Source organism: Variovorax endophyticus, assembly GCF_025376855.1.
In the GTDB taxonomy this organism is placed as follows: Bacteria; Pseudomonadota; Gammaproteobacteria; order Burkholderiales; family Burkholderiaceae_C; genus Variovorax.
This window is the reverse complement of record NZ_JAHUTH010000011.1, coordinates 55,256-109,575: the sequence shown is the minus strand read 5'-3', so window position 1 is coordinate 109,575 and position 54,320 is coordinate 55,256. Positions and strand designations below refer to the sequence as shown.

The 54,320-nt window shown below is 70.8% G+C and carries 56 protein-coding genes (1 of these 56 cut by a window edge); 20 read left to right on the top strand and 36 right to left on the bottom strand.

Annotated features, from left to right (window positions below; translation table 11 throughout):
* The first annotated feature begins 207 nt into the window (after nt 1-207).
* Complete coding sequence (locus KV106_RS16550; protein WP_261211141.1) at nt 208-588, top strand: RidA family protein; 381 nt, start codon at nt 208-210, stop codon at nt 586-588.
* A 77-nt stretch (nt 589-665) separates the two neighbouring features.
* Here the strand turns inward: KV106_RS16550 and KV106_RS16545 are convergent, their stop codons facing one another.
* The 4 genes from KV106_RS16545 to KV106_RS16530 form a co-directional block, all read right to left on the bottom strand.
* Nucleotides 666-1,208 carry a hypothetical protein gene (locus tag KV106_RS16545; RefSeq protein WP_261211140.1) on the bottom strand — a complete coding sequence of 181 codons (543 nt, stop codon included), beginning with the start codon at nt 1,206-1,208 and terminating at the stop codon, nt 666-668.
* Between the two features lie 160 nt (nt 1,209-1,368).
* The gene (locus KV106_RS16540) at nt 1,369-2,271 is read right to left on the bottom strand and encodes a class I SAM-dependent methyltransferase (protein ID WP_261211139.1); all 903 of its coding nucleotides are present in this window, start codon (nt 2,269-2,271) and stop codon (nt 1,369-1,371) included.
* A gap of 31 nt (nt 2,272-2,302) precedes the next feature.
* Complete coding sequence (locus KV106_RS16535; protein ID WP_261211138.1) at nt 2,303-3,412, bottom strand: LLM class flavin-dependent oxidoreductase; 1,110 nt, start codon at nt 3,410-3,412, stop codon at nt 2,303-2,305.
* Nucleotides 3,413-3,427: 15 nt separating this feature from the next.
* Nucleotides 3,428-4,501, bottom strand: coding sequence for an LLM class flavin-dependent oxidoreductase (locus tag KV106_RS16530; RefSeq protein WP_261211137.1), 1,074 nt, complete (start codon nt 4,499-4,501; stop codon nt 3,428-3,430).
* 131 nt (nt 4,502-4,632) lie between these two features.
* Here KV106_RS16530 and KV106_RS16525 point away from each other — a divergent pair, with 131 nt between their 5' ends.
* The gene (locus KV106_RS16525) at nt 4,633-4,977 is read left to right on the top strand and encodes a DUF3088 domain-containing protein (protein WP_261211136.1); all 345 of its coding nucleotides are present in this window, start codon (nt 4,633-4,635) and stop codon (nt 4,975-4,977) included.
* Nucleotides 4,978-5,001: 24 nt separating this feature from the next.
* On the opposite strand, the gene msuE is transcribed toward KV106_RS16525, so the two are convergent.
* Nucleotides 5,002-5,598, bottom strand: coding sequence for an FMN reductase (gene msuE, locus KV106_RS16520; protein ID WP_093352586.1), 597 nt, complete (start codon nt 5,596-5,598; stop codon nt 5,002-5,004).
* Between the two features lie 284 nt (nt 5,599-5,882).
* Here msuE and KV106_RS16515 point away from each other — a divergent pair, with 284 nt between their 5' ends.
* The gene (locus KV106_RS16515; RefSeq protein ID WP_261211135.1) at nt 5,883-7,124 is read left to right on the top strand and encodes an acyl-CoA dehydrogenase family protein; all 1,242 of its coding nucleotides are present in this window, start codon (nt 5,883-5,885) and stop codon (nt 7,122-7,124) included.
* Nucleotides 7,125-7,151: 27 nt separating this feature from the next.
* On the opposite strand, the gene KV106_RS16510 is transcribed toward KV106_RS16515, so the two are convergent.
* The 4 genes from KV106_RS16510 to KV106_RS16495 all read right to left on the bottom strand — a co-directional run bounded on the left by KV106_RS16510 (nt 7,152) and on the right by KV106_RS16495 (nt 11,088).
* Nucleotides 7,152-8,375: an acyl-CoA dehydrogenase family protein gene (locus tag KV106_RS16510; protein WP_261211134.1), complete on the bottom strand. Its 1,224-nt coding sequence runs from the start codon at nt 8,373-8,375 to the stop codon at nt 7,152-7,154.
* 160 nt (nt 8,376-8,535) lie between these two features.
* Complete coding sequence (locus KV106_RS16505; RefSeq protein ID WP_261211133.1) at nt 8,536-9,192, bottom strand: methionine ABC transporter permease; 657 nt, start codon at nt 9,190-9,192, stop codon at nt 8,536-8,538.
* A complete protein-coding gene (locus KV106_RS16500) occupies nt 9,173-10,273 on the bottom strand; it encodes a methionine ABC transporter ATP-binding protein (RefSeq protein WP_261211254.1) in 1,101 nt (366 codons plus the stop codon). The genes KV106_RS16505 and KV106_RS16500 overlap by 20 nt, the downstream gene beginning before the upstream one ends.
* On the bottom strand, nt 10,270-11,088 hold the full coding sequence (locus KV106_RS16495) for a MetQ/NlpA family ABC transporter substrate-binding protein (protein ID WP_261211132.1): 819 nt from the start codon (nt 11,086-11,088) through the stop codon (nt 10,270-10,272). The genes KV106_RS16500 and KV106_RS16495 overlap by 4 nt, the downstream gene beginning before the upstream one ends.
* Before the next feature lie 232 nt (nt 11,089-11,320).
* Here KV106_RS16495 and KV106_RS16490 point away from each other — a divergent pair, with 232 nt between their 5' ends.
* Nucleotides 11,321-12,346: an ABC transporter substrate-binding protein gene (locus KV106_RS16490; protein ID WP_261211131.1), complete on the top strand. Its 1,026-nt coding sequence runs from the start codon at nt 11,321-11,323 to the stop codon at nt 12,344-12,346.
* Nucleotides 12,347-12,355: 9 nt separating this feature from the next.
* Here the strand turns inward: KV106_RS16490 and KV106_RS16485 are convergent, their stop codons facing one another.
* From KV106_RS16485 to KV106_RS16465, 5 genes are all read right to left on the bottom strand, one after another.
* Entirely contained in the window at nt 12,356-14,044 is a 1,689-nt protein-coding gene (locus KV106_RS16485) for a dipeptide ABC transporter ATP-binding protein (RefSeq protein ID WP_261211130.1), read from the bottom strand.
* Nucleotides 14,041-14,916 carry an ABC transporter permease gene (locus KV106_RS16480; protein WP_261211129.1) on the bottom strand — a complete coding sequence of 292 codons (876 nt, stop codon included), beginning with the start codon at nt 14,914-14,916 and terminating at the stop codon, nt 14,041-14,043. Before KV106_RS16480 ends, KV106_RS16485 begins: the two co-directional genes overlap by 4 nt.
* Nucleotides 14,913-15,830 (bottom strand): ABC transporter permease, encoded by a 918-nt coding sequence (locus KV106_RS16475; protein WP_057591208.1) that lies wholly within the window; start codon nt 15,828-15,830, stop codon nt 14,913-14,915. The genes KV106_RS16480 and KV106_RS16475 overlap by 4 nt, the downstream gene beginning before the upstream one ends.
* Before the next feature lie 7 nt (nt 15,831-15,837).
* Entirely contained in the window at nt 15,838-17,481 is a 1,644-nt protein-coding gene (locus KV106_RS16470; protein WP_261211128.1) for an ABC transporter substrate-binding protein, read from the bottom strand.
* A 218-nt stretch (nt 17,482-17,699) separates the two neighbouring features.
* Nucleotides 17,700-19,382: a M14 family metallopeptidase gene (locus tag KV106_RS16465; protein WP_261211127.1), complete on the bottom strand. Its 1,683-nt coding sequence runs from the start codon at nt 19,380-19,382 to the stop codon at nt 17,700-17,702.
* Nucleotides 19,383-19,598: 216 nt separating this feature from the next.
* Here KV106_RS16465 and KV106_RS16460 point away from each other — a divergent pair, with 216 nt between their 5' ends.
* Genes KV106_RS16460 through KV106_RS16450 form a run of 3 tightly spaced genes read left to right on the top strand, consistent with a single transcriptional unit; the run spans nt 19,599 to nt 22,240 of the window.
* Nucleotides 19,599-20,471 carry an ABC transporter permease subunit gene (locus KV106_RS16460; protein WP_409976531.1) on the top strand — a complete coding sequence of 291 codons (873 nt, stop codon included), beginning with the start codon at nt 19,599-19,601 and terminating at the stop codon, nt 20,469-20,471.
* Complete coding sequence (locus KV106_RS16455; protein WP_261211125.1) at nt 20,468-21,202, top strand: ABC transporter ATP-binding protein; 735 nt, start codon at nt 20,468-20,470, stop codon at nt 21,200-21,202. Before KV106_RS16460 ends, KV106_RS16455 begins: the two co-directional genes overlap by 4 nt.
* A 30-nt stretch (nt 21,203-21,232) precedes the next feature.
* Nucleotides 21,233-22,240: an NrtA/SsuA/CpmA family ABC transporter substrate-binding protein gene (locus KV106_RS16450; RefSeq protein ID WP_261211124.1), complete on the top strand. Its 1,008-nt coding sequence runs from the start codon at nt 21,233-21,235 to the stop codon at nt 22,238-22,240.
* Nucleotides 22,241-22,279: 39 nt separating this feature from the next.
* Here the strand turns inward: KV106_RS16450 and KV106_RS16445 are convergent, their stop codons facing one another.
* Nucleotides 22,280-23,575 carry a trypsin-like peptidase domain-containing protein gene (locus KV106_RS16445; RefSeq protein WP_409976530.1) on the bottom strand — a complete coding sequence of 432 codons (1,296 nt, stop codon included), beginning with the start codon at nt 23,573-23,575 and terminating at the stop codon, nt 22,280-22,282.
* A 350-nt stretch (nt 23,576-23,925) separates the two neighbouring features.
* Here KV106_RS16445 and KV106_RS16440 point away from each other — a divergent pair, with 350 nt between their 5' ends.
* On the top strand, nt 23,926-24,813 hold the full coding sequence (locus tag KV106_RS16440) for a hypothetical protein (RefSeq protein ID WP_261211121.1): 888 nt from the start codon (nt 23,926-23,928) through the stop codon (nt 24,811-24,813).
* A 16-nt stretch (nt 24,814-24,829) separates the two neighbouring features.
* On the opposite strand, the gene KV106_RS16435 is transcribed toward KV106_RS16440, so the two are convergent.
* Nucleotides 24,830-25,438: a TetR/AcrR family transcriptional regulator gene (locus KV106_RS16435; protein WP_261211120.1), complete on the bottom strand. Its 609-nt coding sequence runs from the start codon at nt 25,436-25,438 to the stop codon at nt 24,830-24,832.
* A gap of 78 nt (nt 25,439-25,516) precedes the next feature.
* Between KV106_RS16435 and KV106_RS16430 the strand changes: the two genes are divergently transcribed.
* A complete protein-coding gene (locus KV106_RS16430) occupies nt 25,517-26,140 on the top strand; it encodes an NAD(P)H-dependent oxidoreductase (protein WP_057591216.1) in 624 nt (207 codons plus the stop codon).
* 8 nt (nt 26,141-26,148) lie between these two features.
* Here the strand turns inward: KV106_RS16430 and KV106_RS16425 are convergent, their stop codons facing one another.
* The 5 genes from KV106_RS16425 to KV106_RS16405 form a co-directional block, all read right to left on the bottom strand.
* Nucleotides 26,149-27,273, bottom strand: a complete 1,125-nt coding sequence (locus tag KV106_RS16425) for a 3-deoxy-7-phosphoheptulonate synthase (protein ID WP_261211119.1) — start codon at nt 27,271-27,273, stop codon at nt 26,149-26,151.
* 57 nt (nt 27,274-27,330) lie between these two features.
* Nucleotides 27,331-27,567 (bottom strand): hypothetical protein, encoded by a 237-nt coding sequence (locus tag KV106_RS16420; protein ID WP_057591218.1) that lies wholly within the window; start codon nt 27,565-27,567, stop codon nt 27,331-27,333.
* 40 nt (nt 27,568-27,607) lie between these two features.
* Complete coding sequence (gene kdsA / locus KV106_RS16415; protein WP_261211117.1) at nt 27,608-28,453, bottom strand: 3-deoxy-8-phosphooctulonate synthase; 846 nt, start codon at nt 28,451-28,453, stop codon at nt 27,608-27,610.
* 71 nt (nt 28,454-28,524) lie between these two features.
* Nucleotides 28,525-29,034 carry a hypothetical protein gene (locus KV106_RS16410; protein WP_261211116.1) on the bottom strand — a complete coding sequence of 170 codons (510 nt, stop codon included), beginning with the start codon at nt 29,032-29,034 and terminating at the stop codon, nt 28,525-28,527.
* Between the two features lie 167 nt (nt 29,035-29,201).
* Nucleotides 29,202-29,537 carry a YnfA family protein gene (locus KV106_RS16405; RefSeq protein ID WP_261211115.1) on the bottom strand — a complete coding sequence of 112 codons (336 nt, stop codon included), beginning with the start codon at nt 29,535-29,537 and terminating at the stop codon, nt 29,202-29,204.
* 165 nt (nt 29,538-29,702) lie between these two features.
* Here KV106_RS16405 and KV106_RS16400 point away from each other — a divergent pair, with 165 nt between their 5' ends.
* Both KV106_RS16400 and KV106_RS16395 read left to right on the top strand, forming a co-directional pair.
* Entirely contained in the window at nt 29,703-30,989 is a 1,287-nt protein-coding gene (locus tag KV106_RS16400) for a retroviral-like aspartic protease family protein (protein ID WP_261211114.1), read from the top strand.
* A 66-nt stretch (nt 30,990-31,055) separates the two neighbouring features.
* Nucleotides 31,056-31,526: a surface-adhesin E family protein gene (locus KV106_RS16395; RefSeq protein ID WP_261211112.1), complete on the top strand. Its 471-nt coding sequence runs from the start codon at nt 31,056-31,058 to the stop codon at nt 31,524-31,526.
* A gap of 17 nt (nt 31,527-31,543) precedes the next feature.
* On the opposite strand, the gene KV106_RS16390 is transcribed toward KV106_RS16395, so the two are convergent.
* Entirely contained in the window at nt 31,544-33,502 is a 1,959-nt protein-coding gene (locus tag KV106_RS16390; RefSeq protein WP_261211111.1) for a PAS domain-containing hybrid sensor histidine kinase/response regulator, read from the bottom strand.
* A gap of 295 nt (nt 33,503-33,797) precedes the next feature.
* On the opposite strand from KV106_RS16390, the gene KV106_RS16385 reads away from it, so the two are divergent.
* From KV106_RS16385 to KV106_RS16365, 5 genes are all read left to right on the top strand, one after another.
* Nucleotides 33,798-34,484: a CC0125/CC1285 family lipoprotein gene (locus KV106_RS16385; RefSeq protein WP_261211110.1), complete on the top strand. Its 687-nt coding sequence runs from the start codon at nt 33,798-33,800 to the stop codon at nt 34,482-34,484.
* Nucleotides 34,485-34,539: 55 nt separating this feature from the next.
* On the top strand, nt 34,540-35,592 hold the full coding sequence (locus KV106_RS16380) for a S1C family serine protease (RefSeq protein WP_261211109.1): 1,053 nt from the start codon (nt 34,540-34,542) through the stop codon (nt 35,590-35,592).
* On the top strand, nt 35,592-37,043 hold the full coding sequence (locus tag KV106_RS16375; protein WP_261211108.1) for a TonB family protein: 1,452 nt from the start codon (nt 35,592-35,594) through the stop codon (nt 37,041-37,043). The genes KV106_RS16380 and KV106_RS16375 overlap by 1 nt, the downstream gene beginning before the upstream one ends.
* A gap of 73 nt (nt 37,044-37,116) precedes the next feature.
* Nucleotides 37,117-37,290: a hypothetical protein gene (locus KV106_RS16370; RefSeq protein ID WP_261211107.1), complete on the top strand. Its 174-nt coding sequence runs from the start codon at nt 37,117-37,119 to the stop codon at nt 37,288-37,290.
* Nucleotides 37,275-38,486 (top strand): NAD(P)/FAD-dependent oxidoreductase, encoded by a 1,212-nt coding sequence (locus KV106_RS16365; RefSeq protein WP_261211106.1) that lies wholly within the window; start codon nt 37,275-37,277, stop codon nt 38,484-38,486. The genes KV106_RS16370 and KV106_RS16365 overlap by 16 nt, the downstream gene beginning before the upstream one ends.
* A gap of 12 nt (nt 38,487-38,498) precedes the next feature.
* Here KV106_RS16365 and KV106_RS16360 read toward each other — a convergent pair whose 3' ends face one another.
* The 14 genes from KV106_RS16360 to KV106_RS16295 all read right to left on the bottom strand — a co-directional run bounded on the left by KV106_RS16360 (nt 38,499) and on the right by KV106_RS16295 (nt 50,663).
* Complete coding sequence (locus tag KV106_RS16360) at nt 38,499-39,341, bottom strand: IclR family transcriptional regulator (RefSeq protein WP_261211105.1); 843 nt, start codon at nt 39,339-39,341, stop codon at nt 38,499-38,501.
* Between the two features lie 95 nt (nt 39,342-39,436).
* The gene (locus KV106_RS16355; RefSeq protein WP_057591225.1) at nt 39,437-40,156 is read right to left on the bottom strand and encodes an SDR family NAD(P)-dependent oxidoreductase; all 720 of its coding nucleotides are present in this window, start codon (nt 40,154-40,156) and stop codon (nt 39,437-39,439) included.
* Between the two features lie 23 nt (nt 40,157-40,179).
* Complete coding sequence (locus tag KV106_RS16350) at nt 40,180-41,163, bottom strand: tripartite tricarboxylate transporter substrate binding protein (protein ID WP_082321687.1); 984 nt, start codon at nt 41,161-41,163, stop codon at nt 40,180-40,182.
* A 49-nt stretch (nt 41,164-41,212) separates the two neighbouring features.
* On the bottom strand, nt 41,213-41,953 hold the full coding sequence (locus KV106_RS16345) for an SDR family NAD(P)-dependent oxidoreductase (protein WP_261211104.1): 741 nt from the start codon (nt 41,951-41,953) through the stop codon (nt 41,213-41,215).
* Nucleotides 41,950-42,477: a 2,4'-dihydroxyacetophenone dioxygenase family protein gene (locus KV106_RS16340; protein ID WP_057591227.1), complete on the bottom strand. Its 528-nt coding sequence runs from the start codon at nt 42,475-42,477 to the stop codon at nt 41,950-41,952. Before KV106_RS16340 ends, KV106_RS16345 begins: the two co-directional genes overlap by 4 nt.
* A gap of 139 nt (nt 42,478-42,616) precedes the next feature.
* Nucleotides 42,617-43,531 carry a LysR substrate-binding domain-containing protein gene (locus tag KV106_RS16335; protein WP_261211103.1) on the bottom strand — a complete coding sequence of 305 codons (915 nt, stop codon included), beginning with the start codon at nt 43,529-43,531 and terminating at the stop codon, nt 42,617-42,619.
* 60 nt (nt 43,532-43,591) lie between these two features.
* Nucleotides 43,592-44,491, bottom strand: coding sequence for an alpha/beta hydrolase (locus tag KV106_RS16330; protein WP_261211102.1), 900 nt, complete (start codon nt 44,489-44,491; stop codon nt 43,592-43,594).
* Nucleotides 44,491-45,996 carry a GMC family oxidoreductase gene (locus KV106_RS16325; protein ID WP_261211101.1) on the bottom strand — a complete coding sequence of 502 codons (1,506 nt, stop codon included), beginning with the start codon at nt 45,994-45,996 and terminating at the stop codon, nt 44,491-44,493. Before KV106_RS16325 ends, KV106_RS16330 begins: the two co-directional genes overlap by 1 nt.
* Nucleotides 45,993-46,607, bottom strand: coding sequence for an isochorismatase family protein (locus tag KV106_RS16320; RefSeq protein ID WP_261211100.1), 615 nt, complete (start codon nt 46,605-46,607; stop codon nt 45,993-45,995). Before KV106_RS16320 ends, KV106_RS16325 begins: the two co-directional genes overlap by 4 nt.
* Nucleotides 46,608-46,884: 277 nt before the next feature.
* Nucleotides 46,885-47,202, bottom strand: coding sequence for a toxin-antitoxin system YwqK family antitoxin (locus KV106_RS16315; protein ID WP_261211099.1), 318 nt, complete (start codon nt 47,200-47,202; stop codon nt 46,885-46,887).
* Nucleotides 47,203-47,287: 85 nt separating this feature from the next.
* Complete coding sequence (locus KV106_RS16310) at nt 47,288-47,581, bottom strand: type II toxin-antitoxin system Phd/YefM family antitoxin (RefSeq protein ID WP_261211098.1); 294 nt, start codon at nt 47,579-47,581, stop codon at nt 47,288-47,290.
* Between the two features lie 76 nt (nt 47,582-47,657).
* The gene (locus KV106_RS16305; RefSeq protein ID WP_261211097.1) at nt 47,658-48,788 is read right to left on the bottom strand and encodes a CaiB/BaiF CoA transferase family protein; all 1,131 of its coding nucleotides are present in this window, start codon (nt 48,786-48,788) and stop codon (nt 47,658-47,660) included.
* A 38-nt stretch (nt 48,789-48,826) separates the two neighbouring features.
* Nucleotides 48,827-49,675 carry an HpcH/HpaI aldolase/citrate lyase family protein gene (locus KV106_RS16300; RefSeq protein WP_261211095.1) on the bottom strand — a complete coding sequence of 283 codons (849 nt, stop codon included), beginning with the start codon at nt 49,673-49,675 and terminating at the stop codon, nt 48,827-48,829.
* A gap of 10 nt (nt 49,676-49,685) precedes the next feature.
* Nucleotides 49,686-50,663 carry a Bug family tripartite tricarboxylate transporter substrate binding protein gene (locus KV106_RS16295; RefSeq protein ID WP_261211094.1) on the bottom strand — a complete coding sequence of 326 codons (978 nt, stop codon included), beginning with the start codon at nt 50,661-50,663 and terminating at the stop codon, nt 49,686-49,688.
* A gap of 62 nt (nt 50,664-50,725) precedes the next feature.
* On the opposite strand from KV106_RS16295, the gene KV106_RS16290 reads away from it, so the two are divergent.
* The 4 genes from KV106_RS16290 to KV106_RS16275 form a co-directional block, all read left to right on the top strand.
* Nucleotides 50,726-51,472 carry a GntR family transcriptional regulator gene (locus tag KV106_RS16290; protein ID WP_082321686.1) on the top strand — a complete coding sequence of 249 codons (747 nt, stop codon included), beginning with the start codon at nt 50,726-50,728 and terminating at the stop codon, nt 51,470-51,472.
* Between the two features lie 140 nt (nt 51,473-51,612).
* A complete protein-coding gene (locus KV106_RS16285) occupies nt 51,613-52,584 on the top strand; it encodes a tripartite tricarboxylate transporter substrate-binding protein (protein WP_093347169.1) in 972 nt (323 codons plus the stop codon).
* A 14-nt stretch (nt 52,585-52,598) separates the two neighbouring features.
* Nucleotides 52,599-52,955 (top strand): hypothetical protein, encoded by a 357-nt coding sequence (locus KV106_RS16280; RefSeq protein WP_261211093.1) that lies wholly within the window; start codon nt 52,599-52,601, stop codon nt 52,953-52,955.
* Between the two features lie 142 nt (nt 52,956-53,097).
* Nucleotides 53,098-54,320 carry the 5' portion of a hypothetical protein gene (locus KV106_RS16275; protein WP_261211092.1) on the top strand. The gene runs 100 nt beyond the window's last position, so the window shows 1,223 of its 1,323 coding nt (coding positions 1-1,223); its start codon is at nt 53,098-53,100; its stop codon lies beyond the right edge, outside the window.

Below are 54,320 nucleotides of genomic sequence, written 5' to 3'. Positions count from 1 at the left end.
AAAATAACCGAAGAATCCGGTTCGCTGACACAGGAATTTACAGTTTGGGGCCTGCCGGATTTGTCGGACGCCGACGTGGAGGACCTGCGGAAAGCATGCCGTTGGCCCGCCCGACGCCGGACAAAGCTTGCGCGCCGGCCGCATGCCGAGGCGTTTTCCGACATGACGTCAACGCATGACCCACCGAATTTGCAAAGGATCGCACCCATGACCAGAAAGCTCATCAGCTCCGGCTCCACCTTCGAACAGCAGATCGGCTACTCGCGCGCCGTCGTCGCGGGCGACTGGGTGTTCGTCTCGGGCACCACGGGCTTCGACTACCGCACCATGACCATCTCGGACGACGTGGTCGAGCAGACCGAGCAATGCCTGAGGAACATCGAGGCGGCGCTGCAGGAGGCCGGCGCCAGCCTGCGCGACGTGGTGCGCGTGACCTACGTGCTGCCGAACGGCGCCGAGTTCGAGGCCTGCTGGCCGGTGCTGCGCAAGTACTTCGGCGAGGTGCGCCCCGCGGCGATGATGATCTCGGCGGGACTGGCCGATCCGCGCATGAAGATCGAGATCGAGGTGACGGCGCTGCGCGGTTGAGTGGATGGGAAGAGAGGCAACGCGCAGCCTCGACTCACCGCGCGGGACGGCAGCGAGCCGCGCTCGCCGCCACCTGCTCACAGACCATTGCTCACATAGAACGGCCGCGAGGCATAGAAGCGCTGTTTCGCGATGTCGGCGGTCAGCATCTCGACGTCCTTCTGGGCAATGCCGTACTGTCCCTTGAAGACCTGGGCCGCGATCCCCTTGGCGATCTGCCGGAACGACTGCGTGCCGACGTCGCGGCCATTGACCGCCAGGATGTACAGGGCCTCGGCGATATAGCCCATGGCCTCGTTCTCGTACCCCGAATGCTTGCCCAACGTCAGCATGTCGAGGTGCGCATGCGTCGCCTCGTGGATCACCAGCGCGCGGTCGCGCTCGTCGAGCAGGTTCAGTGTTTCCGCCACGTCCATGACACCGAATCTGGCGTCGTACTCCGCGGCATTGCCCTTCCCGACGTTCGTGCCGATCCGGATCTTTCCGGTTTCGACGGCGCGCGCGACGTCACGGTAGGCGCTCGGCCAGACCCTCAGGTTGTTGATCGCGAAGTTGTGCTTCGCGATCGCCCTGTCGTATTTCAGGATCTGGATGACATGACTCTTCACGGTGGCGTTCACTGACGGCTCCTCGACGGTTGTCCCAAAGAAGCCTGGATTCTGCGAAGACCACGGGCCTTGCGACCATATGCTGTTGGAGGTGGCGGCACCCCGCCGGGGCCGCGCTTACGGCCGATCACATTTGGGAGTGCCCCGGCCGCTCGGGGCCGAGGCGTGTTCGTCAGAGCCCCCCAGGCGCCCGCCGGACGATGTCCCGTACCCGGAGGCGCCGCGGCTTCACGAAACGCAGCGTCATGCGGTCCGATTCGCCGATGGCGAGGTACTTCGCGCGTTCCACCTCGCCGCCGCGCAGCGTCGGCGGCAGCGCCCAGACGCCGTTCGCATGGTCGCGCGTGTCGCGCGGGTTGGCGTTGATCTCGCTCTCGCCGTCGAACACGAAGCCGGCCGCGCGGGCGCGCGCGATCACGAAGTCCTGCGCCACGTAGCCGCTGTCGATGGTCCGCGCGAGCGAGGTGCCGGGCAGCGCGCGATGCTCCTCCACCCCGAGCACGCCGCCGGGCTTGAGCACGTCGTAAAAGGCGCGCAAGGTCTCGTCGAAATGGCCGTCGGCGATCCAGTTGTGGATGTTGCGGAAGGTCAGCACCGCGTCGGCGCCACCCGGCGGATGGATGTCGGTGAAGCGGTCGGTGGGCAAAGTGCCGAGCACCACGCGGCCGTAGTTGGCTGGATCGTCCGCGAGTTTCTTCGCGAAGGCCGTGCGGGCGCGTTGCTGCTCGGGCGTGCCGTCGGCCGGCGCATGGGCCGCGTAGAGGCGGCCTCGGGCTTTCAGAAAGGGCGCGAGGATCTCCGTGTACCAGCCGCCGCCCGGTGCGATCTCGACCACCGACCACTCGGGCCGCAGGCCGAAGAAGGACAGCGTCTCGAGCGGATGCCGCGCGCCGTCGCGCGCGCGGTTGCCCGCGCTGCGCTGCGGGCCGTCGATCGCCGACTGCAGCGCGGCGAGCGCGGGATCGGTCGCGCCCATGGCAACGGGCGCGACGGCGGCCGAGGCCAGGCCCAGCAGCAGCGCGCGGCGCCGGTCCGAGTGACGGCCGGGCATGGCGACAAGGGATGCGATGGACATGGGACGCTGCTCTTTCTCGAAATGGACGCTCTCAGGCCAGGGCGGCATCCGCGCGTGCTTCGAGCGATCGCGCGGCCGCGCCGGCCACGCGCGGCAGCACATGATCGGCGAAGCGGCGCATTTCCGCTTCGAAGGGCTGGAACTGCAGCATGAACAGCTCGATGCCGGCCGCGTGGAAGGCCTCGATGCGGCGCGCCACGCTGTCGTAGCTGCCCACGAGCTCGGCCGCGGTGCCGCCGTTCGAGCCCACGCGCGGCGACTTCTGCGCGGTCTGGAACATCACGGCCTTGGGATCGATGTTGGGTTTGTTGGCCGCGCGCAGCGGCGCGTCGAGCGCCGCGAGCGCGAGCAGCCGCGCATGCTCGGTGCGTGCCTCCTCGTCGGTCTCGCGCGCGACCACGAAGGCCGAGAGCCCGAACTGCAGCGGCGCCCAGCCGGCCGGCCGCTCGCGGCGCCGCAGGTCGGCGATCAGCGCCTGCACGTCGGCCAGCGGCTGGCCGTTGATGAACCAGGTGTCGCCGCGATCGGCCACCAGCGCGCGCGCCGGCTCCGATTCGCCGCCCACGTAGATGCGCGGCCGCGCACGGTGCAGGCCCGCCGGGCTCAGCCGGTAGTCGTCGAGCCTGAAATGCTCGCCCGCGAAGCGCGTGCGCTCGCCGCGCAGCAGCGACTCCACCACCTCGATCCATTCGCGGCCATAGGCATAGCGCGCATCGTGCTCGGCGAAGGGAATGCCGGCGCGCTCGAGCTCGGGCCGGTTCCAGGCATTGACGAGGTTGATCGCGAAGCGCCCGCCGCTGATCTCCTCGATGCCCAGCGCCATCTTCGCGAGCACCGCCGGGTGATAGAGGTAGGGCTTGATGGCCGCGATGATCTCGATGCGCGAAGTGAGCGCGGCCAGCGCCGCGGCCGCCGTCCAGGCCTCGAGCTGGGCGCTCTCGCCATCGTGCGGATTGACCGTGTGCTGCGCCACCAGCACCGAGTCGAAACCGAGCCGCTCGGCCTCGAGCACCAGCGCGCGGTTGCGCCGCCAGGAGGCGTCGTAGGGTTCATCGGGATCCTGCAGCGCGGCGCGGCTGCCGTGCACCAGCGCCCAGATGCCGAAGCGCGGGCCGGGCCCGCTGGAAGAAGTAGAGGTCATGGCGATGAGGAAGGGTTATGCCGCGGCATCGCGCAGCAGCGGCAGCAGCTGCTCGCCCTGCCGGCGGATCTCGTGGAGGTAGGGCGTGTCGGACAGCACGAAGTGCGTGATGCCCAGCGCCTGGTACTTGCGCAGCGAGCGCGCGACGTCCTGCGCCGAGCCCACCAGCCAGGTGGTGGCGGCACCGCCGCCGCCGTACTTGCCGGGCGTGGTGTAGAGGTTGTCGTCGAGTACCTCGCCGCGCTCGTGCAGCCGCAGCAGCCGGCGCTGGCCCACGGCCTGCGCGCGGTCGGGCTCGCCGGGCGCCGCGCCGCGCGCCATCTGCGCCACCTTCGCCTCGGCATCGGCCCAGGCCTCCTCGGTGGTGTCGCGCACCAGCGTCGTGACCCGCAGGCCGAAGCGCAGCGGCGGAAGATCGCGTTCGAGGCCGCGGCTCAGCGCCTTCAGCCGTTCGATGCGTTCCTGGATGCCGTCGCGCGGCTCGCCCCAGAACAGCTGCACGTCGGCCTCGGTCGCCGACACCCGCTCGGCCACCTCGGAGGCGCCGCCGAAATAGATCGTCGGATGACGCCGCGCGCCACGCACCTCGATGCGCGGCTGCACGGTGGCGCTCTCCACGCCGAAGTGCTCGCCGCGGTACGTCACGCCCTCCTCGGTCCAGAGCCGGCGCACCAGGTGGATGAACTCGCGCGTGCGCGCATAGCGCTGCGCGGGGTCGCCCTCGCTGTCGCCATAGGCCGCGAGCTGGTCCTTGCCCGAGACGATGTTGATGCGCACGCGGCCGCCGCTCAGGTGGTCGAGCGTGGCCGCGGCCGATGCGAACTGCGCGGGCCGCCAGTAGCCGGGGCGGATCGCGATCAGCGGCTCGAAAGTGGTGGTGCGCGCGGCCAGCGCGGTCGCCACCGTGAAGGTGTCGGGCCGGCCCCAGCCGGCGCCGATCAGCGCGCCCTTCCAGCCATGCGCCTCGAGCGCCAGCGCATGCCGGGTCAGCGTGTCGAGGCTGTTGTGCCCCTCGACGGCGGCATCGCCGCGGTGGCCGGCCACGACCTGGTTGGGGATGTACCAGAGGAATTCGGTGGGTTCGCTCATCGCCGTGCCCCCACCACCGGAACGCAAGCGCGCGATGCGGATATGCACATGTGCTTTTCTTCGTTCGCCCGCGAGCGGCTTCGCTCCATCGTTGGGTTCTTCATTTCACCGATTTCCAAAGGATTCCTCGCATGAGCCGCGACCGACTCTTCCTGCTCGAGGCAGGCTTCACCGACGACAGGCACCCGGGCGATGCCTTCGTCTGCCCCGACGGCCTGCCCATCGAGGGGCTGCTGGCCTCGGCGCCCGAACAGGCCGCGCGCCTCGAGGTGCACCGGCTGCCGTTCCCGCGCCCGCGCGCGGCCGTGGTGGCGCTGCTCGACGAGGCGCACCAGAGCCTGCCGGTGCTGGTGTTCGGCGACGAGCCGCCGGCACCGGCCGACGCGCAGTCGCTCGGCGCCTTGCGCTTCGTGACCGACACGCGCCGCATCCTCGCGCTGCTGGCCGAGCGCCACGGTTTTCCGAAGGTGCATTGACCCCCGCGCGGGCGCGGCCCGGCTTCAGGCCACCGCGTGCAATTGCGGTCGCGGCGCGGCGGCGCGCTCGGCCTGCGGCTGCAGCTGCCGCAGCACCGGCAGCGCACGCGAGACCGCCAGCGCGATGCGCGCGCGCAGCAGCTCGCTGCGCACCTGGTAGTTCTCGAAATCGCGGTCGGTGGCGTAGACACCGATCGGCAGCGTGTGCGACTGGAAGAAGCTGAACAGCGGCCGCAGCTGGTGGTCGATCACCAGCGCATGTCGCTCGCTGCCGCCGGTCGCGGCCAGCAACACCGGCTTGTCGATCAGCGCATCGTGGTGCACGAAGTCGAGGAAGTGCTTGAACAGGCCGCTGTAGGCGCCGCGGAACACGGGGCTGGCGGCGATCACCAGGTCGGCCGACTCGAGGGCCACGAGGGCTTCCTCGACCGCGGCCGGCAATTGCGGGCGGTAGAGCACCGCGCCGAACTGCGGCACCAGGTTGCCGATCTCGATCACGCGGCTCTCGACCGGGATCGCCTGGGCGATGCCTTCGATCAGCTCCTCGACCAGCACCAGGGTGCGCGAGGGGCGTTGCAGGCCGCCGGACAGGGCGACGATCTTGAGGGGGGTTTGGGGCATGGGATGGATGGCGCGGCCGGCGGGCTGCGCGTGTGCAGACTAGGGCTGCGGCCATTCTGCGCGCCGTGCGCGGCGCGTGAACCTCGACTTTCGCATGTGCTTCTGCGAACTTCGTCTATGCGCCGCACGGGGTGCGCCGCGCGCATGGCAGGCATGCGCGGCGGCCATGGGAGAAGCCGCATATGGGCCGCATATGGATGTGCGCAATCGTTCGTTCCGCGCGGCCGATGCGCGTCCCAGAATCGCGCCGGCCCTCTCCCTCCCCCTCTTCTCTCTTCCCCCGCATGACGCTCCCCACCTCCGCCATCGATCATCCCTGGGGCGCACCGCCCAGCGCGCGCTACGACGAACTCGCGCGGCCGTTCCGCGCCGTGTTCGCGCGCATCCGCGAGGGCGCGGTGGCGCGCGACCTCGCGCACCAGCTGCCGCACGAGGAGATCGGCTGGCTGCGCGAAGCCGGCTTCGCGCGGCTGCGCCTGCCGGTCGAACGCGGCGGCGCCGACGCCAGCCTGGTCGAACTGTTCGCGCTGCTGACCGAGCTCGGCGCGGCCGACACCAACGTGGTCAACGCCCTGCGCGCGCACTTCGGCTTCACCGAGGACGTGCTGCTCGCACCCGAGTCGCCGTGGCGCACGCACTGGCTCGAGCGGCTCGCCGCGGGCGAGCTCGTGGGCTCGGGCTTCTCGGAGACCGGCGACGCCAAGGTCGGCGCCTTCTCGACCCGGCTGCGCGCCACGCCGCGCGGGCTGCGGCTCGACGGGCGCAAGTTCTACACCACCGGTTCGCTGTTCGCCGACTGGATCAACGCCGTGGCCGACGACGACGAAGGCCAGCCCACGATGATCTCGGTGCCGCGCCAGGCCGCGGGCGTGCAGGTGCTCGACGACTGGGACGGCTTCGGCCAGGCGCTCACCGCGAGCGGCACCGCCACCTTCGAGGACGTGGCCATCGATCCGCTGTGGGTCAACCCGAGCAAGCAGCGCTTTCCCTACGCCTCGCCCTACTTCCAGACCGTGCACCTGGCCTCGCTGGCCGGCATCGCGCGCGCCTCGAGCGACGACCTCGCGCAGCGCGTGCGCGAACGCGACCGCAGCTACAGCCACGGCAATGCCGCGCGCGTGTCCGACGATCCGCAGATCCTGCAGGTGGTGGGCCGCGGCCGCAGCGCGGCCTACGGCGCGGGCGCGATCGTGCTGCAGGCAGCCGGCGCGCTGCAGCGCGCGCACGATGCGCACCTCGACGGCGCGCTGCCCGACGAGGCGCGCGCCGCTGCCGCGGCCGCCTCGCACGTGGAGGTCGACCAGGCGGTCTCGGTCGTCACGCGGCTGGTGCTCGACGCGAGCACCGAGCTGTTCGACGCGCTCGGCGCCTCGGCCACGCTGCGCACCCACGGGCTGGACCGCTACTGGCGCAACGCGCGCACCATCTCCTCGCACAACCCGCGCGTCTACCGCGAACGCCAGGTCGGCGCCTTCGCGGTCAACGGCACGCCGCCGCCGACCTTCTATCGCGTCGGAAAGAGCTGAACGCGGACGGCGGCCCGCCGCCCGGCTTCAGCCATAGCCGTAGGGATTCGGCACGTCGCCCGCCAGCAGCCAGGCACCGATGCCCTGGTGCCGGTAGTCGAGCGGGTCGTGCAGCGTGTGCACGCGCACGTTGCGCCAGTAGCGGTCGAGGTTGTGCTTCGAGGCGGTGCCGCGCGCGCCCACCAGCTCGAAGATCTGCGAGGTGACATGCAGCGCCGTGCGCGCGGCCTGCGTGCGCGCGGCGGCCACATCGATCGCGAGTGCCCCGCGGCTGTCGGCCGTGAGCGCGAAGCCCTGTTCCCAGGCCTGCTGGAAGCGCTCGTTGGCCTGGTTCGACAGCGCGGTGGCAGCCTGCAGCGCCGACCACATCTCGCCCGCGCGCAGTTGCAGCAGCCGGTCGTCCTCGGCGCGCTCGACGCCGGCCATGGGCCAGGGCTGGGTGTGGGCGCGCAGGTGCTCGATGGCGGCGCGCAGCGCGCCGAAGGCGTTGCCGAGGTAGATCTCGGTCAGCACGATCTGGCCGATCAGGTTGCGCAGCGTGGCGCGCGGGCTCGAGGCCACGCCGGGCGGGCCGAGGATCTCGTCGTGCGCGATGCGCACGCGCCGGAACTCGACGTTGCCGCTGTCGGTCTGGCGCTGGCCCATGTTGTCCCAGTCGCCGAGCACCGTGATGCCGGCGCGCGAGGTCGGCACCACGGCGAACAGCCGGTCGGTGGGCTCGGGGCCGAGCACCACCGAGACGTTGAGCACGTCGGAGTCCGGGGCGCCCGAGCAGAAGCCCTTCACGCCGTCGATCTCGATGCCGTCGTCGGTGCGCGCCGCCTGCAGCCGGGTGTCGCGCGCATTCACCGCATTGCCCCAGAACCAGCGCTTCTCCACCGCCTCGCCGAGGAAGCGCGCCTGCTGCGCCTCGGAACCGAACAGCAGCACGCTCGCCACCTGCAGGTGCTGGAAGCCGAACAGGTGCGCGAGCGAGCTGTCGGCCTGCGCGAGCCGGCGCAGGATGCGGAAGATCAGCGGCCAGGCCGCCTGCTGGCCGCCATGGGCCGCGGGGATCGCGAGCGTGAGCAGGCCGCTGCGGCGCAGCAGCGCGCGTTCGGCCAGTGCCGTGCCGCCCGCGCGGTCGCGCTCGGCGGCGCTGGCGGCCAGGGTGTTCGCGAGCGCGAGCACCGGCTCGGTGAAGATGCCGAAGTCCTCGGCGAAGGGATCGGCCGCCGATGGCGTGCCCTGGGGAGCGGAAGAAGAGGACACGGGATGGCGGCCTGCGGTGGAGAAGAGGAAGCGGAAAGCGGGGGCGGGCCGGAACGCGGGATCGGAGAGCGGCGACGCCTGCCGCGGCGGCTGCACGCATGATGCCGAGCCGGCCCCCGTTCGCTTAGAACATTCCGGAGCATGGATATGCGCCGCGCGTTCAGCGCCGGTGGTCGACGCGCCGCGCCAGCCACTCGCCGACGAACTGGATCGCCGACACCAGCGCGATCAGGATCACGATCACCTCGAACATCACGCGCGTCTCGTAGCGCTCGTAGCCGTAGCGGATCGCCAGGTCGCCGAGGCCGCCCGCGCCCACGGCGCCCGCCATGGCCGAGGCATTGACCATCGCGATCACGCTGACCGTCATGCCGCCGATGATCCCGGGCAGCGCCTCGGGCAACAGCACGTGGCGCACGATGTGCCAGCGCCGGCAGCCCATGGCGCGCGCGGCCTCGACCAGGCCGGCGTCGACGTCGTTGAGGCTGACCTGCGCGATGCGCGCATAGAACGGGATCAGGTTGGCCGCCAGCGGCACCACCGCGGCCCAGGTGCCGAGCGTGGTGCCGACCAGGAAGCGCGTGACCGGCAGCAGCGCGATCAGCAGGATGATGAACGGGATCGCGCGGCAGACGTTCACCGCGATCGACAGCGCCCGGTGGAAGCGCGGCCGCGGATAGAGGTTGCGCGGCGCCGTCACCGTGAGCACCACCGCGAGCACCAGCCCCAGCGCGATCGCGATGAAGGCCGAGACGCCCACCATCAGCAGGGTCTGGAAAAAGGCCTGGACGTACTTGTCAATCTGCGGCGTGGACATAGCCCAGGACCTCGATGCGGTCGGCCGCGAGCGCCTGGCGCGCGGCGTCGATGTCGAAAGAAGGGTCCGCGCCCACCGGCACGGCCACCAGCAGCCGGCCCTGCGCATGGCCGCGGATGCGGTCGAGCCCGCCGTGCAGCCAGGTCGCGCCGGGGCCCAGCGCGGCCAGTGCCTCGAAGGGCAGGCCCCGCGGCCGCGCGGCGCCGTCGAAGCCCAGGCTCAGCACCCGCAGGGCCGACCGGCCCGGGATGCCTTCGAGGCCTTCGAGCTCCGGCACCAGTGCCGCCGCCAGGTCGGGCGGCAGGTCGTGCAGCAGCGGCTGCAGCAGCGCGCGCGTGGCCTCGGCCCGCGGCTTGCCGAACACGCGCCACACTTCGCCGAGCTCGACGAGGCGGCCGCGGTCGAGCACCAGCACGCGGTCGCAGACCTCGCGGATCACCGCCATGTCGTGCGTGATCAGCACCACCGTGAGGCCGAAGCGCCGGTTGATGTCGCGCAGCAGCGCGAGGATAGCCTGCGTGGTCTCGGGATCGAGCGCCGAGGTCGCCTCGTCGCACAGCAGGATCTGCGGCCGGTGCACCAGCGCGCGCGCGATGCCCACGCGCTGCTTCTGCCCGCCCGAGAGCTGCGCCGGCCAGGCATCGGCCTTGTCGGCCAGGCCCACGAGCTCGAGCAGCTCGTCCACGCGCTCGCGGATGCGCCGCGGCTCCACGCCCGCCACCTTGAGCGGCAGCGCGACGTTGTCGCGCACGGTCTTGGCCGACAGCAGGTTGAAGTGCTGGAAGATCATGCCGATGCGCCGGCGCAGCGCGACCAGGCCGTCCTCGTCGAGGCCGCCCACGTCCACGCCGTCGACGCGCACCGTGCCGCCGCTCGCGGCCTCGAGCGCATTGACGGTGCGCAGCAGCGTGGACTTGCCAGCGCCGCTGCGCCCGATGATGCCGAAGACCTCGCCGCGCTCGACGGCGAACGAGACCGCCTCGAGCGCCGCCACCGTGCCTGCCGCGCCCGCGTAACTCTTGGAGACCTGCTCGAAGACGATGTGGGCCGGCGCCGGTGCCGGCGTCGTCGCGGCGCTCAGAACACGGGCAGTACCGAACCCTGGTACCGCGTCTGGATGAACTGGCGCACCTCCTCCGACTGATAGGCCTGGACCAGCGGCTTGACCCAGGCCGCGTTCCTGTCCTTCTCGCGCACCACGATGATGTTGACGTAGGGGTTGTTCTCCTTCTTCTCGACCGCGAGGCCGTCGCGCGTGGCGATCAGGCCGACCTGGTAGGCGAAGGTGTTGACGATGGCCGAGGCATCCACGTCCTCGAGCGAACGCGCAAGCACCACCGAGGCGGCCTCCACCAGCTGCACCTTCTTCCTGTAGCCGGTCACGTCGGCCAGCGTGGCGGTGCCCTTGAAGGGATCGAAGCCTTCGCGCAGGGTGAGCACGCCCTGGTCGCGCAGCACGACCAGCGCGCGCGTCTGGTTGCTCGGGTCGTCGGGAATGCCGAGCTTGGCGCCGTCGGGCAGGTCCTTGAAGGCCTTGTGCTTCTTCGAATAGAAGGCGATCGGCGAGATGTAGGTATTGCCCACGCTGACCAGCTTGTAGCCGCGCTGCTTGACCTGGTCGTTGAGGAAGGGGATGTGCTGGAACGAATTGGCCTCGAGGTCGCCATTGTTGAGCGCCTCGTTGGGGCTGGCCGAGCCGGTGATGACCACCGGCTTGACCTCGAGGCCGTTGCGCCTGGCGACCTTGGTGACCACTTCCCAGATCTCCTCGTCGACGCCGCCGCGCACGCCCACGCGCAGGGTCTGCGATTGCGCGAGGGCCGCGGTCTGCGACCAGAGCGCGGTCGAGGCGAGGACGAGTGCGCCGAGGGCGCGAAGAACACTGCGTGTGTGCATGGCTTTCTCTTTTCGGTTGCCGGTTTTTTTCCTGCGGCCGATCTTCGAAGGCCCCGCCATGGCGGAAAAGGAAAGTTTTCGCACAAGCAATCTCGCTGCGCGACGAAGGCGCGGATCGATCCGCGCCGCGCGCCGCTGACGCGCTTGCACATGCGCATTCCGAAGTTGCCGTGGCGCAGGCTCGCCGATACGGTCGACGGCTTCGCATGCCACCTTGCCTGGAGTTCCTTCGATGACCGCTTCGCTGCCTTCCCTCCCGCTTCCGCCGAGCCGCCGCACGCTGGTGCGCGGTGCCGCCGCCGCGCTCGGCGCCGCCGGCCTCGGCCTGCTGGGCCGCCGTGCCTGGGGCGCCGACAACGACAAGCCGATCACGCTGTCGTGGACCGGCACCGGCCTGTGCCTGAGCCCGATCGTGGTCGCCAACGAACTCGGTTACTTCACGAAGAACAACGTGAAGGTGGAGATCATCAATTTCGCGGGCGCGGTCGACCAGGTGCTCGAATCGATCGCCACCGGCAAGGCCGACATCTCGCTGGGCCTGATCCATGCCTGGCTCAAGCCGCTGGAAGCGGGCTTCGACGTGAAGGTGGTGGGCACCGCGCATGCGGGCTGCATCCGCGTGCTCGCGCCCAAAACCTCGGGCATCGCGAGCATCGAGGCCGTGAAGGGCAAGACCATCGGCGTCTCGAGTCCCGCGGGCTATGGGCGCCAGTTCTTCTCGACCGCGCTGGCGCGGCGCGGCGTGAACCCCGACCAGGACGTGCAGTGGCGCGTGTTCCCGGCCGACCAGCTCGACATCGCGCAGAAGAAGGGCGAGATCGACGTCATCGCCGACTCGGACCCGAACCTCTACCTGATCGAGAAGCGCAACCCCGGCGCCTACCTCGAGATCGCCAACATCCTCAAGGGCGACTTCAAGGACCGGCTGTGCTGCATCGTCGCGGCGCGCGGCGAACTGGTGAAACGCAATCCGCAGCAGGTGGCGGCCGTGGTGCGATCGCTGCACCAGGCCGCGGACTTCATCGCCGAAAACCCCAACGAGGCCGGGCGCGCGGTGAGCAAGCTGTTCCCGAAGGTGGCGCAGCAGGACCTCGGCAGCATCCTCTCGACCATAGGCTACACGCACCACGCCAGGCGCTTCGATCTCGCGAAGGAGATCGAGAGCTATGCGGTCGACCTCAAGCAGGTGGGGGTGCTCAAGAAGAGCACCGATCCGGCGCGCTTCGCGAAATTCCTGACGGTGGACGTGCTGGCCTGAGCGCCTGCTTCAGGCCGCCAGCGGCTCGGGCACCGCGGCCAGCAGCGAGCGCGTGTAGTCGTGCGCGGGCCGCGACAGCACCTCCTCCACCGGCCCCTGCTCGACCAGCCGGCCACGGTTGAGCACCAGCACGCGGTCGGCCACATGGCGCACGAGGTTGATGTCGTGCGAGATGAACAGCAGCGCCGTGCCCAGCCGCGACTGCAGCTCGGCGATCAGGTCGATGACCTGGGCCTGCACCGAGACGTCGAGCGCCGACACCGGTTCGTCGCAGACGATCAGCGCGGGCTGTGCCGCGAGCGCGCGCGCGATCGCCACGCGCTGGCGCTGGCCGCCCGAGAGCGAACGCGGAAAGCGCTCGGCCAACTCGGGCGCCAACCCTACCTGCTGCAGCAGCGCCGCGATGCGCGCGCCCACCTCGGCGCGCGGCAGGCCCTGCAGGTTCTCGGCGATCACCTGCGACACGCGGTAGCGCGGATCGAAGCTGCTCAACGGATCCTGCGGGATGTACTGCAGCCGTGGCCGCAGCGGCCGCCGCGCGGCCTCGGAAGTGCCCGACCAGGGCTGGCCCAGCAGCCGCACCGTGCCCGCGTCGGGCTCGAGCAGGCCGAGCACGATCTTCGCGCAGGTGGACTTGCCCGAGCCAGATTCGCCGACCAGGCCGAGCACCTCGCCGGCCGCGATCGAGAACGACAGGTCCTCGAGCGCCACGAAGTCCTCGCGCGGACCCAGACCGCGCCGCACCGCGAAGCGCTTGCCGATGCCCCGGACCTCGAGCACCGGTGCCTGCGCGGCCGGCACCGGCGCGCGCGGCGGCAGCGGCTCGCGCACGATGCGCAGCCGCGCCTCGGGGCCCGCGCCGGTTGACTCGAAGCGCGCCGACGACAGTCGGCTGCCGCGCGAGGAGGTCGAGGGAACGGCCGCGATCAGCTGCCGGGTGTAGCCATGGCGCGGGCTCGACAGCACGTCGCGCACCGGGCCTTGCTCGAGCACGCGGCCGTGGCGCATCACCAGCACACGGTCGGCGATGCCCGCCACCGCCGACAGGTCGTGGCTGATCAGCAGCAGGCCGCTGCCTTCGTCGTGCACGCGCCGCGCCAGCACCTCGATCACCTGCTTCTGCAGCGCCGCGTCGAGCGCGGTGGTGGGCTCGTCGGCCACGATCAGCGGCGGCAGGCCCGCGATGGCGGCCGCGATCAGCGCACGCTGGCGCAACCCGCCCGAGAGCTGGTGCGCGTACTGGCCGATGCGGCGTTCGGGATCGGGCATGCCCACGCGCGCGAGCGTTTCCAGCACGCGCCGGCGCACCGCCGCGCGGCCGCGCAGCAGGCCGTGATGCTCGAGCACCTCGCCGACCTCGCGGCCGATGGGGCGCAGCGGATCGAGCGACACCAGCGCGTCCTGCATCACCAGCCCCGCGAAGGTGCCGCGCAGGCGGCGCCAGTCGGCGGCATCGAAGCGGTTCGCGTCGCGCCCGTCGATCAGGAATTTGCGCGCGTTCACGCGCGTGCCCGGCCCCGCGAGCGCGAGCAGGCTGCGCGCGGTCACGCTCTTGCCCGAGCCCGACTCGCCGACCAGCGCCACGCATTCGCCGCGCGCGATGCGCAGGTCGAGCGCCTCGACCACGGTGCGCTCGCCCGCGGGCGTGTCGAAGCGGACCGTAAGGCCTTCCACATCGACCAGCGGAACATCGCTCATGCCGGCCTCCCCTCGAAGCGCCGCTGCAGATGGTGGCCGAGCACGGTGAACGAGATCACCGTGAGCGTGATGGCCGCGCCCGGGAACACGCCGGGCCACCAGGCCACGCGCAGCACGTCGCGGCTCTCGGCCAGCATCACGCCCCACTCGGGCGTGGGCGGCTGCGGGCCGAGGCCCAGGAAGCTCAGGCCCGAGGCCGCGAGCACGGTCGATCCGACGTAGACGGTGGCGGTCACGGGCACCGCCACCAGCACGTTGGGCAGCAGATGGCCGAAGAACACCTGGGCGCGGCTGCGGCCGTAGATGTAGGCATGGGTCACGTAGTCGGCCTGGCGCACGATGCGCGTCTGCGCGCGCGCCACGCGCGCGAACTTCGGAATGCCCGCGATGCCGACCGCGAGCGCGATGTTGGCCAGCCCCGGGCCCAGGAACACCACCACCAGCATCGCCAGCAGCACGCCCGGAAAGGACGAGATCACGTCGAACAGCCGCGACAGCCCCTCGTCGAGCAGCCATTGCTTCTGGCCCGCCACCAGGCCCAGCAGCACGCCGGCCAGCACCGAGATCGCGGTGCCGCCGATGCCGATGAACAGCGAGTAGCGCGCGCCATGCACGGTGCGCGAGAGCACGTCGCGGCCGAGCCGATCGGTGCCGAAGGGATGCTCGGCGCCCGGCGGCTGCAGCACCGCGAGGAAGTCGCCCTCGAGCGGATCGAGCGGCGCCAGCCAGCGCGGCGCGACGGTGGCGATCACCAGCAGCGCGACGAACAGCGCCGACAGCAGCACCGCGAGCGGCGGCAGGCGCCGGCGCGGCGCGCTCGACGCGGGTGCGCCACCCGCGGGCAGCGCGACGGTCTCGGATGCGGAAGTCATGATGCCTTGAGCCTCGGGTCGATCAGTGCATAGAGCAGGTCCAGCAGGGTGGACGCCGCGACGTGGATGAAGGCCGCCAGCAGCACCACCGCGAGCACCACGGGCGCATCCTGGCTCAGCACCGCGTTGAGCGTGACCGTGCCCAGGCCGGGCCGGCCGAACACCTTCTCGGTGATGACGGCGCCGCCGAGCAGGCCGCCGATGATCCAGCCGCCGAGCGTGACCACGGGCAGCGCCGCATGGCGCAGCACGTGCCGCAGGCGCAGCCGCAGCTCACCCAGGCCGCGCGCGCGCACCGTGACCACGAAGGGCTGCTCGAGCGCGCGCTCCATCGCCTCGCGCAGCACCTGCGCCAGCAGGCCCGCGGTCGGCAGCGCCAGCGCGGTCGCCGGCAGCACCAGCGCGCGCCAGTCGGCCGCACCCGAGACCGGGAACCAGCGCAGCGTGAACGAGAAGGCCATCAGCAGCAGGATGCCGAGCCAGAACACCGGCGTGGAGGCGAACACCAGCTCCAGCATGGAGGCCGCCGCGCGCGCGAAGCGCCCGCGGCCCGAGGTCAGCGTGGCCACCACCACCGCGAACAGCAGCGCCAGCACGCCGGCCGCGAGCGCGAGCTCGACCGTGGGCCACAGCTGCGCCATCACCACGCGCGCCACCGGCTGGCGCAGTTCGTACGAGGTGCCGAAGTCGCCGCTGGCGATGCGCGCCAGGAAGCCCAGGTACTGCTCCCACAGCGGGCGGTCCAACCCCCACTCGGCCGCGATGGCCTCGCGCAGGCCCGGGTAGTCGAGGTCGCCGGCCAGGATGTCCTCAACCCGGCCCGGCAGCGCATGCAGGGCCAGGAAGGCCGCGGTGGCGCTGCCCCACGCCACCAGCAGGCCGGCGCCCAGCCGCGAGATCACCAGTCGCCACATGACGGGCTCAGCGCTCCGACAGCCACACGTCGTGGAAGTTCGACGGCGAGTCGAGCTGCGTCTCGAACGACAGACCGCGCACCCGGCTCTTGGCCGCGAGCTGGTAGTTGGCCGAGAACAGCGGCACGATGATGCCCTGGTCCACCGCGTGGCGCTGCGCGGCGTCGACCAGCTTCTTCTTCTCCTCGAGATTCGTGGAAGCCAGCGCGTCGTTGATGTAGCCGAACAGCGTCCTGTCGCCCTTGTCGGCCACCGCGCGGATGAAGCCGCTCTCGCCGATGTTGCCCTGCAGCTCCTGCGCCGCGTCGGCCGGCAGGTAGGTGTTGGGATAGATGCTCCACGAGCCCTTCTGCAGCTGCTGCGCCCACTCGCCGCCGGTGACGAAGCGCAGCCGCAGGTCGAAGCCCAGGTTCTTGCGCAGCTGCGCCTGCAGGCCCTGGATCAGCACGTCGCGGTTGTCGCGCACGAAGGGCTGCGGGTAGCCGACCTCGATGGTCAGGCGCTGGCCGTCCTTGGTGCGGAAGCCCTCGGCGTCGCGGCCGGTCCAGCCCGCTTCGTCGAGCAGCTTGTTGGCCGCGGCCGGGTTGTTGCCCCAGCTGCCTTCGAGCGCCTTGTTGTAGAAGAAGCTGTCGGGGCCGATGTTCGACCAGGCGCGGCGGTAGGTGCCGCGGTAGACGCTCTTGACCAGCGCGTCGATGTCGGCGCCGTCGCGCAGCGCGCGGCGCACGCGCACGTCGGTGGCCGGCGGGATCGTGTAGTTGACGTTGAGCGTGAACGAGGTCTGCGCGCCCGCGGGTCCGACCAGGAACTGGAAGCCCGGCTGGTCCTTGAACAGGCCCACGTCGGTGGGCTGCACGCCCTCGATCACGTCGACCTGGCCCGAACTCAGCGCGCCCGCGCGCACCGCGTACTCGGGCAGGAAGCGCACCGTCACGCGGTCCAGCCAGGCCGGGCCCTGGTGCACCGCATAGCCGGGTGCCCACTGGTAGCGCGGGTTGCGCGCGAAGCCGGCCGACTGGCCGCGCACGTAGTTCTGGAACAGGAAGGGGCCGCTGCCCGCGATGGCGGGGCCGCCGCCGCACAGGTCGTCGCCCGACTGCAGCGACTTCGGCGAGATCAGGCCCAGCCGCACGCTGGCGATCGATTCGAGCAGGCCCGAGTCGGGCCGGGCCAGCTGCAGCCGGACCTCGCTGGCCGACACTACCTGCACGCGCTCCACGGCCTTGAGCAGTTCGCCGGCGGCATTGGTGTTCTTCGTGTCGCGCACGAAGTCGAAGTTGAACTTCACGGCCGCCGCGTCGAGCGGCGTGCCGTCGTGGAACTGCAGGCCCGGCTTGAGCTTGAAGGCGTAGGTCTTGCCGTCGGGCGAGACGCTCCACTCCTGCGCCAGCCAGGGCAGGAACTTGCCGCCCTTGCCCTTGGCGACCAACGAGTCGATGTAGTTGCGGATCAGGATGTAGGAGTTCTGCTGCGTCGAGCGGTGCGGGTTGAAGCAGATCGGATCGGTGGTGACGCCGAAGACCACCTCGCCGCCCTGGCGCGGCGTGTCGGCGGCCAGCGCGAGGTTCATGCCGCAGGCCGCGAGCAGGCCGGCCTGGAGGATGCGCGGCAACGCGCGCCGCGGGGAAGCAAGGACAAGGGAGATCTTCATGACGACGGAAAGGAACGTGGGAAAGCCGCGCGGACGAATCCGCGCCAGGAGGAGAGGACAAGGAGTCGGCGCGCGCGGCGCCGGCCGTGCAGGCCCGGGCGAACGCCCGTGCACGGGCAGCGCCGATCTTCGAAGCTCAGGGCTTCGCGGCTAACGAAAGTTTTCGCAGAAGCTATCTCGCTTAGCGCGAATGGAGCGCTTCAGCGCCTTTCATCCGCTCAATCCAGAAGTCCGTCCCAGTAGAGACGCGCTGCAGCCAGCACGGTCCGCATCTGCGTCGTGTGCGCGAGCCGGAAGGCCGCGCCGCGCACGGTCTCGTCGGGGAACTCGCTGACCAGCGTGAACGGCACGGTCGAACGCTCGTCGGTGATCACCATGCAGGGAATGCCGTTGATGGGCGCGAACGGCAGCTCGCCGACGTGGGCATGCCACATGCGCTGCTGGAGCGCATTGAACGCGGCCAGTTCAGCCGAGCCCGCGAGCAGTTCCTTCGTGAGCGCATCGAGGAAGCGCAGGCCGTCGTGGCCCCGGTGCTGGCGCAGGATCAGGAAGAAGCCCTTGGGCACCGTCCACAGCTCGCTGCCGCGCGGCACGTAGCCGGCGCGCGGGCGCGTCCATTCGTGCGCCGGGTAGCCATGCAGGCTCAGGTGCAGGCGCGCGCCGGTGCGCGCGATCGCCTCGAGCCGCGGCGCCTTCTCGCCGAAGGGCGGCTTGGTGCGCGCCTCGAGGTCGTCGCCCAGCGCGGTGTAGCGCGCGGCATGCGCCATGTGCGTGGGATCGGTCTCTTGAAGCCGGTGATGCAGCGCCGCGCCGTCGGGGTTCTCGAGCGCGACCAGCGCATAGTGCGCGCCGGGCAGCGCGTTGAGCAGCGGCGCCGCGCGCAACGCGCCGACCACGCCCGAGCTCTCGTTCGCATGCTGGCCGGCCGTGACCACCAGGCCCTGCCGCGTGCCGCGCACATGCAGGCCCGAGACCGGACGGCCCTGGAACGAGGTCACGCCGAAACGCTCGCCGGGCAGGCGCGCCATCGCGGCCTCGACCTCGACCGGGGCCAGCGAGCGGTCGGCGCTGTCGAGCACCAGGGTGGCGTCGACGGGCGGGTCCACCCGCCGATGCGCGGCCAGCCGCACCGTGACGCGCGTGTCGTCCTCGCTGCGCGAGATCAGCGGCACGATGTGGCCGGGCTGCAGCGTGCGGTCGGCATCGTCGAGGCCGGCGCGCGCCTTGAAGAACTCGAGCGCGCCGTAGTAGCAGTCCTCGTGCAGCGCCTCGAAGGTGTCGATGGTCTCCTCGCCGAAGGGCAGCCGGCGTTCGATGCCGGTGGTGGCGATCGCGATCTCGAGCGTGTCGAACAGCGGCAGCGTGTAGCTCCAGGCATGGCCGCGCACCGCGTCGAGCGCGGCCGCGCAGGCGGCCTCGAACTCGGTGGGCAGCGCGGCGTCGTGCACCAGCGCGTCGCCGTCCCAGACGCGCAGCCAGCCGCAGGGCGAGGCGGTGGCATCGTTGGGCGCGAACACGCGCCACTGCCGTTCGCCGGCGGTCACGAGGTGCTCGCCGGGCAGCTCGCCTTCGGCGAAACGCAGCGCGACGCCCTCGCCGAGCAGGCCGGCCAGCGGATAGGCCTCCAGGCGAAAGCGCTGGCCCTGGCCCGCGGGCGTGCGGACCTCGATCGAGGTCGCCCCATCGTCCTCGAATTCCTCGAGAAAGAAATGCACCAGCGGCTTGTAGGCGCTGCGCAGCACGGCCTGCACGCCCGCCGCGGCGAGCGCCTGCTCGGCGGCGCGGCGCATCGGCGCGTCCTCGAACAGCCAGGCTTCGATGCGCGTGACCGGGTGGGCGCCGAAGCGCTCGACCAGTTGCACCAGCGTGCGGGGGAAGGTGGCGTCGAGCAGCAGGGTCATGGCGGGAAGAATAAACCGCCTCGCGGCGTGGGGTTACCAACGGGCAGACACGCGGCCCCGGGGACGGGCGCCCCCAGTCTTGGCCCTCGGGCGCGCAATGCAAGCACGGAATCCGCATACGTTGAACCGTTTTCGTTCTTTGGCCCGCAGGTGGGCGCACGCTAGCCTGCGCCGGCTCCCGACTCACGGGGACCCCTCATGGAAAGCCTCGCCTCGATGTCTCATGTCTTCGACAACCTCCCGCTGCCCACGGCACCCGCTGCCGTCGAGCCGGCCGCCAAGCCGTTGCCGCCGCGCCGCGCGCCACGCGTGCTGTCGCGCAACCAATTGCTGCTGATCTCCTGGCTGGTGCCGGCCCTGGTGCTGGTGGCGTGGGAGCTGGCGGCGCGGGCCGGCTATCTCTCGATCCATGTGCTGCCCGCGCCCAGCAAGGTGGCGGCCACGGCCTGGGGCCTGATCCAGGAAGGACGGCTGATCAGCGACATGGGCACCAGCCTGCTGCGCGCGGCCACCGGCTTCGTGATCGGCGGCTCGATCGGCTTCGCGCTCGGCACGGTGGTGGGTTTCTCGCGGCTGGCCGAGGCGCTGTTCGACCGCAGCATCCAGATGATCCGCGCCATTCCCTTCCTCGCGATGCTGCCGCTGGTGATCGTCTGGTTCGGCGTGGACGAGGGCGGCAAGATCTTCCTGGTGTCGCTGGGCGTGATGTTCCCGATCTACATCAACACCGTGCTGGGCATCCGGCAGGTCGACCCCAAGCTGCTCGAGCTCGGCCGCGTGACGGGCCTGAGCAACGCCACGCTGATCCGGCGCATCGTGCTGCCGGGCGCGCTGCCCTCGATCCTCGCGGGCGTGCGCTATGCGCTCGCGGTGGCCTGGCTCGCGCTGGTGATCGCCGAGACCATCGCCACCAGCTCGGGCATCGGCTATCTCGCGATGGATGCGCGCGAGTTCCTGCGCACCGACGTGATCGTGCTGACCATCGTGGTCTACGCCACCATCGGCGTGGCCTCGGATGCGGTGGCCCGGCTGCTCGAACGCCGGCTGCTGGCCTGGCATCCCAACTATGCGGCGGGAGAGCGGCGATGAGCGCGCAACCATCGCAACCCGAGGCCCCCGCCGTCGTCGTGCACGGCCTGCAGCGCCGCTATGGCGAGCGCACCGTGATCGGCGGGCTCGACCTGCGCATCGCGCGCGGCGAGTTCGTCGCGCTGCTCGGCGAGAGCGGCTGCGGCAAGACCACGCTGCTGCGCGCGCTCGCCGGCCTCGATGCCATCGACGGCGGACGTATCGACGGACCGCGCCAGCCCGCGGTGGTGTTCCAGGAACACCGGCTGCTGCCGTGGGATTCGCTCTGGCGCAATGTCTCGCTGGGCCTCGACGAGGCTACCGGCAAGGCGCTCGCTCAAGCTGCGTTGGCCGAGGTCGGCCTCGGCGACCGGCTCGACGACTGGCCGCGCAATCTCTCGGGCGGCCAGGCGCAGCGCGTGGCGCTGGCGCGCGCGCTGGTGCGCGAGCCCCGGCTGCTGCTGCTCGACGAGCCCTTCGCCGCGCTCGATGCGCTCACGCGCATCCGCATGCATGGCCTGGTGAAGGAACTGGTGCGCCGCCACCGGCCCGGCGTGCTGCTGGTCACGCACGACGTCGACGAGGCGGTGGCGCTGGCCGACCGCGTGCTCGTGATGCGCGACGGCGCGATCGCGAGCGAATACGCCGTGTCGCCCGAGGCCAATGCCGGGCGCACGCATCCCGATGCCACGGCGCTGCGCGAGGCGCTGCTGGCCGAGCTCGGCGTGGCCGCGGACAGCGTGCACGGCTGAATCCCCTTTCGTTTTCTTCCTCTTCTCTCCATGACCTCCTCGTTCTCCCCGGCCTCGCGCCGCAGCTTCCTGCAGACCGCCGTCGTCGGCGCCGGCGCCCTGGCCACGGGCCTGGCCCAGGCGCAGGCCGCCGCCCCGGCCAAGGCCACGCGCAACACCGACACCGTGCGCCTCACCTGGGGCCGCGGCGGCCTGCCCGCGCTGGCGAAGAACCGTGGCGAGTTCGAGAAGCTGCTCGCCAGGGACGGCATCAAGGTGCAGTGGATCGGCCCCTTCCCCAACCATGCGCCCTCGCTGCAGGCCGTGACCGGCGGCAGCGCCGACTTCGGCTTCGGCGGCAGCACCACGCCCGCGCTGGCCGCCATGCTCGCGGGCTCGCCGCTGGTGTTCACGCAGTTCGCCATCGTCGAGCCGCGCAGCACCGCGATCATCGCCAAGGACGGCTCGGGCATCGACAAGGTGCAGGACCTGGTGGGCAAGTCGGTCGCGGTCAACCGCTCGGGCCTCGGCGAGTTCCTGCTGGTGGCCGCGCTCGAGAAGCACAACATCGACCGCGGCAAGGTCAAGTTCGTCTATCTCAATCCGCCCGACGCCGGCCCGGCCTTCGCGCAGGGCAAGATCGACGCCTGGTCGATGTGGAGCCCGGGCGTGGACATCGCGCGCACCGAGTACAAGGCGCACGACGTCTTCTTCGAGGGCCGCGACCTCGACTTCCTGATCGACTTCAACTCCTACGTCACGCACCGCAAGTTCGCCGAGGAGAACGTGGCCATCGTGCGCGCCGTGAACGCGGCCTACGCGGCCGAGGCGAAGTGGATCAGCGAGCATCCGGTGGAGGCCGAGACGCTGAACCAGCAGGACGCGGGCTACAGCGACGCGGTGCGCGACACGCTGGTCAAGCTCAAGCGCCGCTGGGACGTGCGCGGCGTGCAGGACGCGAAGTTCCTGCAGGAATTCCAGAAGGCGGCCGACTGGCTGTCGGAGCGCAAGATCCTGCCGCAGAAGGCCAGGGTCACGGACTACCTCGCGCGGCTGTGAAGACGGGGCGACGCCTCGCGGCAGGAAGGCGACGGCCTCTCAGCCGCAGCGCGGCTCGCCGGCGCGGGTGCAGATCGGCACGAAGATGCGCGTGCCCGCCCGCTGCACCAGCAGCGCCGCCGTGCCGTCGGCCGTGTCGAGCTGCTGCGCCAGCGCCTCGGCGCTGTCGATGGGCTGGCCGTTGAGCGCGAGGATCAGGTCGCCCGGCTGCACGCCCGCGCGCGAGGCCGCCGCGTTCACGCGCTGCACCAGCAGGCCGCCCTCCACGCGCAGCAACTGCCGCTCGGCCGGCGCCAGCGGACGCACCGCGAAGCCCAGGCGCGACGGCGCGCTCGCGGCACCTGTCGCCAGCGGCGGCGTCTCGAAGCCGTCGACGCGCACCTCGAGCACCTGCTCCGTGCGGTCGCGCCACACCATCAGGCGCACGCTGTCGCCCGGCGTCTGCTCGGCGATGAAGCCCAGCGCATCGGCCGCCTGCACCACCTCGCGGCCCTGTACCGCCAGGATCACGTCGCCCGGCCTCAGCCCGCCGGTCTCGGCCGCGCCGCGCGGCTCCACGTAGTTCACCAGCGCGCCGGCCGGGCGCGGCAGCCGGAAGGTGTCGGCCAGCGCCTGCCCCATTTCCTGCACCGACACGCCGATGCGCCCGCGCGTGACCTTGCCGGTGGCCAGCAGCTGGTCCTTGATGCGCATGGCCGCGTCGATCGGAATCGCGAACGAGAGGCCCTGGTAGCCGCCGCTGCGGCTGTAGATGCGCGAGTTGATCCCGATCACCTCGCCGCGCAGGTTGAACAGCGGCCCGCCCGAATTGCCGGGGTTGATCGGCACGTCGGTCTGCAGGAACTGCATGTACTCCGCGCCCGGCAGCAGGCGCCCCTTCGCGCTCACGATGCCGGCCGTCACCGAGTTGCCGAAGCCGTAGGGCGAACCGATCGCCACCACCCCGTCGCCGGGCTCCACGCTCGAGGGCTCGCCGATGCGCACCGTGGGCAGGCCGCTCGCATCGATCTTGAGCAGCGCCACGTCGGCCACCGCGTCGAGCCCGACCAGGCGCGCGCGGAACTCGCGCCGGTCCGGCAGCTTCACCGTGATCTGCGTGCCGCGCGCCACCACGTGCGCGTTGGTCAGGATCAGCCCGTCGGCGCTGATGAGAAAGCCGGTACCCAGGCTGGCCTGGTCGGTCTCGGCGGGCTGCGGCTGCGCGCCGGGCACCAGCAGCAGCCAGCGGTCGCTGAGGCGGCGCGCCGGCGCCGAAGGCCGCTCCACGCCGATGTGGACCACGGCCGGGCCGTAGCGCTTGACCAGTTCCGCGAGCCCCGAACTCGGCCACGGCATCGCCGCCTGCAGCGGCCCGCCGAACGCGAGCCCCGCGAGCGCGACCGCCAGCGCCGCGCAGAAGCGCCACGTCCGCGTGCTCGCTCTGGCGGCGCGCGGCGAGAGTCTGGCGGACGAGACGGTCATGGCGGTCTTTCAGGAGCAAGGTGGGCCCAGCCGCACGACGCGCCGACGAACAGGGTCGAGGCGCGCGGAAGGCGTGGGCCTCGAAGACAAGACGGTCCGGCGCTTGCCGGACTGCGCTTTGTCATGAAAATTTCATGAAAGGCCGGGCGCCGACGCCGCGTGCTAACGTCGACGCCAAAGGGGCCTCGGCCGAGGCCCCGACCACTCCGACGAAGATGGGATCGATGAGCCTGACCCGCGCCTGGTCGCGCCTCCAGTCGCTGCGCGACCAGCCGGCCCGCAGCGATGTGCTGCTGACGCGCGCGGCCCTGATCCTCTGCGTTCCGATCATGCTGGCCTACGGCTGCGCCGGGCTCGTCTATGGCGAGCTGCCGATGCTCACGCCCTTCGGCTTCGTCGAGATGCCCGGTGCCTGCGCCTGGCTCACGGCCGCGATGGCCTTCGCGCTCGCGGTGCTGGCGACCGACTGGCTGGTGCGCGGCGAGCTCGCCACCCCGCGTGCCTCGGTGATCGTCACGACGCGCTCATGGCGCGTGGGCGATCCGCCGATGCCCGCCCTGCCCCCGCATGTGTGGCCGCAACCGCGCAGCTCGCCGCTGCGCATCGCCTGCCTCGGCATCGCGGCGGTGGCCTGTGCCTCGGCGCTGGTGGGACGCATCACGCTCGCGCTGGGCTGGCAGGCCTTCGCGCGGCCGGGCGGGCTGGCGCCGAACGCGGAATGGCCGCTCTATCCGCTGCAATGGCTCTGGCCCTGGCTGCTGCCGCTGACACGCCAGCCCGTGCTGCTGGGCACGATCGTGGTGGGCGCGGTGCTGCTGCTGGCCGCCTATCTGCTGGCATGGCGCAAGGTGCGCGGCGCCTGGCTGCCGTTCATCACGATGCTGCCGCTGCTGTTGGCGGTTCATTTCCTCGGCGCGGCCGGCTTCGATTTCGCGGCCGCGCGAGGCCTCGGCGGGATCGTCGAGCCCGAGCTGTCGGCCGCGCTGGCGCAGCGCCCCGGGCACTACAACATCCACACCTTCCTGAGCCTGTGGGGCGCCATCGGGGCGCTCACGGTCGGGATGATCGGGGGCTTCTGGCTCGAGAGTTCGTCGGTGCTCGAGGAGGACTGACCCGGGCGGCAGCGATTCAGCTCCGGCGCGCGATGCGCATGATGGCGTCGTAGATCTCATGCTCCGCGTCCGCCGGCTCGATCTCTCCCGCGGCGGCCGCGAACGACACGGCCTCGGCCGTGCCCAGCATCGCGCGCATGCCCGCCAGCGCGAGCGGCTGTTTCGCGAAGGGCTGCAGCGCATCGCGGCACTTGGCGAGGAACAGCGCCTCGTGCTCCTTCTTGAGCGCATCGAGCTCGGGCGAACCGGCCAGCGCAGCGCTCACGCCGGGCATCTCGCGGCCCATCTCCATCACGCAATTGACGTAGGTGGCGGCGATCACCTTGGCCACGGCCGGCAGCGACCGGGCCGCGACCCGCAGGGCCTCGTCCATCAGCGCGTGCTGCCGGCCGTCGTACTCCTCGTAGAGCACGCCGAGCAGCCCGGTGCGCGTGCCGAAGTGGTCGTAGACCACGGGCTTGGTCACGCCCGCGCGCTCGGCCAGGTAGCCCAGCGTGAGCGCGTCGGTGCCCTCGCCGCGCACGATGGACCAGGCCACGTCCATGAGCTGGCGGTTGCGCTCCTCCTTGGGCAGGCGCTTCTTCGCCGCGACGGGCGCGGGCGGTTTCGGGGGGTTGCTTGACATGATTAACCTACCAAAGGTAACCTACAGAAAGTAATCTACCAACAGTAGTTTAAATCCATCCGCAAGAAAGGAAGCTCCATGCACGCCCTCGTCGTCGTCAGCCACCCCGATCCGAAATCGCTCACGCATGCCGTCGCGCGCGCCTACGCCGAGGGCGTGGCGGCCTCCGGCGACCACAGCACCGAGATCGCCGACCTCGCCGCGGAGGGCTTCCAGCCGGCCTTCGGCCAGGCCGACGCCACCGCCTACCTGCTGCAGGCGCCGCTGCCGGCCGACGTGCTGCGCGAGCAGCAGCGCATCGACCGCGCCGACGCGCTGGTGCTCGTCTATCCCGTCTACTGGTGGTCGTTCCCGGGCCAGCTCAAGGGCTGGATCGACCGCGTGTTCTCCAACGGCTGGGCCTACGACGAGCGGCCCGACGGCTCGCTCGGCAAGCGGCTCGGCCACCTCCCGATCCACCTGATCGGCATCGGCGGCGCGGACGGCGGCACCTATGCGCGGCACGGCTACGACAAGGCGATGCGCACGCAGATCGACCACGGCATCTTCGATTTCTGCGGCGCGCCGGTGCGCACCTCGGAGTTCCTGGTCGATGTGAATGGGCAAGGCGGGGCCGCGCATCTGGTCACCGCGCGGGGGCTCGGCAGCAACGCCTTCGCGAAGGAAGCGTCGCAACGAGCGGCTGCCGAGCTGGCGGGCTAACCCCAGGCTCAGCCCTTCGCCAGCCGCCGCCGCGCCTTCACCGCCGAAGCCAGCCCCTCGAGCACCGGCACCGTCTGCGCGAAGCCGATGCAGGCATCGGTGATCGAGACGCCGTGCTTGAGCGCCACGCCGGGCTGGAGGTCCTGCCGCCCTTCCTCGAGGTGGCTCTCGATCATGAGGCCGGTGATGCGCCGCTCGCCGCCCGCGATCTGCGCCGCGACGTCCTCGGCCACCACGATCTGGCGCTGGTGCTGCTTGCTGCTGTTGCCGTGCGAGACGTCGATCATGACCTGCGGCCGCAGGCCGTTCGCCAGCAGCGCCTGGCAGCTGGACTCGACGTCGGCGGCCGAATAGTTGGGCGCCTTGCCGCCGCGCAGGATCACGTGGCAGTCGTCGTTGCCGCGGGTCTCGAAGATCGCCGCCATGCCCATCTTGGTCATGCCCATGAAGGCATGCGGCGCGCGGGCCGCGAGGATGGCGTCGGCCGCAACCTTGACGCTGCCGTCGGTGCCGTTCTTGAAACCGACGGGGCAACTGAGGCCCGAGGCCAGTTGCCGGTGGCTCTGGCTCTCGGTGGTGCGCGCGCCGATGGCGCCCCAGGCGATCAGGTCGGCGATGAACTGCGGGCTCAGCAGGTCGAGGAACTCGGTGCCGGTCGGCAGGCCCAGCGTGGTGAGCTCGAGCAGCAGGCGCCGCGCGCGCTCCAGGCCTTCGTTGATGGCGAAACTGCCATCGAGGTGCGGGTCGTTGATGTAGCCCTTCCAGCCCACGGTGGTGCGCGGCTTCTCGAAGTAGGCACGCATCACGATCAGCAGGTCGTCCTGCAGCGAATCGGCCACCCTCTTCAGGCGCTGCGCGTATTCGATGGCCTGGTCGTGGTCGTGGATCGAGCATGGGCCGACCACCACCACCAGCCGGTCGTCGCGGCCGTGCAGCACGTCGGCGATCGCGGCGCGGGCGCCCTCGACCAGCGCCAGGGTGTTGTCGCGCACGGGCACGCGCTCCTGCAGCAGCGCGGGGGTCATGAGCGGGCGCACGGCGCCGATGCGCACGTCGTCGATCCGGGTGGTGTCGAGCGTGCTGTCGCGGGAGCCGATTTCGGCGTCGTGGAGGGGGTCGTCGAGGCGGGGCATGGTCGTGGGTGGAATGTCGGAGGGCCCGCCGATTGTCCCCGAACGCACCCATGGCCCTCAGAGGAAGCGCGCGCGCCTTTCGTCGCGCGGGCCGACCGCGAGGTCCTCCGACAGTCCCTTGAGCACGGCATAGCCGGCCTGGAGCGCATCGAGGTAGGTGGCAAATCCCGCCGCGGCTTCGAGCAGGCGCTCGTACTCGGGCGAACCGTCGAACGACTCGAGCAGCACCCAGTAGTACTCGCTCGTGTCGTGTTGTTCCACCGTCAGCGCGATGGAGATGAGAGGGCCGAACATGCGGGGATGCTCGCAGTCCCGCATGACGGTCTGAAGAAAGCTAGATCTGCAGGACGGGGAACGACTTCACGAGGTCGTCGAGCGCCTTGAGTTGCGCCATCAAGGGCTCGAGCTGGTGCAGCGGCAGCGCGCTCGGTCCGTCGCACTTGGCCTGGGCCGGATCGGGATGGGCCTCGATGAACAGGCCCGCGAGGCCCAGCGCCATGCCGGCGCGCGCGAGGTCCACGAGCTGTTCGCGGCGGCCGCCCGAGGCGGCGGCGCCGGCCTCGCGCTGCTGCAGCGCATGGGTCACGTCGAAGATCACCGGCAGGTCGCCCGTGGTCTTCTTCATCACGCCGAAGCCCAGCATGTCGACCACGAGGTTGTCGTAGCCGAAGCAGGTGCCGCGGTCGCACAGGATGATCTGCTCGTTGCCCGCTTCCCTGAACTTCTCGACGATGTTGAACATCTGGCTCGGGCTCAGGAACTGCGGCTTCTTGATGTTGATGACGCGGCCGGTCTTCGCGAGCGCCACCACCAGGTCGGTCTGGCGCGCGAGGAAGGCCGGCAGCTGCAGCACGTCGACCACCTCGGCCACCGGCGCGGCCTGGGCCGGCTCGTGCACGTCGGTCAACACCGGCACGCCGAAGGCCGTCTTCACCTCCTGCAGGATGCGCAGGCCCTCGTCGAGGCCGGGGCCGCGGTACGAGTGGATCGACGAGCGGTTGGCCTTGTCGAAGCTTCCCTTGAACACGTAGGGAATGCCGAGCTTGCCGGTGACGCGCACGAATTCTTCGGCGGTGCGCAGCGCCAGGTCCTTCGACTCGAGCACGTTGACGCCGCCGAACAGCACGAAGGGGCCGTCGTTGCGCACGCCGATACCGGGGGGGATGGTGACGTTTTTCATGGGGGAGCTCCTGTCCTGAATCTTGGGGCCTATTGTCGGCGCTCCCGGCGGCCGAGCCCCAGGCCGGGCGTTCAGGGCATCTTCACGGCGATCTGCAGCAGTCCGCGCAGGTGGCGCGGCCCCAGGCGCGCGTCGTTGGCCGAAATCAGGCACAGCGCGCCCAGGTGCGGCTCGAGCGGGCCACCGTTCTTCTCGTACAGCACCAGCGCCTTCTCGCCGATCGTGCTGTTGTAGAGCTCGTTCCAGCTGAAGATGGCCTGGTAGCCGTCGTCGCCCAGCGCGACCACCACGCAGCGCTTGAGCTCCGAGCGCGGCCGCTCGGAGAAGCCGCAGGCATCGAGCACGTCGACCAGCCGCGCGCCCGCGTAGCTGTCGACCTGCGCCACGGCGCGGCCCGAATAGCACAGCACCTGGGTCGGGCCGAGGTCGTGGCGCGCCATGCGCTCGAGCGCCTCGCGCGAGAACGCGGATGGCCGCGGCACGCCGCCGAGCACATGCAGCAAGGCACCTGCGCGCGGATTCGGGCTTTCTTCGCCCGCGAAGCGACGCTGCTCCACGGGCACAACGGCATCCAGGCTCATCGTGGTTCCTCGGTGATCGACAGGTGGCAGGCCGGCATTCTGCGCGGCGCGCCCGGTCGGCGCGATCCGCTTCGGCGTATGGCCGCCATCCGCGAAACAGGATTTCGCCATATTCCAACTGACATAGCGAAAACCGGAATCTACCCCGATCCGATGCCCCTTGCGGCTCAGCGCCCCAGCCGCGGCCCGGCCATGATGATGAACATGCCGAGCAGGCTGACTCCCACGCCCACCCAGTCGGTCACGCTCGGCTGCACCTTGTCGACCGCCCAGAGCCACAGCACCGCCACGCCGATGTAGACGCCGCCATAGGCCGCATACACCCGGCCCGCCGCGGTCGGGTGCAGGGTCAGCAACCAGGCGAACAGGGCCAGCGAAACCGCCGCGGGCAGCAGCAGCCAGGCCGAATGGCCCTGGCGCAGCCAGAGGTAGGGCAGGTAGCAGCCGATGATCTCGGCCAGCGCGGTGGCGACGAAGAGGGCGAAGGTCTTGAGCAGGTCCATGCGGGGATTCTCGGCGCGGATCGCGCCACCGCCGGCCGCTCGGGCCCGGCGCGATGCCAGGCCCGCGACACCCCGGCTAGGTATACTTTCCGACACATTTTTGCGGCAACCGGCCCCCGCTCTCACGGGAACACGCACACAACGCCGGTGCCTCGGGAGGACCTCATGGACGAGCACACGGGATCGCGGCGCGAACCGCAGTGGACGGGAGACATCGCAGCCGCGGCCCCCGGCTGGGAGCCGGGCTTCCTGCGCGACGACCGCGAGCGCGGGCGCAAGGCCGGTCCGCTGCTGTGGGGCCTGGCGGCCCTCTCGCTGGCGGCGCTCGAGGCCACCACGCTGTTCTTCGGACGCTCGGAAGCCATGTCCCCCGCGTTCCGCATCGGCACCGCGCTGGGCGCCCTGCTCTGGCCCTTCGTCGTGGTGCTGCTCTACTCGCTCTGGGACCACCGCTTCAGCCAGCGCCGCGGCGTCAAGGTCTTCGCCTGGACCTGCCTCGTGCTGGCGGCCGTGTCCTTCGCGAGCATCGCCACCACCCGCGGCTACTGGCAGCGCTGGCTCAACAAGGACAACCTCACCGCCGAGGACTTCCGGCGCCAGGCCGGGCGCTGCGCGCGCGAAGCCGACCTGGCCTGCGAGGAAGCCAACTGGCAGGACTACGTGCGCCTGTTGCCCGGCGACACCCTCGGCCTCGCCAACCTCGGCATGGCGCAGGCCCGGCGCGGCAAGCACCAGCAGGCGGTCGAGAACTTCGAGCGCGCGGAAGCGCTCGGCGAAGGCGCCTACGACCTGTTCGCGTTCCATGCCGACAGCCTCTCGAAGCTGGGCCGCGGTGAGGAGGCCATCGCGTGGTCCTACAAGGCACTGGCGGCGCAGCCCGCGCTGGTGGACGTGCGCGCCAAGCTCGCGCGGCTGCTGGTTGCGGCCGGCCGGCCCTACGAAGCCCTGTCGCTGCTGCAGGCCTATGACAGCCAGGCCCAGGCGCGCGGCAGCCCGCTCTATTTCGCTGGACAGCGCATCGCCATCGAGACCGCCATCGACCAGAACGGCGGCGCAGCGGCCCCGGAGCGCGCCGGCCTGCGCCTGCCGGCCTACGGTGGACACTTCTTCGCGCCGGTCAACCTCGGCGAAGCCAAGGCCATGGCCTTCATGGTCGACACCGGCGCCACGCGGCTGTCGCTCGCGGAAGAGACGCTGCGGCAATCGAAGGTGGCCTACCGCGTCGTCGACCCCAACGTCAGGATGTTCACCGCCGACGGCCGACGGGTCGTCGCCAAGGCGATCGTGATCGACGCCATCCGCATCGGCCGTTTCGAGCTGAAGAATGTGCAGGCCATCACCTGTGCCGACTGCCTGCCGCTGCTCGGGCAGTCGGTGCTGTCGATGTTCGACATGCGCTCCAGCAAGGTCCAGGGGCTGGAGTTCATGACGCTGGTGAAGCGCGGCGGCTGAAGGCCGGTGCTCGAGCGCGACAAACCCTGCGGAACCCCGAGAAGAAAAGACGCGCAGGAGGACGCGATGATCTCACCGACCCGGCTGCGCCACATCGCGCTGGCCCTCGCCTGCGCCTGCACCGTGCCCCATGCGCTTGCAACCGATTGGCGCCGCGTCGGTAACCCGACACCGGATGGCGACAACATCTACCTCGACGTGAACGGCCCCACGCGGGAGCCGGGTGGCCATGTCGTCGCGAGCCTGCTGTTCGACTATGGGCAGGAACATCGGACCGCCGACGGTCGCGCCTATGGGTCCGACGTCCGGATCACGCGGATCGATTTCCAGCGGGAACGCCTCGCGGACCAGAGCATCGTGAGCTACGCGGGACGTGCCAGCCAGGGACCGGTGGTTCGACGCATGGTGCGCCCTCCCTCGGAGGCCGAGGCCGCCATGGAACCCGCGCTCCAGCATTCCACCGGACAGGCCATCGTCTGGGCAGTATGCGAACTCATGGTGCGCGGCAAGCCGCGGGGCTACAAGCCACCGCCTTGAGCCGTCCGGCGCCGGCCTCAGCCTGTCGTGCTCGCTGGCCGCTCCTCCTGGAACAGCCGCTCCAGCATCCGCGCCAGCCGGTCCACGTCCACCGGCTTGGTCAGGTGCCCGAGGAACCCAGCCTCGAAGCTGGTGTCGCGGTCGCTGGGCTGGCCGTAGCCGGTCACGGCGATCAGCGCGGGCGGGTCGACCAGCTCGGCGCGCAGCCGGCGCGCGACCTCGTGGCCGTCGATGCCGGGCAGGCCGATGTCGAGCAGCACGACGTCGGGCCGGCCGGCCTTGACCGCCTCGATGGCGGCGAAGCCGTCGTGCACGACCGCGCTGGCATAGCCGAGCGCGTCCATCAGCAGCGCCATGGTCTCGGCGGCGTCCTGGTTGTCGTCGACCACCAGCACCAGCCGTTCGCCGGGCGCCCGGCCCGATGCACCCTCAGCCGACAGCGGCTGCGCCACGGCCGCCAGGTTGACGACAAATTCGCTGCCCTCGCCCGGGCGCCCGCTGCTGAACACGCTGACGCGGCCGCCGTGCAGCGCGACCAGCTGCTGCACCAGGCTCAGCCCGAGGCCGAGCCCGCCCTTGGAGCGCGCGGCATCCTGCTCGCCCTGCACGAACAGGTCGAAGATGCGGCGGATGTCCTGCGGCGCGATGCCCGGGCCGGTGTCGCGCACCGCGATCTCGGCCTCGATCGGGCTGGCGTCCGCGGTGCCGGGCGCGGCGGGGCCGAGGCCGAGCCGCAGTTCGATGCGCCCGCCGCTGTCGGTGAACTTGGCGGCGTTGTGCACGAGGTTGCTGACCACCTGCACCAGCCGCGCCCGGTCGCCCGTGACCCAGGGGTCGGCGCCGTCGACCTGCAGTTCGAGCTGCTGCGACTTCAGCGCCATCAGCGGGCGCACCGTCTCGACCGCGTCGTGGATCACGTCGCGCAGCCGCACCGGCTTGGCCTCGAGGTGGATCTTGCCGCTGGTGATGCGGCCCACGTCGAGCAGGTCGTCGATCAGCCGGGTCATCTGCCGCAGTTGCCGGTCGATGATGTCGCGCGTGCTGTTGAAGATGCGCGACTCGATCTTCTCGCGCTTGAGCAGCTCGAGCGCGTTCGAGATCGGCGCGAGCGGATTGCGCAGTTCGTGCCCGAGCATCGCGAGGAAGGTCGCCATGCGCCGGCCCTCGTCCTCCAGCGCCGTGATGCGGCGGCGCTCGCTGAGGTCGCGCGTGACCTTGGCGAAGCCCTTGTGCTGGCCCGCCGCGTCGTACAGCGCCGTGATGACCACGCTGGCCCAGAAGCGACTGCCGTCCTTGCGCACGCGCCAGCCCTCGTCCTCGAAGCGGCCGTCGCGCAGCGCGTTGCGCAGCTCCTGCGCGGGCCAGCCGCTGGCCGCCACGTCGGGTGGGTAGAAGGTCGAGAAGTGCCGGCCGATGATCTCGGCCGCCTCGTAGCCCTTGTTCTTCTGCGCGCCCGCGTTCCAGCTGATCACGTGGCCCGCGGGGTCGAGCATGAAGATCGCATAGTCCTTCACGCCCTCGACCAGCAGCCGGAAGCGCTCCTCGCTCGCACGCAGCAGCTCGTCCTGCTGGCGCCGCGCGCTGAGGTCGCGCGTGATCTTCGAGAAGCCGCGCACCCTGCCGTCGGGCCCGATGAGCCGCGTGATGACCACGCTGGCCCAGAAGCGCGAGCCGTCCTTGCGCACGCGCCAGCCCTCGTCCTGGAAATGGCCCGCCTCGCGTGCCTGCGCGAGTTCCTGGCCGGGCGCGTCGCGCTGCTGTGCCTCGGCCGGATAGAACATCGAGACATGGCGGCCCAGGACTTCGGCGTCTTCGTAGCCACAGACCAGCCGCGCGCCGGCGTTCCAGCTCAGCACCATGCCGTCGGGGTCGAGGAAGAAGATCGCGTAGTCGGTGACGGCGTCGATCATCTGCCGGTGATCGGCGTCCGACAGGTTGGCGAGGGACAGCCGCTCGGTCGCGGCAGGGTCTGGCATGTTGTTTGTTCTCTCGGACAGTGGGGCGCGCCGGCTCTCCCCCGCGGGTGGACCGGGGAGTATTCCTCCGCCCATCGGGCCGATCCGTGGGACGTTGCCGACATTTCCGGTCGGCATTCCCGCTGGGGTCAACCGGATTCCGTTGCCGCGGCCCGCGCTCCCCTTGCGAGACCGTCGTTCGGTTTTCGCAACAGACCGGGGCGCCCATCGCCTGGGTCCGCCCCATCGTGTTAACTTTTTGTTGCGAACCCGAATCGCTTTTTGTATCGTCCCCCAGCACATCGAGGGGATGGGTATGAAGAGACACAACAACAGAATCCGCGGCCTCGCCGCGGCCGCCATCGCTGCCGCCGCACTGGGCCTCCTGGGCGCCTGCTCGACCATGTACCACCCGGCCGGCCTGACCGGTGGCTACACCGACACCCGCGTCACGGCCAACAGCTACATCGTCGAGTTCTCGGGCAACGGCTACACCTCCAAGGAAGCCGTCTGGAACTTCTGGATCTACCGCTGCGCCGACCTGACCCAGCAGTCGGGCTACACCTACTTCGCCATCGAGCCCAAGGGTTCGGCCGCGCAGGTCGACGATGCGCCGGCCGTGCCGCGCTTCGTGGTCGATGACGGGCAGCCACCCGAATGGATCGAGCTCAAGGGCGGCGGTGCCCCGACCTTCGTCTATGTCCCCGGCGGCGGCGGCACCATCACCACCTGGCGCGGCAAGGGCACGATCCTGATGTTCAAGTCCGCCACCGAACCCGGCGCCCAATACGCGCTGAAGGCCAGTGCGGTGATGGAGGCGCTCAAGCCGTTCATGGCGACCCAGGGCCGTGGCAATGCGCTCACACCCGAGCAACTGGTGAAGGTCGCCATGGCGGTGCCCGAGCCCGTGGCGGAAACGAGCCCGCCCGCGGTGCCCTGGTCGGGCGGCAGCGGCGGGCGCGTCGAGATGAAGGACCTGAGCGGCCTGTTGCCGCCACGCTGAGCGAAAGCCTGGTACCGACCGGCCCGCTTCTCCTCGTCCATTTCCGGAGTTCCCCTTGAAGACATCGAAGATCGTGGCCGCGGCGGCGTCGGCCTGGCTGCTCGCCAGCCCGTGCGCGCACGCCCTCACGCCCGAAGAACTGTTCCGCCAGGCTTCGCCGGCCGTGTGGGTGGTGATCGCGCGTGACACCCAGGGGCAGCCGGTGGGTTCGGGCAGCGCGGTGTCCACGGCCCCGGGCCGCGTCGTCACCAACTGCCACGTGCTGCGCAAGGCGGCCTCGCTCACGCTGCGGCGCGAGCGCGAGTTGTACACAGCGACGCTCGAGCACCCCGATCCCGAGCGCGATCTCTGCCAGCTCCGCGCCGACGGCCTGCCGGCGGGGCCGACACCGACGATCGCTCCGACCGCCACGCTGCGCGTGGGCCAGAAGGTCTATGCGATCGGGGCGCCGCGCGGGCTCGAGCAGAGCCTCAGCGACGGCCTGGTGTCCTCGCTGCGGCGCAATACCGCCGGCGAGCTCGAATACATCCAGGTGACCGCGCCGATCTCGCCGGGCTCCAGCGGCGGCGGCCTGTTCGACGAGCAGGGCCGGCTGATCGGCATCACCACCGCCGCCATCGGCGGCACGGCTCAGAACCTCAACTTCGCGCGTCCGGCCCAGTGGATCGAGGAACTCCCGGCGCGCGCGCGATCCGCGGTCGCGACCTTCCAGCGCTCCGAGCAGATCGGCACGGCCGAGGCGCCGAGCCTGCCGCCGATCGTGGCCGACATCGAGCCGCCGGCGCGGCCAGCGGTCCGAAAGCTCGCGCCGGCCGCGACCGCAAACTCGACGGCGCCGGCCCCGGTGCCGCCGCCCACGCCCGTCCCCACTGTCCACGCACAGCCCGCGACCGCTTCCCCGCCACCGGCGGCGGCAAGCCCCGTCTCGGGATCGAGCGCCAACCTGCTCGGTGCCGAGCAGGCCGCGATCGCGCGCAAGTGCAGCACGCAGCCGCGCGCGGCCTTCGTCGGCCAGGGCAGCGGCGTCGAGACCTACAGCGTGCCTTGCGACGACGGCTACGCGCTCATCCTGAGTTGCACGGCCGGGCAATGCCGGGAGGTGCGCTGATGCGCGCGCGCATGCCGCGGCGGCTGCTGGCCGCGCTCGCGTTCGCGCTGCGGCTGCTGGCGGCCGGCGTGCTCGCCACCACGGCGGGTGGCGCCCAGGCGCAAATGCAGGGCACGGGCGAATGGGACCGGGTGCACCAGTTCTTCCAGGCCCACTACGCGGCCGGCCGCCTGTCCGAGGCGATCGAGACCGGCCTGCGGCTGGTCCGCCTGTCCGAGCGGACCCTGCCTCCGCTGAACCCGCGCATGGGCGTGGCCCTGTGGTCGCTCGGCCTCGCCTACCAGGAACAGGGGCAGCCGCGCCTGGCCGAGCCGCTGCTGCGCCGTGCGGTCGCGATCACCGAACGCATGCCGGCACCGCCCGCGGGTACGCTGGCGTCGATGCTGGTCTCGCTGGCGCGGATCTGCGCCGACGAGGGCCGCACCGAGGAGGCCGAGCGGCTCTACGCCCGCGCCACTTCGCTGCTGACGCCCACGGCGGACGAGGATCGCAGCCTCTATGCGCGGCTGCTGTTCGACCAGGGAGCGATGTACGTCTTCATCGATCGGCCCGAGCAGGCGGACCCGCTGCTGCGCGACGCGCTGGCACGGCGGGAAGCGCTGGCCGGGCCGCAGGGCTCGTCCAGCGTCGCCCAGGTGATCTGGATGCTGGGCGTGAGCCGCGTCACCGCCAAGGACCCGAACGCCGCCATCGCGCATTTCAATCGCGCACTCGAGATGGTCGAGCGGCAGCCGCGCCGCAACGACAGCGTGACCGGTGCGCTGCTCAACGACATCGCCGCCGCCTGGGTCGGCCTCGGGCAGCCAGAGAAGGCCGAGGAGATGCAGAAGCGCGCCGTGGAGCTGCTCGGCGCGTCCACTTCGTCGAACAACAGGGCGCTGGCGCGCGGCCTCGCCACCCTGGCGCAGATCCAGAGCGCCGCCGGCGACCTCGACGGCGCTTCGGCATCGGCCACGCGTTCGCTCGAGCTGCGGCAGTTGCTGTACTTCCGCGACGACCCCGTGATCGGCGACACGCTGGACCTGCTCGCCGGCATCAAGGAACGCCAGGGCCGCGCGGACGAGGCCGCGCCGCTGCGCGCACGCGCCCTGCAGATCAAGGACAAGATGGCTGCGCGCCGCGCCGATCCGCTGGCCACGCAACCCAGCTACACCACCGCGCCGCGCGTGGCCTATCCGGCGGACGCCCGCGAGAACGGCTACGAAGGCAAGGTGGTGGTGCGCGTGCTCGTCAGTGCCGACGGCACGGCCGCCTTCGTGACCGTGGTGTCGAGCTCGGGGTACGGCACGCTCGACGAAGCCGCCACGCGATCGGTGCTCGGCATGCTGTTCAAGCCCGCGCAGACGCGCGGCGGTGTCGCGGTGCCCGCGGCGATCCAGATCCCGATCGAGTACCGGTTGCCGCCCGCCGCACCCACGCCCGCACCCACGCCCGCGCCCGCAGGCGACTGAGCGAACGTCCCCTACGGCGGGGACAGACAAGCCGCCCCCGCGGCCCGACCATCGCGCTGCAGGAGACACGCAGATGGAATGGCTGATCCCTTACAAGCTCGACACCGACGCGCCCGATGGCGGCCGGCCTTCGCTCGAGGTGCCGCGCGCGCCGGAACCGGTCGCCGCGCGGCACCGCGATACATGGGCGCACGTGCGCGCCCTCTTCCTCCCCACCCCGACGTGCGCGCCATGCAGCAGGTCGTGATCGTCGGCGCGGGCCACGCGGGCTTCCAGTGCTGCGCCTCGCTGCGCCAGGAAGGCTTCGACGGCGCCATCGTGCTGGTGGGCGACGAGGCCGGCCTGCCCTACCAGCGGCCGCCGCTGTCGAAGGCCTACCTGCTCGCGAAGGCGAGCGCGAGCGACCTGCATTTCCGGCCCGAGCGCTTCTTCGAGGAACAGCGCGTGCAGCGCGTGCAGGGCCGCGTCGAGCTGATCGATCGCGCCGCGCAGCGCGTGGTGCTGACATCGGGCCAGGCGATCGCCTACGACCATCTCGTGATCGCCACCGGATCGAGCCCGCGCCGCATGCGCGTCGAGGGCGCGGACCTCGAGGGCGTGATGAGCCTGCAGACGCTGGCCGATGCCGACCGGCTGCGCGAGCGCATGGCCGACAGCCGGCGCGCGGTGGTGGTCGGCGCGGGCTTCATCGGGCTCGAGTTCGCCTCGGTGGCGCGTGCCCTCGGGCTGGAGGTGACGGTGCTCGACGTGGCCGATCGCGCGCTGGCGCGGGCCGCCTCGCCGCACAGCGCGCAGGCCGTGGCGGCCTCGCACGAGGGTCGCGGCACGCGGCTGCGCTTCGGCTGCGGCGTGACCGCACTGGAGAGCCGCGAGGGCCGGATCGCGGCGGTGCGCACCGCCGACGGCGAGACGCTGCCCGCCGACCTCGTGGTGGTCGGCATCGGCGCCGAGCCGCGCACGCAGCTCGCGGCGCAGGCCGGGCTCGCGGTCGACAACGGCATCCGCGTCGATGCGCAGTTGCTGAGCTCCGATCCGGCGATCTCGGCCATCGGCGACGTGGCGGCCTTTCCCGACCCGGTCAGCGGACGCCACATCCGGCTCGAATCGGTGCAGAACGCCGGCGACCAGGCGCGCAGCGTGGCGGCGCGGCTCGCGGGCAAGACGGTGGCGCACGGCCCGGTGCCGTGGTTCTGGAGCGACCAGGGCGAGCTCAAGCTGCAGATCGCCGGGCTGCGCGCGGCCGACGATGCGCACGTGGTGCTGCGCGATGCGGCCTCATCGGCCGCCACCGTGCTGTGCATCCGCGAAGGGCGCCTCGCGGCGGTCGAGACCCTCAACCGCGCGGGCGATCACATGCTCGCGCGCCGGCTGCTGGCCAAGGGCGTGGCGCTGAGCGAGGAAGAAGCGCGGGCGCCGGGCTTCCAGCTCAAGGCGCTGGCCTGAGCCGCACGCGCGTCAGAGCACGTCGCTACCCGACAGCGAAGGCGTCTGCGCGATGCGCTCCGAGATGACGCGGCAGGCCTCGAGCAGCGGCGCCACGTAGGCCTGCGCCGGATCTTCCTTCTGGCGGAACACCAGCGTGCTCACACTGATCGCCGCCACCGGCACGCCGCCCACGCCGCGGATCACCGCGCCGAAGCAGAAGATGCCGGCCTCGTTCTCCTCGTTGTCGACCGACCAGCCGCGCTCGCGCGTCTTGCGCACCTCGGCGCGCAGCGCGGCGGCATCGACGGTGGTGTTGGGCGTGTAGCGCGGCATCGGCAGGCGCTTCACCAGCGCCTCGAGCGCGCCGTCGTCGAGCGCAGCCATGTAGGCCTTGCCGACGGCGGTGGCATGCAGCGACACGCTGGTGCCGATGCGCGAGGCCATGCGCACCGCGCTCGGGCTCTCGAGCTTCTCGATGTAGACCATGGTCGTGTCGTTGGGCACGGCCAGGTGCACGGTCTCGCCCGTGAGGTCGCGCAGCCGCTTGAGCTCGTCGACCGCCGCCAGCCGCAGCTCGGAACGGCCCCAGCTGCGGCTCGCGAGCTGGATCAGCCGCGGGCCCAGCCCCAGGGTCGCGCTGTGCGGGTTCTCGACCAGCAGCCGCTCGGCGATCAGCGCCGCCACGATGCGATGCACCGTGGGCCGCGGATAGCCGCTCGCGCGCATCAGCGCCGCGACGTTGACCGGCTCCTGCGCATCGGCCACCAGTTGCAGCACGTGCATGAACTTGGAGAACGACGCGGTGCCCGCGACCTGGTTCGCGGAAGAAGCCGAAGAGGCGGGAGCGGCGGAGGAAGACCGGGGAGCGGGCATGGACGAAGGGACGAGGCCGGCGCGGGCACCGGCGGGAACGAGGGCCGGGCCATTATCCATACCCTCCATCCAGTCCACGCGCATGCGGCGCGCCCTCAGCTCACCATGTAGCCGCCGTCGACCGGCAGCACCACGCCGGTCATGAACGACGCGGCCGGCGTGCAGAGGAACATCGCGGCACGCGCCACGTCGTCGGGCGTGCCCCAGCGGCCCAGCGGCGTGCGCGCGAGGATCGGGCCCGCGCGCGCGGGATCGTCCTGCAGCGGCTTCGTGAGCGGCGTCGCGATCCAGCCCGGCGCGATCGCGTTCACGCGGATGCCGTCGGCCGCGTAGGCGATCGCCAGCGACTTGGTGAGCTGGGCCACGCCGCCCTTGCTCGAGGCATAGCCGGGCACCAGCCCGCCGCCGAAGAAGCTCAGCATCGAGGCCGTGTTGACGATGCAGCCGCCGCTCGCCTTGAGGCGCTCGCGCGTCATGCCGCACACGCGCATCGTGCCCGTGAGGTTCACGGCCAGCACCTTCTCGAACACCGCGAGGTCGTGCTCCGCGCCGCGCTGGATGATGCCGGCGCAGTTGAAGACGATGTCCAGGCGCTCGATGCCGCCGATCGCGGCCTCGAGGCTCGCGTCCGAGGTCACGTCGGCCTGCCGGACCTCGACCGCGGCATCGAGCGTGCCGTCGCCGTTGCCCAGGCCGATGGCCGTGACCTGCGCGCCGAGCGCGGCCAGGTGGTTGGCGATCACGGCGCCGATGCCCTGGGTGGCACCGGACACCAGTGCCCGCTTGCCCTTGAAGAGTGCTGCCTCGTAAGTCATGAAAAGGGAGTGGCCTTCTTGCGTCAGTTCTTGATGTCGAGCTTGCCCATCAGCGTCTTGAAGTAGGCGCTGTCCTTGGCCATCGTGGCCTTGAAGGCGACGTCGTCGGCATAGGCGAAGCCCAGGTTCTGCTTGTCGAGCACCTCGCGGAAGGCCGGCTCGTTGGCGGCCTGCTGGCTCACGGTCTTCAGGTAGGCGATGACCTCGGGCGGCGTGTTCTTCGGCGCCGCGATGCCGCGCCAGGTGCCGATCACCAAGTCGATGTTGCGTTCCTTGAGCGTGGGCACTTTCTCGAAGCCCTTCACGCGCTGTTCGGCCATCACGGCCAGCGTCTTGAGCTTGCCGGCCTGCACGTAGGTCGTGACCTCGGCCGGGCTCACCGCCACCGCGTCGATGTGGCCGCCCATCAGCGCGAGCACCGCGGGGCCGGCGCCCTGGAACGGCGTGTGGTTGAACTTCACGCTGGTCTTGTCCTCGAGCGCGGCGGCGGCCAGGTGCCAGATCGAGCCGTTGCCGGCATTGCCCACGCTGAGCTTGCCGCTGTCCTTCTTCGCGGCGGCCAGGAACTCCTCGATGGTGTTCCACGGCGCATCGGCGCGCACGGTGATCGCGGCCTGGTCGGCGTTGAGGCGCGCGATGGGCGCGAGGTCCTCGTAGGTGAACTTCGCGAGGCCCATGTGCGGCAGCGTCGTGAGTTCCACCGTGACCACCGCGAGGCGGTAGCCGTCGGGCTTGGCGTTGACCACGTCCTGCCAGCCGATGGCGCCGCTGGCGCCGGGCTTGTTGACGATGATCATGCTCTGCGGCATGTGCTTGCGCGTGGCGTCGGCGAAGGCGCGCGCCAGCGCGTCGGTGCCGCCGCCGGGCTGGAACGGCACCACCAGCTCGACCGGCTTGTTGGGATAGTCGCGCGATTGCGCCGAGGCGGGCGCGGCGGCCAGCAGCGCCGCCACCGGCAGCAGCGACAGCGCCGCGAGGCGTTGCAGTTTCGAGGCGAAGCGAATCATGGGGTTTGTCTCCGTGGTTTGAAAATGAATGGGACCGAAAAAACTTGCTTCAGTACGTGGCCCGACCGCCCGAGAGGTCGAAGGTGGCGCCGGTGCTGAAGCTGCACGAGCCCGAGCACAGCCAGGCCACCATCTCGGCCACCTCGGCGCTCTCGCCCAGGCGCTGCATCGGGCTCTTGCCGATCATGGTCCGCACGTGCTCCACCGACATCTGCTCGAGGATCGGCGTGCGCACCGCGGCCGGCGCGATCGCGTTCACCAGGATGCCGGTGGTCGCGAGCTCCTTGCCGAGCGACTTGGTCAGCGCGATCACGCCGGCCTTGGCCGCGCTGTAGGCCGAGGCATTGGGCGTGCCCTCCTTGCCGGCCAGCGAGGCGATGTTGACGATGCGGCCCGCGCCCGCGGCACGCAGGTGCGGCACCACCGCGCGGCACACGTTGAAGGTGCCGACCAGGTTCACGTCGACGATGCGGCGCCACGTGGCGGGGTCGTAGGCATCGAGCGGCATCGTGGGCCCCGCGAAGCCCGCGCTGTTGACCACAAAGTCGATGCGGCCGAAGCGCGCGACCACCGCGGCGGCGGCGCGCTCGACCGTGGCGAGATCGCTCACGTCGACCTGCCAGGCATCGTCGCTCGCGCCAGCCTCGGCCATGTCCCACACCGCCACGCGCGCGCCGCTGCGCCGCAGCTGCGCCGCGACCTCCGCGCCGATGCCGCTGGCACCGCCGGTGACCACCGCCACCGCGCCCGCGAAGTCGTAGCCGGCGCGGCCGTAGGCCGTCGTGCTCATCGGATGAACTGCTTGACGTAGTCCGCGCCGAGGCCGACGTTCTCGAAATGCTTGCGGCACATGTCGATCTTGGTGAACACGTCCTCGTAGCCCATGCCCTTGCCCCAGGGATCGGTGTAGTACATGACACCGTTGACCTGGAAGTAGGTGATCATTTCCTCGACGTCCTCGGGCACGTACAGCGTGTGCGTCTCGCCCGGCGGCTCGAACACGTAGCTGCCCTCGGTGGCTTCCCAGTCGTGCTCGAGATAGCGCCAGCGCCCCTTGAGCACGAAGCCGTGCACCGCCTGCGGATGGCGGTGGCGGCTCAGCACGCCCGACTTGCGCACCTTCAGCAGGTTCATCCAGTAGCCCTGGCTCGCGTTCAGGCACAGCGGCCGGAACCACACGTTCTCGGCCTGCGGCACCCACAGGCGCTCGTCGGTCGGGATCGCATGCTGCACCACGATCTCCGGCAGCGCGTCCGGAGGATTCGGGTACTGGTAGGGCATCTTCGGGGTCGGGTCCGAATCATCGAGGGGCATGTCGATTGTCCATATTGTGGATGTATGTCCATATTGTAGACATCGACATGCGGCGCACATCTTTGCGTAAACCCTGATGGCGCGCGCGACCGCGCCGCCGCATGGGCGCGGCGGTTCGGATCACAGGAGGTGTTTGCGCTCAGTCGAGGCGGACGGCGGCGGGAAAGGCTTCGACGAGGTGCTCGATGAAGGCGCGCGCGGCCGCGCTCATGCCGCGCCGGCTAGGCATCAGTGCCGAGATGGTCGAGTCGGCCGCCACCCAGTCGGGCAGCACGCGCCGCAGGCGGCCGGCGCGCAGTTCGTCGCGGCAGATGTAGGCCGGCAATGCGACCACGCCCATGCGCGCCTCGGCCGCGCGCTTCAGGGTCACCATGCAGGTGCCCTCCATGCGTGGGCGGATCGCGACCTGCACGGTCTGCGCGCGGTCGTCCTCGCGCTTGAGCTGCCACAGCGGCGCGAGGCCGCCGCGCTTCATGAACAGCGTCGCGCAGCCCAGCAGGTCGTCGGGCGTCTCGATGGCGCCGGCGGCCTCGAGGAACTCGGGCGCCGCGAACAGGTGCCAGGGCGCTTCAGCGAGCGGGCGCTGCACCAGGTTCGAATCGGGCAGCGCGCCCGAGTAGGCGCGGATCGCGAAGTCGTAGCGGTCGGCCACGATGTCGACGTTGGCGTCGCTCGCGTCCTGCAGCAGGTTCACCTTCGGGTACTTCGCGAGAAAGCTCGCGACCATCCCGGTCATCGCGAACTGCGAGGTCGCGACCGACACCGTGTAGCGCACGGTGCCCGTCGGCTCGGTGCTGCGGCTGCGCATCGCCGCTTCGGCCTCGTTGGCGCGCGCGATGGTGGCGACCGCATGGCCGTAGAAGGCCTCGCCCGATTCGGTCAGCGTGATGCGCCGCGAGGTGCGCGCCAGCAGCGTCAGGCCGAGCTCGGCCTCGAGCTGCTGGATGCGGTAGCTGATCGTCGAGACCGGCCGCTGCAGCGCGCGCGCCGCGGCCGAGAGGCTGCCCCGGTCGATCACTTCCACGAAGTACCGAAAGTCGTTGAGGTCGAGCACGCGTGTCCTTCGCCAATGAAGTCTTCGAAGCCGCGCCAACTTAGCATGTTCCGCGACGGATCAGGCGCTCCAGTGACGCGACACGAACGCAGCCGCGCGGTCGAGCGCCGTGCGCGCGCTGGCCAGCTCGCGGGTGTTGAGCTGGAACACGTGGTGCATGCCCTGCCATTCCTCGAGCTCGACCTGGGCGCCCGCCTTGCTGGCCGCCTCCGCGAGACGGCGCGAATCGTCGCGCAGCACCTCGTCCGAGCCGACCTGGATCAGCGTGGGCGGCAGTCGTCCCAGGTCCGCATCGAACAGCGGCGAGCCGCGCGGATCGCTGGCTGGCGCGCCACCCAGGTAGGCCGCGGCCGAAGCGCGCAGATAGCCCACGTCGAGCAGCGGATCGCCCACCGCCAGTTCCTGCGCGCTCGCGCCGCTCAGGCTCAGGTCGGTCCAGGGCGAGAACGCGACCAGGGAAGACACGGCGATGCCCTGCCTCGCGGCCTCGAGCACGGTCGCGAACGACAGGCCGCCGCCGGCCGAGTCGCCCGCCACCGCCACCGCGCCGAAACGCGCTGCCAGTCCCGCGAGCGTGCGCAGCGCGAGGTCGCGCGCCGCGGGCAGCACGGCCTCGGGCGCCAGCGGGTACTCGAGCACGAAGACCGGCACGCGCGTGCGCACCGCGAGCTGGCTGGCCAACCCCACATAGGCGCTCGCATGGCCCAGGCCGTAACCGCCGCCATGGATGAACAGCAGCGCGCGCCCGGGCACGGCCTGCGCGGGCTCCACCCACCAGCCGGAAGCGGCTTCGTCGACGGCCTCGCGCGCAGCAACCTCTGGCGCGGTGGGCGTCTGCGCGATGAAGCGGTCGTAGATGTCGCGCGGCGTGCCGGGCGCGGTGGACCAGAAGCGGCCGAACTCGAGGCGCAGCGCGCGCGCCGCGGCGATGTCCTGGGGATCGATGGGAACGAGGGCCATCAGCGGACTCCAAAGCCGTGGCCCGCGAGATGCCAGGCCATCATCATGGTGGTGATGTTGGGCGGCGCGCTCGGTGCCCTGGGCATGATCGACGCGTCGATCACGAACAGGCCCGGCACGCCGTGGACGCGCCCGCCGCCATCGACCACGCCCTGGCCGGGCGGTCCCATGCGGCAGGTCGAGGTGGGGTGCGCATAGCCGTCGAGCTGCTGCTCGATCGCGCGCCGCAGGTCGTCGCCGTCCGAGACCTCCGGCCCCGGCGCCATCTCGGCCGCGACCATCTGCGCGAACGGCGACTGCCGCCCGATCGCGCGCGACAGCCGCACGGCCTCGAGCATGCGCGCCATGTCGCGCGGCGTGCCCAGCAGGTTGTAGCGGATGCGCGGCGCGCTGCGCGGATCGCGGTCGGCCAGCTCGAGGCTGCCGGTCGCCTCGGGCTGCGTCACCGACACCGCCAGCACGATCGCGCCGCCCGTGGGGCTCAGCGCCGGATCGAACAGATGGGTGGCCGAGATGTGCAGGTCGAGGTCGCCGGGCTCGGCCTGCGAGGACGCGGCCCAGAGGATCGCGCCTGCCGCGGGATGCATGCCGGCCGCCTCGGGCGTCAGCGCATAGACGTTGTAATAGAACGGATGCTCCTGCAAGCCCTGCCCGACCGGCAGTTCCGCCACCAGCGGAATGCCCAGCGACGCCAGGTGCGACGCGGGACCGATGCCCGATCGCAGCAGGATCGCCGGACTGCCGAAGGCCCCCGCGCTGAGGATCACCTGGCCCGCGCGATGGCTCTCGCCCTCGGCATCGACCACGCCCACCGCGCGCACGTCCTCGAACAGCACGCGGTCGATCTCCACGCCGCCACGGATCGTGAGGTTGGGCCGCGCGCGCACGTCCTCGCCGAGGAAGGCGATGCCGGTGTTGATGCGCCGGCCCGAGATCACGTTGAGCGGGTATGGCGCGACGCCGGCCTGCTGTTCGCCGTTGAAGTCCGCGACGCGCGCGAAGCCGAGCGCGGCCGTCGCATCGACGAAGCCGTTGAGCGCCGGCGTCAGCTCGTCGCGCCGCCGATTGCGAATCGGCAGCGGACCCGCGCGGCCGCGCAACGCATCGTCGCCGTCGGGCGTGTTCTCGATCGCCTTGAAGGCCTCGAGCAGCTCGGGCCACTGCCAGCCTTCGATGCCGAGCGCGCGCCACTTCGCGAAGTCCTCGGGCCGCGAGCGCATCGCCACGGCCGCGTTGACGGCCGAGCTGCCGCCCAGCGTCTTGCCGCGCGGCGCGTGGATGCTGCGGCCCGCGAGGCCGGTCTCGGCCTGGTAGCCCCAGTCGTGGCCGTCGGGTCCGCCCGCAGTGTCGGCATCGGCGAGGTCGCGTGGAAACACGTTCGGCCGGTAGGCTTCGCCGGCTTCGAGCAGCAGCACCTTGCGCGCCGGATCGGCGCTGAGCCGATGCGCCAGCACAGCGCCCGCCGAGCCGCCACCGACGACGATGACGTCGAAGGCAGCGCTCATCGCGACAGCGCTCCGGCCACCTGGCCCATCAGCACCGCGAACGGCATGTCGAGCGCGGCATACACGTCGAGCGCCTTCGGATCGGCGTTGTCGCCCATGATCTCGACCATCAGGGTCGCGTAGTCGGAGATCTCGATGCCGAGCGTCGTCAGGCGCGCGATGCCCGCTTCGCGCTTGGCGGCCGAGAAGGTGCCGCAGGCGTCGATGGCAACGATCGGCTGGTAGCCCTCCTCGCGCGCCGAGATCGCCGGCAGCGAGGCGCAGACCTCGAACGACAGCCCCGCGATGATCAGGTGGTCGCGCTTCGTCGCCTTCACCGCTTCCACGAAGGGCGGGTAGTCCCAGGCGTTGACCGTCGAGCGGTCCATGATCTCGCCGCCGCCCAGCGCTTCCTTGAGTTCGGAGGCCGTCGGTCCCCACATGCTGTCGCGCGCCGTCGTCACCGCGACGATCGGCAGGCCCAGGACCCTGGCCGCCTTCGCGAGGCCGACGACGTTGTGCTTGAGGTCGCTGACCGTCATGTCGCGCACGCCGGTCATCAGTCCGACCTGGTGGTCGATGAGCAGGACGGCCGTGTTGTCCCGCGTCATGCGGGTGCGTTGGGCTTGCATTGGTGTGACTCCTTGCGATGGGTGGATGCGGGTTCGAAACGTGGACGATTCGACCGGATGCGCCATGCAGGGTCAACGAGATCGGCGGGGATCGGGGCTGGAAGGATCTTCCAATGGGTTGGAGGGTGGGAGAGGTTCCAATGGGGCGGATGCTCTTGTCGAGAAGATCACCTGCTGCTTGCTGCAGGGAGCGCCGGCCGGAACAGGGAAGCTCTTGACGCAGCACGCCACCATCGTGTTCTCGCAGGGATCGACGGCCTCGGCGCGGCCTCTGCCCTCAGCCGTCGTGGCTCTCGCTCGGCCCTTCAGTCCCATCCGCATTCCAGAAGCGCCACACGCCGACTTCACGCCCGCCTCGATAGTGCCCCTCGGAGGCCGGCCGGCCATCGGGGTGAAAGTCGCGCCAGAGCCCATCTTCCTTGCCGTCGACGTAGTGGCCTTCCGATACCACCGTGCCGTTCTCGTGATAGGCCACGAACAGGCCATGCCGAACCCATCGCGTCCTGTCGGGCGACATCACTCTCGTGTAGCGGAATCGGATGGTTCCTGATTCGTAGGGGATCTCGGCGATGTTGAGGTCGGCTTCGGTGGTCATGTCGTGGTTGCTGAGAAACGCGTTGACAGGCGGATGGTAGTGGCGGCCAATGGAATCGCCAGAACCCCGTCGCCGACGCGAGCGCTCACGGTGCCGGTTGAACACCGAGTGCTTCGTCCAATTCCTCATCGGGCACGAACGACCCGATCAAGGCCTCCCGCAAGCCAGTGATGGCATCTTCAGCCAACACAAGATTTGCGTGCTCCGCTTCGAGGGCATGGTAGTGGTCAAGCCGACGCGCATCGACCAACGCGACGTAAGGCACGCCATTCCTGGTCAGCACCTTCTCTGAGCCGCTTTCGACCACCTTCGAGGCGAGTAAAGAGAGACGAGCGCGCGCCTCGCTGATGGGAACAATGTCCGATGCTCTCGATGCCATTTCGCTGAGTCCGATAGGGATTGCGTCGACGTCAGTCTAGCAACCGCCTTCGCTCGCAGCCACAAGCCCGTTCGACTTATCCACCCCCACCCACAACCTGCGCCGTATGCTCCCCCAGCATCGGCGCCCTCGCCTCCCGCTTCACCCCGCGCTCGCCATTGAAGCGAATCGGCTCCACCACCGCGCGATAGCTGCCCAGCGTGGGATGCGCATGCGTCTCCAGCAGCCCCTGGTGGGCGACCTGATCGTCGTCGAACACCTCCTCGATGCCGCGCACCACGGTGCATGGCACGCGCGTGCCGAAGATCGCTTCCCATTCGCGGGCGTCGTGCCGCATCAACGCGGCGCGCAGCTGCGGGACCAGTTCGGCCTCGTTGGCCTTGCGCAGGCGCATGTCGGCAAAACGCGGATCTCGCGCCAGATGCGCGAGGCCCGTGAGTTCGCACAGCGCCTCCCAGAACGGCTGGGTCTGGGCCTGCAGGTAGACGTAGCCTTCGCGCGTGGGGTGGATGCCCGAGAGCGCGCCGCCGCGCAGGTCGCGATCGACGCCGGGGCCCTCGCCCTCGGACCACACCATGCGGCCCGCCTGCATCGCGAGCGCCGCTTGCAGCAACGAGGTATCGACGCGCTGCGGCAGGCCAGTGCGTTCGCGCTGGAACAGCGCGGCGCAGATGCCGGTGGCGATCAGGCTCGCGCCGTAGAAGTCCACGGCCGAACCCCACACCACGCGCGGCTCGTCGCCCGGATAGCCCTGCGCCTTGGCGATGCCGGTGCGGCATTGCAGCACCTGGTCGAAGCCGGGACGCTGCGCCTGCGGGCCATCGGGGCCATAGCCGGTGAAGCTGCAATAGATCAGGCGCGGCTGGATCGCGGTCAGCGTGTCGCAGTCCAGCGCCAGCCGCTCGGCCACGCCGGGGCGGAAGTTGTGCAGCACCACGTCGGCCTGGGCCACGAGCCGGTGGCAGGCTTCGCGGTCGGCGGGCTGCTTGAGGTCGAGCACGATGCTGCGCTTGTTGCGGTTCACCCCGATGAAGGCGCGGCTCTCTCCGGGCAGGGTCGAGGGGTAGTAGCGCATCGGGTCGCCCTCGGGCGCCTCGATCTTGATCACGTCGGCGCCCAGGTCGCCCAGCAGGCTCGCGCCGTAGGGGCCCGCGATGTAGGTGGTGAAGTCCAGCACCTGGATGCCGTCGAGTATCTGTTGCGCCATCGATGTCGTCGTTTCGGGTCGTGGAGTGTGATGAAGAACTAGGCAAGCAGGCGGCGCGCGCGATCGACCATGGGGCGATCGATCATGCGGCCATCGAGCCGCAGCGCGCCCAGGCCCTCGGCGTCGGCGCGGGCATGCGCCTCGAGCACCTTGCGGGCCTGCGCGATCTCGGCCTCGGTGGGCGCGAACACGCGGTTGAAGACCTGCACCTGTGCCGGGTGCACGGCGGGCGTTCCGCTGAAGCCCAGCCGGTGCGACAGGCGCGCCGCGTCTTCGAGCGCGTCCATGTCGTCGAGCTCGGCGATGGAGGCGGCCAGCCCCCAGCAGGCCAGGCCCTCGGCCGCGGCGCACATCGCGACGCGCGCCGCGGCTGGCACCAGCAGGTCGGCATGCGGAGGACGGCCGATCGCGGCCGCGTAGTCCTCGGCGCCGAAGCCCAGCGCGCGCAGGGCGGGATGGGCGGCCGCGATCGCATCGGCGCGCAGCACGCCGCGCGGGGTTTCGATCAGCGCGACCAGCGAGCGCGGCCCGGTCGAACCGCGCTCGCGCGCATGCCGCTCGAGGTGCACGAAGGCCGCGCGCACCTCGCTCGGCGACTCGACCTTGGGCAGCATGACGGCATCGACGCCCGCGGCCACGCAGGCCTCGAGATCGGCGTCGAGCAGTTCGGCCTCCGCATTCACGCGCGCCATCAACGGCAGGCCGGTGCCGCGCAGCGCACCGGCCGCATGCGCCAGCGCGAGCCGCGCCTCGGCCTTGCGCTGCGGCGCGATCGCGTCCTCGAGATCGAGGATCAGCGCCTGCGCGCCGCGCTCGCCCGCGCGCGCGAAGAAGCGCGGCTCGAGCACCGGCACGAACAGCGCACAACGAATGCGGTGGGCGTCCATCGGCGGCTCCTCAGTCGGCGGTGATGCCCAGGCGGGCCACCACGCCTTCCCACACCGGCGCGTCCTTCAGCATCTGGGTGCGGAAGCTCTCGACCGGCATCACCAGCGGCTCGGTCTCCATGCTCGCGAACTGGGCCTTGACCTCGGGCGAGGACATCACGGCCGCCATCTCGGTGCTGATGCGCTCGACGATGGGCGCGGGCAGCTTCGACGGGCCGAACAGCCCGCCCATGGTGTTGAGCGTGAGGCCGGGATAGCCGAGCTCGGCCATCGTTGGCACGTCGGGATAAGTGGCCAGGCGCTGCGCCGAGGTCACGGCCAGGGCCCGCAGCCGCCCGCCGCGGATCAGCGCGCCCGCGGCGATCGGGGAGTCGGTCGAGAACAGCACCTGCCCGCCCGCGAGGTCGGCCAGCGACTGGCCGCTGCCCTTGTAGGGCACGTGGGTGGCCTTGGCATGGACCTGCTGCAGGTACATCTCGGTCGCCAGGTGCGTGAGCGTGCCGGTGCCGGAGGACGAATAGCTCGATGGCGCGGCCGCCAGCCGCTTCGTCAGTTCCTGCAGGCTGCGCGGGCTGTCGGGCTGGGTGCCGACCAGCACCATGTAGGGACTGCGCAGCGCAGCGGCCACCGCGGTGAAGTCGCGCAGGTGGAACTTCGCGTTGCGGTTCATCGCCGGCACCACCACCAGCGGCGCGGTGGTGCTCAGCAGCAGCGTGTAGCCGTCGGCCGGCTGGTCGAGCACGAACTGGTGGCCGATGATGCCGCCGCCACCGGCCTTGTTCTCCACGTACACACTCTGCTTGAGCCGCTCGCCGAGCTTGCTCGCGAGCAGGCGCCCGATCACGTCGCTGCCCGAGCCGGTGCCCTGGGTCACCACCAGCCGGATCGGCTTGCTGGGGTAGGTGTCGGCCAGCGCCAGCGGTGCCACGCCGGCCAGCGGCAGTGCGGCGCCCACGGACAGCGCCCGGATAAAGTCTCTACGATGCATGCGTTTGTCTCCAGTGGCGTCTGCTTCGCCTAATTAGTCGAATATTCGAATATTATCTCTTCATGGCGCATCCAACAAGTGCCGGCGCGGCGTTGACCATCCAGGACATCGTCGACGCCATCGTCCGCGAGATCGACGAAGGCCGTTATCCCGTCGGCAGCCTGCTGCCTTCCGAAGCCCAGTTGCAGGCGCAGTTCGGCGCCACGCGCTACCGCCTGCGCGAGGCCATGAGCGCGCTGCGCAAGCTCGGCGTGATCGACTCGCGCGCCGGCATCGGCACCCATGTGCTGGCGCGCAATCCCACGCCCTTCTTCGTGCATTCGCAGCAGACGCTCGAAAGCATCATGGAGGCCGCGCGCACCACGCAACTCAAGCTGGAGCGCGCCGGCCTCGTCGCGGCCGACGAACAGCTGGCCGGGCTGCTGCAGGCCGAGCCGGGCAGCCAGTGGTTCTTCCTCGACACGCTGCGCTACCTGCGCGGCGAGGCGCGGCCCACCGGCGCGCTGTGGCTCTACATGCGGCCCGAGTTCGCGGGCGTGGCCGAGCGGCTGGAGACATGGAACGGCCCGGTCTTCAAGCTGATCGAGCGGCTCTACGGCGTGGGCGTCGCGGTGGTGGAACAGGAGATCGACGCGGCGCCGCTGGAATCGCGCCTGGCCGAGCGCCTGGATGCGGTGCCCGGCTCGCCCTGCCTGCAGGTCACGCGCCACTGGTTCGATGCCGCGGGCAAGCTGGTGCAGTGCTCGGTCGGCCTCTATCCGCAGGGGCGCTCGCGCTATCGGTCGCGGCTGCCGCTCGCGAGCCTCTGAGTTCGAACGGCCGGGCATCGGGCGCCACCGATGCCCAGGCTGTCGGTGTTCACCTAAGGTGACCGCCTTAACAACCAGGCGTCTTCTGCGCGGCGTGGGTGGGCTATAGCATTTTCGGCTTCACCCATAACGAGACATCAATGAAGCGCCTGTTCACGATCGCGATCGCGGCCCTCGCCGCCCTTCCTGCGTTCGCCGAGTATCCCGACAAACCGATCATGATCGTGGTGCCCTTCGCGGCCGGCGGCCCCACCGACAAGGTGGCGCGCGACTTCGCCGAAGCGCTGCGCAAGCCGCTGGGCAACGTGGCGATCACCATCGACAACACCGGCGGCGCCGGCGGCACGCTCGGCGCCGCCAAGGCCGCGCGCGCGGCCAACGACGGCTACACGCTGATGCTGCACCACGTGAGCATGGCGACCTCGCCCTCGCTGTACCGCAAGCTGCCCTACAAGACCCTCGAGGGCTTCGAATACCTGGGCCTGATCAACGAAGTGCCGATGACGCTCATCAGCTCGAAGTCGGTGCCCGCGAACAACTTCACCGAGCTGCGCAAGTGGCTCGAGACCAACGGCAGCAAGACCAACCTCGCCAACGCCGGCATCGGCTCGGCCTCGCACCTGTGCGGCCTGATGCTGCAGAGCGCACTGAAGATCGCGCCGCAGACCATCCCCTACAAGGGCACGGCACCGGCCATGACCGACCTGATCGGCGGCCAGGTCGACATCATGTGCGACCAGACCACCAACACCACCGCGCAGATCGAGGGCAACATGGTCAGGGCCTATGCCGTGACCACGCAGCAGCGCCTGAAGACGCCGGTGCTGGCCGCCCTGCCCACGCTCGACGAGAGCGGCCTGAAGGGCTTCAACGTCAGCATCTGGCATGGCCTGTTCGCGCCCGCGGGCACGCCCAAGGCAGTCACCGACAAGCTCAATGCGGCGCTGAAGGTGGCGCTCAAGGACCCGGCCTTCATCAAAAGCCAGGAAGGGCTCGGCGCCGTGATCATCACCGACGCCCGCGTCAACGGTCCGGAGCACAAGAAGTTCGTCGAGACCGAGATCGAGAAGTGGGGCGCCGTCATCAAGGCGGCCGGCCAGTACGCGGACTGAGCATGGACCGCGCCATGACGACGAATCCGAACCGCCTGCGCCTACGGCTGATCGCACTCGCGGCGCTGGCGCCGCTCGCGGGCGCCGCCGCGGCCGCCTCGCCGAAGTTCTCCATCGAGCTCGTGGGCGGCCGCATCAAGGGCGACGACACGCTGAAGGTGCGCCAGGGCGACCAGGTGCAGATCAGCGTGGTCAGCGACCAGCCCCTGGTGCTGCACCTGCACGGCTACGACATCGAAACGCAGGTGACGCCGCCCGCGCCGGCGCTGCTGAGCTTCAAGGCCAGCCTCGCGGGCCGCTTCCCGGTGCACGAGCATCGCCACGGCCCGGGCAACCACCGCGCCGTGATGTTCATCGAAGTCCATCCCTAGGCGCGCCCTGAAAACGCTTCGCTTCGGGACCGGTCTCGCGATCGCGTGCGCCTCGGCCGGCGCGCGGGCGCACGGCTTCGGCCAGCGCTTCGACCTGCCGCTGCCGCTGTGGCTATGGCTCACGGGGGCCGGCGCGACCCTCGTGCTGACCTTCGCGGCGCTCGCGCTGTTCGCGCGGCGCCACGACTTCGGTTCCTCCTTCCTGCGCGACACCGACCTGCTGCGCTTCGCGCCGCTGCGCCGCATCGCGCATCCGCTCGCGGTGGTGCTGCGAACGCTGGGCTGCGCGCTGTTCGTGCTGACGCTGGCCACCGGCTTCCTCGGCAATTCCGACGCCTATGCGAACCTGATCGTCACGATGGTCTGGGTGCTGTGGTGGGTCGGCATGGCCTTCTTCTGCGCGCTGGTCGGCGACCTGTGGGAGATCGTCAACCCGCTGCCCACGCTGTACCGCGCCGCCGCGCGCCTGGTCGGCGGCGGCCGCGAATCGCTGGGCCTGCGCTGGCCCAAATGGCTGGGCGCCTGGCCGGCGGTCGCGCTGTTCTTCGCCTTCGCCTGGACCGAACTGGTGTGGCAGGACAAGGACCTGCCCTCCGCCCTCGCCGGCGCCCTGCTGGGCTATGCGCTGCTGAGCTGGGCCGGCATGCTGCTGTTCGGCGTGGAGGCCTGGCGCCACCGGGCCGATGCCTTCGCGATGGCCTTCCGCGTGCTGGGCCGCTTCGCACCGCTCGAGCTGCGCGGCTCGACGCCGACCGAGCCTGCGCGCCTGCGGCTTCGGCCCTACGGCGCCGGTCTGCTGACGACCGAGCCGGTGCCGAATTCGGTGGCGGCCTTCGTGCTGCTGATGCTCGCGACCGTCACCTTCGACGGCTTCCACGAAACCCCGCTGATGGACCGCATCGGCACCGCCGCGCAGACCTCGCGCACGGTGGCCGAGACGCTGTTCACGCTCTCTTCCGCAACCGGCATGGACGAGACGCAATGGCTCAACAGCGTCATGCTGCTGCTGTTCCCCGTGGCCTTCGTGCTGATCTTTCGCGCCGTGGGCGCGTGGATGCTGCGCCTGGCCGGCAGCACCGAGCGCGCGGCCGTGAATGCCATGGTCTGGAGCCTGGTGCCGATCGCCGTGGCCTACCACCTCGCGCATTACGCCTCGCTGCTGCTGACGACAGGGCAGTTCATCGTTCCGCTCGCCTCCGATCCCTTCGGCTGGGGCTGGAACCTGTTCGGCACGCGCGGCCGCACGGTCGACCTCGGCATCGTGAGCCCGGCCGTCTACTGGTACACGGCCGTGACGCTGATCGTCGTCGGCCATGTGCTCGCGGTCGTCGTCGCCCATGTCGAGGCCACGCGCCGCTTCACGAA

Coding starts and splice junctions, on each gene's coding strand:
- KV106_RS16325 (WP_261211101.1), bottom strand. CDS start 45,996: ATGAGCGCTGCCTTCGACGTCATCGTCGTCGGTGGCGGCTCGGCGGGC.
- msuE (WP_093352586.1), bottom strand. CDS start 5,598: ATGCCCCAAACCCCCCTCAAGATCGTCGCCCTGTCCGGCGGCCTGCAA.
- KV106_RS16345 (WP_261211104.1), bottom strand. CDS start 41,953: ATGAGCACGACGGCCTACGGCCGCGCCGGCTACGACTTCGCGGGCGCG.
- KV106_RS16540 (WP_261211139.1), bottom strand. CDS start 2,271: ATGTCCATCGCATCCCTTGTCGCCATGCCCGGCCGTCACTCGGACCGG.
- KV106_RS16525 (WP_261211136.1), top strand. CDS start 4,633: ATGAGCCGCGACCGACTCTTCCTGCTCGAGGCAGGCTTCACCGACGAC.
- KV106_RS16405 (WP_261211115.1), bottom strand. CDS start 29,537: ATGGACCTGCTCAAGACCTTCGCCCTCTTCGTCGCCACCGCGCTGGCC.
- KV106_RS16395 (WP_261211112.1), top strand. CDS start 31,056: ATGATCTCACCGACCCGGCTGCGCCACATCGCGCTGGCCCTCGCCTGC.
- KV106_RS16420 (WP_057591218.1), bottom strand. CDS start 27,567: ATGTTCGGCCCTCTCATCTCCATCGCGCTGACGGTGGAACAACACGAC.
- KV106_RS16295 (WP_261211094.1), bottom strand. CDS start 50,663: ATGCATCGTAGAGACTTTATCCGGGCGCTGTCCGTGGGCGCCGCACTG.
- KV106_RS16530 (WP_261211137.1), bottom strand. CDS start 4,501: ATGAGCGAACCCACCGAATTCCTCTGGTACATCCCCAACCAGGTCGTG.
- KV106_RS16440 (WP_261211121.1), top strand. CDS start 23,926: ATGAGCCTGACCCGCGCCTGGTCGCGCCTCCAGTCGCTGCGCGACCAG.
- KV106_RS16455 (WP_261211125.1), top strand. CDS start 20,468: ATGAGCGCGCAACCATCGCAACCCGAGGCCCCCGCCGTCGTCGTGCAC.
- KV106_RS16310 (WP_261211098.1), bottom strand. CDS start 47,581: ATGGCATCGAGAGCATCGGACATTGTTCCCATCAGCGAGGCGCGCGCT.
- KV106_RS16450 (WP_261211124.1), top strand. CDS start 21,233: ATGACCTCCTCGTTCTCCCCGGCCTCGCGCCGCAGCTTCCTGCAGACC.
- KV106_RS16350 (WP_082321687.1), bottom strand. CDS start 41,163: ATGATTCGCTTCGCCTCGAAACTGCAACGCCTCGCGGCGCTGTCGCTG.
- KV106_RS16385 (WP_261211110.1), top strand. CDS start 33,798: ATGAAGAGACACAACAACAGAATCCGCGGCCTCGCCGCGGCCGCCATC.
- KV106_RS16475 (WP_057591208.1), bottom strand. CDS start 15,830: ATGTGGCGACTGGTGATCTCGCGGCTGGGCGCCGGCCTGCTGGTGGCG.
- KV106_RS16495 (WP_261211132.1), bottom strand. CDS start 11,088: ATGCACACACGCAGTGTTCTTCGCGCCCTCGGCGCACTCGTCCTCGCC.
- KV106_RS16330 (WP_261211102.1), bottom strand. CDS start 44,491: ATGGCCCTCGTTCCCATCGATCCCCAGGACATCGCCGCGGCGCGCGCG.
- KV106_RS16300 (WP_261211095.1), bottom strand. CDS start 49,675: ATGGACGCCCACCGCATTCGTTGTGCGCTGTTCGTGCCGGTGCTCGAG.
- KV106_RS16460 (WP_409976531.1), top strand. CDS start 19,599: ATGTCTCATGTCTTCGACAACCTCCCGCTGCCCACGGCACCCGCTGCC.
- KV106_RS16410 (WP_261211116.1), bottom strand. CDS start 29,034: ATGAGCCTGGATGCCGTTGTGCCCGTGGAGCAGCGTCGCTTCGCGGGC.
- KV106_RS16315 (WP_261211099.1), bottom strand. CDS start 47,202: ATGACCACCGAAGCCGACCTCAACATCGCCGAGATCCCCTACGAATCA.
- KV106_RS16480 (WP_261211129.1), bottom strand. CDS start 14,916: ATGACTTCCGCATCCGAGACCGTCGCGCTGCCCGCGGGTGGCGCACCC.
- KV106_RS16280 (WP_261211093.1), top strand. CDS start 52,599: ATGACGACGAATCCGAACCGCCTGCGCCTACGGCTGATCGCACTCGCG.
- KV106_RS16535 (WP_261211138.1), bottom strand. CDS start 3,412: ATGACCTCTACTTCTTCCAGCGGGCCCGGCCCGCGCTTCGGCATCTGG.
- KV106_RS16470 (WP_261211128.1), bottom strand. CDS start 17,481: ATGAAGATCTCCCTTGTCCTTGCTTCCCCGCGGCGCGCGTTGCCGCGC.
- KV106_RS16305 (WP_261211097.1), bottom strand. CDS start 48,788: ATGGCGCAACAGATACTCGACGGCATCCAGGTGCTGGACTTCACCACC.
- KV106_RS16360 (WP_261211105.1), bottom strand. CDS start 39,341: ATGCCCGCTCCCCGGTCTTCCTCCGCCGCTCCCGCCTCTTCGGCTTCT.
- KV106_RS16355 (WP_057591225.1), bottom strand. CDS start 40,156: ATGACTTACGAGGCAGCACTCTTCAAGGGCAAGCGGGCACTGGTGTCC.
- KV106_RS16505 (WP_261211133.1), bottom strand. CDS start 9,192: ATGTCCACGCCGCAGATTGACAAGTACGTCCAGGCCTTTTTCCAGACC.
- KV106_RS16320 (WP_261211100.1), bottom strand. CDS start 46,607: ATGCAAGCCCAACGCACCCGCATGACGCGGGACAACACGGCCGTCCTG.
- KV106_RS16390 (WP_261211111.1), bottom strand. CDS start 33,502: ATGCCAGACCCTGCCGCGACCGAGCGGCTGTCCCTCGCCAACCTGTCG.
- KV106_RS16375 (WP_261211108.1), top strand. CDS start 35,592: ATGCGCGCGCGCATGCCGCGGCGGCTGCTGGCCGCGCTCGCGTTCGCG.
- KV106_RS16490 (WP_261211131.1), top strand. CDS start 11,321: ATGACCGCTTCGCTGCCTTCCCTCCCGCTTCCGCCGAGCCGCCGCACG.
- KV106_RS16370 (WP_261211107.1), top strand. CDS start 37,117: ATGGAATGGCTGATCCCTTACAAGCTCGACACCGACGCGCCCGATGGC.
- KV106_RS16515 (WP_261211135.1), top strand. CDS start 5,883: ATGACGCTCCCCACCTCCGCCATCGATCATCCCTGGGGCGCACCGCCC.
- KV106_RS16340 (WP_057591227.1), bottom strand. CDS start 42,477: ATGCCCCTCGATGATTCGGACCCGACCCCGAAGATGCCCTACCAGTAC.
- KV106_RS16365 (WP_261211106.1), top strand. CDS start 37,275: ATGCAGCAGGTCGTGATCGTCGGCGCGGGCCACGCGGGCTTCCAGTGC.
- KV106_RS16465 (WP_261211127.1), bottom strand. CDS start 19,382: ATGACCCTGCTGCTCGACGCCACCTTCCCCCGCACGCTGGTGCAACTG.
- KV106_RS16285 (WP_093347169.1), top strand. CDS start 51,613: ATGAAGCGCCTGTTCACGATCGCGATCGCGGCCCTCGCCGCCCTTCCT.
- KV106_RS16400 (WP_261211114.1), top strand. CDS start 29,703: ATGGACGAGCACACGGGATCGCGGCGCGAACCGCAGTGGACGGGAGAC.
- KV106_RS16550 (WP_261211141.1), top strand. CDS start 208: ATGACCAGAAAGCTCATCAGCTCCGGCTCCACCTTCGAACAGCAGATC.
- KV106_RS16290 (WP_082321686.1), top strand. CDS start 50,726: ATGGCGCATCCAACAAGTGCCGGCGCGGCGTTGACCATCCAGGACATC.
- kdsA (WP_261211117.1), bottom strand. CDS start 28,453: ATGAAAAACGTCACCATCCCCCCCGGTATCGGCGTGCGCAACGACGGC.
- KV106_RS16445 (WP_409976530.1), bottom strand. CDS start 23,575: ATGCCGTGGCCGAGTTCGGGGCTCGCGGAACTGGTCAAGCGCTACGGC.
- KV106_RS16425 (WP_261211119.1), bottom strand. CDS start 27,273: ATGCCCCGCCTCGACGACCCCCTCCACGACGCCGAAATCGGCTCCCGC.
- KV106_RS16485 (WP_261211130.1), bottom strand. CDS start 14,044: ATGAGCGATGTTCCGCTGGTCGATGTGGAAGGCCTTACGGTCCGCTTC.
- KV106_RS16435 (WP_261211120.1), bottom strand. CDS start 25,438: ATGTCAAGCAACCCCCCGAAACCGCCCGCGCCCGTCGCGGCGAAGAAG.
- KV106_RS16430 (WP_057591216.1), top strand. CDS start 25,517: ATGCACGCCCTCGTCGTCGTCAGCCACCCCGATCCGAAATCGCTCACG.